This is a genomic window from Marinigracilibium pacificum, from assembly GCF_012926615.1.
Classification (GTDB): Bacteria; Bacteroidota; Bacteroidia; order Cytophagales; family Cyclobacteriaceae; genus Mangrovivirga; species Mangrovivirga pacifica.
The window spans coordinates 115,343-173,013 of the sequence record NZ_JABBNU010000005.1 but is presented as its reverse complement, the minus strand read 5'-3'; the positions used below and the strand labels follow the sequence as shown (position 1 = coordinate 173,013).

The window sequence follows — 57,671 nt, the reverse complement described above, 5'->3', positions numbered from 1 at the left end:
GCACGTACCGGGAAGGAATCTGTAATGAGGTGGGAAGGAGATTATAAATCAGTAAGGCAATTAATTATCAATGATTTTCTTCCAATTGCATATTCCGGACTTGAGAAGATGAACATTGATAAAGGAGATATTGATAAATACTTAGGAATTATCGAACAAAGAACGTCTGGTCGGTCTGCAGCGCAATGGATGATCAAGAATTATCGAAATCTGAAAGAAAATTTAAAGGTTGATGATGCTCTTATGGCATTAACCAAGTCTATTTATAAAAATCAACAAAAGGACATTCCTGTACATAACTGGAAAACACCTAAGCCAATTCCTACAATTCATGAATCATCAAAATATGCTGGCCATATTATGTCTACTCAGTTATTTACTGTTAATGAAAATGACCCGGCTGAGTTTGCACTAAAAATTATGGAATGGAATGATATTCATCATTTACCTGTAGAAGATTTAAGCGGAAATTTAATTGGTGTGTTAAATCAATCATTTATTGATTATGTAGAAAATACTGCTGATGATTTATCCTCAACTAAGGTTCAAGATATTATGAGTGATGAATTTATGACTGTGGACATACATACTCCAATTAAAGATGTGATTTCAATTATTCAAAATCAGGAATTAACCTGCTTACCTGTTGTAGAAAAACAACAATTAGTAGGTATAATAACTTTAAATGATATTAAAAGGCTCAATTATGGTGGAATTGTGTGATGATATAACCGGTTATTGTGTTAATGTGGGAAGAGTAATTGGAAAGCTTTATTCCGGAGAAAAGGGTCCTACTATTATTTTTACTGCTGGTATTCATGGAAATGAACCTTCAGGGATTTTTGCTATAGACAGGGTGTTCTCAATGATTGAATCAGAGAAAATTAAGTTTAAGGGAAGTGTTTATGGGTTAAGCGGTAATCTATCGGCACTATCACTAGGAGAAAGATATCTAAAGAGCGACTTAAATAGATTATGGACCTATGAAAGAATGAATAGCTTAAAGTCCAAACTTAATGGTAATTATGTTGATGATGAACGAGAGCAAGTTGAGTTGTTTAATGAAATTCAAAATATTCTAAAAACTGAGTCAGGGCCTTTTTACTTTTTTGATTTACATACTACATCAAGTGAAACAAATCCTTTTTTAACAGTGAATGATTGCTTGGTAAATCGAAAATTTGCGAATTTATTTCCTATACCCATGATTCTTGGTATTGAAGAATACCTTGATGGCCCATTATTAAGTTATATTAATGAATTAGGATATGTAGCTTTTGGTTTTGAGGGAGGGAGTCACAATGACCATTCTTCAATTGATAACCATGAAGCTTTTATCTTATTAAGTCTTGTCTACTCCGGAAGTATTAGAAAGAAATCTATCGACTACTATAAGTACTATGATAGATTGGCTAAAACATCGCATGACTCTCATGAAATCTTTGAAATTTTTTATCGCTTTGAAATTGATGATATTGGAAAATTTCGAATGAAACCAGGGTTTGTCAACTTTCAAAAGATTCGAAAGGGCACTTACATAGCTAAGTATAATGGAGTTAAAATAAAGGCGAAGGAAAGTGGACGTGTATTTATGCCATTATATCAAAATCAAGGTGAGGATGGCTTTTTTTTGATTAGAGAGGTAAATCCTTTTTTTCTTCATTTATCAGCTCGAATACGAAAAATGAAATTAGATCGTATGCTTCCATTATTGCCTGGTGTTAAATGGTTTGATAAGGAAGATGGGGTTTTGGAAGTTAATACAAAAATAGCCAGATTTTTTGCCAGGAAGTTTTTTCATCTATTCGGCTATCGGGCAAAATCTATAAGTCAAAATAAATACTTAATGAGAAATAGGGAAAAAGCATCTCGAAGTAAAGATTATGAGAACGAAAGGTTTTATCAATAGTATTATTCTTTGTTGTAGTATGATTATAATAATTTGAAGCGATTTTGAAAATTGTATTTTTTAAAGAATATTTTCAGGTCTATTAATATGAAAATAAGTTGATAACTTGATAATTCTGTAGTTTTTAATATTGAGTACAGGTATATTTTTAAGTATCCTCAATTCGGGATTTAAGGGGTGATATTTCATGATTATAAATATTAATTTGTAGTTAACTAATAATTAAAAAACTCCTCTTTCTTTATTCTTTTTTTAGATGTAATTTTAATAGTAAGTTAAGAGTTAATAGTCCCGAAAATAATGAAGATTGCCTTTTGTTAATTTAAAAGCTCCACCCTTTTAAATTAATTTCGCACCTAACTATCAGAGAGTCAATCGGGTCCAAATTAAACAAAACAATATGCCGGCTTTTAGTTGGAATTTTAAGTATCTGATACTTATTATTGCAGCCGTTTTATGCGTAAGTCGGAAAGAACTAACTGGGAGAATGAAACAAAGTCTTATTTGGAAAAATTACCACAAACCGTTATTTAACTTTATTTTGTTTAAAGTTAAAGACATCGATCTCGCCGAAGATATTATGCAAAATGTATGGCTGACCTTGTTAAGGTCAATGCTAAATCAAGAGAAGATAGATAACCTAGTAATTTGGTTATTTGAAGTAGCTTCTTATGAGATAAACTCTGTTAATAGTAGTGAAAGTGATTTCTTTGAGAATTCTGACTCTATTAAATTTTTAAACACGAGGCAAGCTGTTGTTTCGTATTTAAAAACTATACAGGATATTGGTATAAATGATATTGCTGAGATAGTTGAAGAGCCTACATTAGAAGTCGAAAAACTGTTGCATCAGACAGAATGTGATTTTCAGTTATAAATCAGCAAATTATCGTATCAAGTTTATGGGTTAATTGAATTAAAGTTAACCCCATGTTAATAAATCACTCGTTTAAAGAGCTAAATTCATAGTTCTATAATTTTTGTAATATATTAAGGAAACATTCAAGTTGTACCTTTAAGTAATAATGTTTAAGGTATGACTAAGAATTGCATTTTCGTTTTAATTTTTATTTTGATTTTCTCTTGTAGTCAAGATGAATCAATTAGGTATTTTAATGATAGTCAAAGAATAACTTCGGGAGAATTTGCAACGGGGAAGTTAATTATTGATCCGGTAACGCATGGTATAATTTCAGGTAGTAAGTTTGGGTTTTTCTATCTGAATCCTTCTAATGGATTTCTGGATGAACTTAGTTTCTTACATAGTTATGATTTCTCAATTACAACAGATGGCTCAAAGATATTTTTATTAAATCAAAGAGGTGAATTGATTGTATTTGACAAATCTTCAAATCAGTTTAATAAAATAAGTGAAGATGGTATTTGGGTAAACTCTTTTGATGTTTCTCCCGATGAAACTAAGATTGCATTTTCTGATCGAGAAGGTAATCTATCAGTTCTTGATCTTATCACTTCTCAAAAGATCTCGTTAGGTAGTGGTTCTTCACCGCTATTTTCAGAAAATAGTAATCAGATATTTTCGAATTCTCCAAGTGCTATAATTAATGTACTAACAAAAAGTATAACGAAAGTTGAGCTTTATGAAAGCTTCCTCAATGTTGCCTGGAAATCCGATGGACTCCATTTTTTAGTAAAAGAAATAGTTGTTGACGGAGATTTTGTAAATGTAAACCTTATTGATTTAAATCAGTCAACAGGAGAGCGTTCATTACTGTGGGAAAAACAATTTGTTAATTATTCCAATAATATTGATAAATACATATTTATATCATCAAATGATAATCTTGATAAAATTATCCTGGCTTACAAAGGGAATAATTGGGGGTATGTTGCAGGATCAGAATGGTATCTAAATGTATATTTGGTTGATCTAAACACAAGAGAGGAGCAATTCCTGGCATTATCACATAATAAAGAAGTAAGATCTGTTGTTTTCGATGATTTAATGAATAAAGTATATTTTTCATTGGGCAATCCAGAGAATGATTCAGCAACACTTTTTGCATCAGGTTATTAGCTGGATAAATACCTGTTTATTTGATTTCCATTTTAATATAATTTGACGATATTAATATATAGAGACTTTTAGTATTAACTAATTGATATATAAATTTTTATAATCGTCAAACCATGAAAAAAACCAATCTGTTTATCCCATTAATTCTTGGGATATTATTAACCATTCCTGTAAGAGCTCAATTAGATGCAAGGCTGTTTTATTTTCCGGATGTTTCGGCGACACATATAACTTTTGCCTATGCAAACGATATTTGGATAGTGTCAAAAGATGGAGGTACTGCGAATAGGTTAACTTCTGCTTCCGGTCAGGAAATATTGCCTAAATTTTCACCAGATGGAACATCTGTTGCTTTTAGTGGTAATTATGAGGGGAGTTCTGATGTATATGTTATTTCGGCACAAGGAGGTGTTCCTAAACGCCTGACTTACCATGGTTCTGGTGACAGAATTATAGATTGGCATCCTGATGGAGAAAAAATATTGTTTGCTTCTTCCAGAGAAAGCGGGCGTCAGCGATTTTCTCAATTCTTTTTAATATCAAAAGATGGAGGGTTTGCAGAAAAACTTTCTGTTCCTTATGGAGAAATGGCTTCATTTTCTCCTGATGGTTCCAAATTAGCATACACTGATAAATCCAGACTTTACAGAACCTGGAAGAGATATCGTGGAGGAATGGCACCTGACATTACAGTTTTTGATTTGAAGGATAATTCACATCGACTAATTGCTACTAGCGATGCAAATGAAGAATTACCAATGTGGGCAGGAGAAAAGATTTACTTTTTATCTGATCGTGGACCTGAGAAGAGGTATAATCTTTGGGTTTATGATTTAAATAATGAATCAATTACACAGTTAACTAATTTCTCTGAATTTGATGTGCATATGCCTTCAATTGGTCCTGAAGAGATTGTTTTTGAAGCTGATGGTAAATTGCATCTATATAGTTTAAGTAATGGAAATATTAAAACTGTTGGTATAAACATAATTTCTGATCAGTCTAACTTAATGGTGAAGACTGAAAAGGTTCATAAGAATTTGCAAAGTGCTTCAATATCGTATGATGGTAAAAGAGCAATTGTTGAAGCCAGAGGAGATTTGTTTTCGGTTCCTGCTGAAGATGGCCCGGTAATAAATTTAACTAATACTTCAGGGGTTGCAGAAAGATATCCATCTTGGTCTCCCAATGGTAAATACATAGCAAGCTGGTCTGATAAAAATGGTGAATACAATCTTCAGCTAATAGATCTGGAGAATGGAGAAAAAAAGATTCTTACTGATTATGAAAATGGATTCAGGTATCAGATATTCTGGTCTCCTGATAGCAGAAAAGTTGCATTCATAGATCAAGCCATGCGGATTCGAGTGTATTCTCTTGAAACCAATAAAACCTCAGAAGTTGATAAAGGGCTGTGGATGTATCACGGTGGTTTGGCAGAGTTTTCAGTTTCATGGTCTCCGGATAGTAGATGGTTGGCGTATTCAAGAGGAGAGATGAACAGGAACTCATCAATATTTATTTATGATCATCAAGCCGGTATTACCAAAAAGATCACCAGTCAGTTTTATAATGATTATTCACCTTCATTTGATCCGGATGGAAAATATCTCTATTTCCTAACAAATAGAGAGATGAATCCTGAATATGGTGATTTTGATTGGAGCTTTATTTATACAAATTCTGCAAAGATTGCTGTATTACCACTTTCTGCAGAAACAACGATACCTTTTCAAGTTGAGAGTGATGAAGTAGAAATTGTAAAAGAAGAGCCTGAAGAAGATGAAGATGATAAAGGAAAGAAAAAGAAAGATAAAAAAGAAGAAGATAAAAAGGAGGATAAATCAGTTTTTATTGATTTTGAAAATGCAGAGTATAGAATCGTTTTGCTACCACTAAAATCTGGAAATTATGGAGAGCTTCATACCTTGAAGGAGAAGCTGATCTATGCCGATCGATTAAATGGTCAGGATGCCTCAAATTTAATGATATATGATCCAAAGGAGGAAGAGTCTAAAACAATTATTGAGGGGGTAGACGGGTTTGCATTGTCATCAAATGGAGAAAAATTATTGGTGGCTAAAGGTGGTGCTCTTGCTGTTATAAAAGCAGAGCCAGATCAAAAGGAATTTAACAACATGCCATTAGAATCAATGGAATCAAGGATTAATCCAAAAGAAGAATGGAAGCAAATATTTGTTGATGCATGGCGATTAGAAAGAGACTATTTTTATGACAAGGATATGCATGGAGTAGATTGGAACGCTGTAAAAGAATACTATGGCAGCCTGGTTGAACAAGCAAATACCCGCGATGATCTTAATTTTATTATTGGAGAGATGATAGGTGAACTTAATGCATCTCACACCTATAGGGGAGGAGGTGATATTGAAGATTCTAAAAGGGCTAGTGTCGGTTATTTAGGAGTAGACTGGGAAATAGTCAATGGTGCATATAGAATATCAAAGGTTATCAAAGGGGCTCCATGGGATGCTGAGGTGATTTCACCGGTTTCTATGCCAGGTACAAAAATTAAAGAAGGTGATTATATTTTAGCTGTGAATGGTGTTCCATTAAGTACCGATAAAGAACCATATCATGCATTTTACGACCTTGATAATAAGGTTGTACAGCTTACGGTAAACGATAAACCTTCCTTATCCGGAGCTAGAAAGGAATTAGTAAAGACAATAGATAGGAACCAGGATGCTAGATTAAGACATTTAGCATGGATAAACACCAATCGCAAGATGGTCGAAGAAAAATCAGGTGGTAGAATTGGTTATATATATGTAAGAAGTACCGGATTAGATGGACAAGCAGAGCTTGTTAGACAATTTGCAGGTCAATGGAACCTTGAAGGACTCATTATTGATGAAAGGTTTAATAGTGGGGGACAAATTCCTGACAGGTTTATTGAATTACTAAATAGAAAGCCTTTTGCTTATTGGGATGTTAGGGATGGTCAAAACTGGCAGTGGCCTCCAATAGGACATTTCGGTCCAAAAGCAATGTTGATAAATGGTTGGAGTGGCTCGGGAGGAGATGCATTCCCTGATTATTTTAGAAAAGCAGGTTTAGGTCCTTTGATTGGATCCAGGACATGGGGTGGATTAATTGGTATTACTGGCGCACCACCTTTAATTGATGGGGGAACCGTTACTGTACCAACATTTAGAATGTACAATCCGGATGGTACCTGGTTTAAGGAAGGACATGGCGTTGATCCGGATATTGAAGTTCCTGAAGATCCGACCAAATTAGCCGTTGGTGAGGATGTACAGCTTCAAAGAGCAATCGAGTATATTTTGGAAGAATTAAACAATAAAACTGTTAGTTTGCCTGCCCATGAGGCAAATGAAACAAGATGATTAATTCCGGAGCTTACCTAATAAGCTCCGGAAAATTTTATTTAATAAAATAAGATGAAAAATTTTGTTCCACTATTCTGGCTCTGCCTAATATCTTTTATATGGGCATGCGATGATACTTCATGTATTGATGGTGAAGGTCCGATTGTTACCGAAAACCTTGAGCTTGATGACATATCGAGTTTTAATCTGGAAGGAAGTTTTGATGTGGTAGTATCGCAGGGTACTAATCAGAATATAGTTGCTGAAGGATATCCTAATATAATTTCTGCTCTGAATACTCGCGTGAGTAATGGTCATTGGGATATCAATTTTCGAGAAAGATGTGTAAGAAGTTTAAGGCTTACCATATTTATTACCGTCCCGGATTTGAAAGCGATTAAATTAACTGGTTCCGGAAGTATCTCTGTTAATGACTTTGATCTTGAAGGTGAAAGTTTTAATGTGGACCTAATTGGTTCTGGTGACATTTTATTAAATGAATTAAATGGTCTAAGTTCTGTTTCGTCTTTCATTGAGGGTAGTGGTAATATTAATTTCTTGAAATTGGTAGATGGAATAGATACTGAATCTGTATATATACTTGGTTCCGGTAACTGTAAAGGGTTTAATATTGAAGGAGATCATGTAAATGCAAAATTAGAAGGAAGTGGAAATATTGAGGTTACAGCAAATATTATTCTTGATGCAATAATAGAAGGTTCAGGAAATATATATTACAAAGGATCACCACAAATAAATTCGTCTATAATAGGTTCAGGAGAGATTATTAATTCAAATTAATGATTTGATTCCCTGAATTTTATGAGAAAAAATAAATTCACTCATGAAGATGGATATGTAAAATTGATTTGATATATTATATATAATGTTAAAATAATCATATCAATTAATTAATTAGAACCAATCATGAAAAACAAACTAACAATGTTTGTCATGGGATCGCTATTTCTTTTAGCGGCCTGCGATACCAATGACAATGCTGCACTGGAATCAATCGAAGTACAACCAATTTACATGGATCTTGCTGATCTGGGGATCAACGCCAGGACTGCCTCTGATGCGGCAGAAATGGGGTTTGCTTTATATAAAGCAGAGTTTTTAACCATAGGCGAAGATGGAGAAGTAGGGAATACTGTCTTTTTTATGGATGTTGGAAACAAGCAACTTGGAGCAGATTTTGTTCCTAATTATCCTCCATATGCTCTTGATGGTACAGATGCTGTATCGTATTATATTGATGAAAACAGACCATCAGATGATTTGGATGTTTCAATATCAACAGCTGCCTTTGATAGAGCCATGACAACCTGGGATAATGTTATCTGTAGCGACCTTGGCATGTATAAAGTGCCATCTAACCCAATGAATAATACAGGTTTTATTGCTGCCTTATTAGGCTTTGGCGGAAGCTTTAATTATTTTGCTGATGTAGTGCATTGTGGTTTTATGGATGCTGCATTCTTTGAAATACTTCGACCAGGTGGAAGTAATAATATATTAGGGGTAACATTCACAATTATTTTTACCAATGGCGGACCAACTGATGTTGATGGTAACGGCAAGATTGATGTTGCCTTCAGAGAAATTTATTATAATGATAATTTCCCATGGTTTGATGGCGCAAATTATGATGTTGAAACTGTAGCATTACATGAGGCTGGACATGGTTTAAGCCAGGCACACTTCGGTAAGGCATTTCTAGATAATGGTTCTGGAAAATTACATTTTAGCCCAAGAGCAGTTATGAATGCTGCGTATTCTGGTATTCAAACTGACATAATGAGAACTGATAATGCAGGTCACTGCTCTAATTGGTCAAATTGGCCAAATAATTAATAAATAATAATTTAATAAGGGGTCCTTCAATTTATTTGACTGACCCCTTAATTTATTTAATGGATGTATAAGCTATTCTTACTCATATTATTATTTATTTCATTTACATCCTTCAGTCAGGAAAATGAAGAGTCCAGATTGTCGGATTCAACAAAGCTTGTACTATATCAACTATACCAGCAGGAATTAACAAAAATAAGACAGAGGAAATTTCAGGATTCTATAATGGAGCTTGTTATAAAAGAACAAGTAAGAAATCTTGATCTTGATTCTAACGCAACTAAATCTATTAATCGATCTATAGCGATTAATCAGAATGATTTTATTGAAGATACACTATCTGGTATTAAGAAATACCCGGTAATAGGGATTCTTGAAGACACACTCTTTTATTTTAACCAGCCGATAGGCACTCTTTCTGCGGAAGAAAGAGCTGAAAATTTATCTGGGAAACTAAAAGATCTATTTAAAGATGATTATTTCGTAATTGATTCATTAAAAATTATGGATAATGGTGAAGATTTGGAGATCTATTATCAGAATATTCATTTGGTAACTATAACAACTGAAGATGCCAATTTTCATAATACTACTATAAGAAAGCTTACAAATTATAGTCTGACTCAAATTAAATCTGACTTTGAAAAGGCGTATAAAGAGAGAAGTCTCTTCATAAATTTATTAAAGGCTGGAAAGGTAATATTAATTCTAATCGGTTTATGGTTGACAATAAAACTCATTGGATTTGTTGACGATAAAATTCTAGAATTGGTTGATAAGCATAAAAACACCTGGTTAAGAGATTTAAAATATAAGAACTACACTTTCCTTTCAAGATATCAAGAACTCGGATTAATTAATTTCCTAATAAGAGTAATAAAATGGATATTAATTGTTCTGGCACTTTATATTTCAATTCCATTAATCTTTAGTGTATTTACATTTACCAGAGGGTGGGCAGATAAATTGATAAATTTGGTCTGGACACCATTTAAATCAATTTGGGTTTCAATCTGGAGTTTTCTTCCAAACATATTTACAATATTGGCAATTTTGATTGTCATGCATTATTTCCTTAAGTTCATCAAATATATTTTCATGGAAATAAAGAAGGAAAAACTTACAATTCCTGGGTTTTATCCGGATTGGGCAAAGCCAACATATGGGATCATTAAATTTTTAATGTTTGCCTTTACCATCATCCTAATTTTCCCTTATTTACCAGGGTCTGACTCAAAAATATTTCAGGGTGTTTCAGTCTTTGTGGGGATTCTTTTTTCACTGGGATCTACCAATGCAGTTTCGAATATGGTGGCTGGAATTGTAATAACATATATGAGACCGTTTAAAAAAGGAGATAGGGTTAAGGTAGGAAGTGTAACAGGAGATATTATTGAAAAGAATTTGTTGGTAACAAGAATCAATAGTATTAAAAATGAAGTTGTAACCATTCCAAACGCAACAATTTTGTCTGGTAACATATTAAATTATAATATTTTGGGTTCAGAAAGTGGCCTGATTATTCATACTACAGTAACTATAGGATATGATGTTCCCTGGAAGAAAGTACATGAAGCTTTAAAGGAGGCTGCCATTAGAACCGAACCGATATTAAAGGATCCGGAACCCTTTGTATTTCAAACAGAGTTATCAGATTTTTACGTTGCTTATCAGCTTAATGCTTATACTACTGAACCAAATAAACAAGCTGCAATTTATTCTTCATTACACTCAAATATTCAGGATGTTTTCAAAGAATATGATATTGAGATAATGTCTCCTCATTTTAGGGCTAATAGAGATGGAAATAGTTCAACGATTCCTGAAGATTACATTGGCATCCCCCACGGGAAAAAATCAAAGCAATCAAAGATAAAGAAAGAAACCGAATCTTCTGATCAAGTTTTAGGAGATAGAGGACAGGCAATTGAACAAAAAATCGATGATGTGACTAAAAATATGGATGAGGATCAAAATATGGATGAATCGGATGAAAATAGTAAAGATGAATCATCTGGAGATAAAAAGAAATAGGTATGTTAAATCCTAATATAAAAAAAGGTGAAGGCATAGATAACCTTCACCGGGTAGGAAAATTTTTATATCCTTGAATTTTATTTTGACATTCCAATATTTGAGCTGGATCTTGCAACCATACTCATATAGTTATTCCATACTTCATCTCCGGTTTTACCTTCTTCTTCAGCAATTTTATTTAATGCTTTTCTCCATTTTATGTTATCAGGACTCACATCCCAGTTCATATCTTCAATACCGCCTTTCATGGTCCATACTAGCACCATGTCCCATGGCCCTGTTCGCATTTCAATCATTTGGTCAGGAAATGAAGTATTTGCCATTGTTGATGCTTTTCTAAAGTATTTTTCGATAATTTCTAGGGCTTGTCCCATCATTCCAGGCTTGAAGTCAATATAAACAACTTCTTTCCAGGTGACATTGTCGAGTTTTTTTTGTTGCATTTCTTCCTGAGCAACAATCTTGGAGGGGATTAGCAGGCAAATAATTAAAAATGCCGCTGAAAGTGTGGTAAGGTTTTTCATGATTAGTGGTGTTTTGTAATAATTATATAAAATATATAAATATTTAATGATAATTCCAAAACATACTAACTAAATGGATTAATCATACAATATTAGAATTGTATTGAAACTATTGAACCCAATCATAAAATGATGAAATAATTCTAATGAATCTTTTAATTTTTGATCATCAATTCAGAATGTATTTTAATATTAGCGTCGCTATTTTTATCCCAGACTATTATTTCAACAATTACAGGATTTTTGACAACCATTCCATTTAAAATAAGTGATGCATTTATTCTCATTTTAAATTCATTTGCAGGGAGGTTTCCATCACCCAATAGGTCGTCATTTTTAAGTATTATTCTACCATTGTTATCTTTTACCAAGATACTCATTCCTGCATTAACAGTTTGTAATTGTTCTTTAAAGCCATTGACGCCTTCAATTACATAATAGATTTTTTCGTTTAAAGAAATTTCATTTGAATTGATAACTCTGCTCTTATTTTCTGAGTAAATATATACTTCCTTCACAGATGCAAGTTCCTCTGATATTTGAATTTTTGGATTTGGTTTTAGTGTGAAATCCATTTTGAAATCATTTGTTCCATTTCCAATCTTGTCCCAAATGTGAATATAAAAGGTATAGTTATTGTCGGAGTGCATTGGGTTTGCACATGTAAGGGTAGAGGTGAGCTGTAATGGTTTATAGTTAACTCCGTTATTTAAGTCTTTATAGACATCCTTATGATTAAAAACTGTATCATTATTGTTGTCTAATACAGTAATTCTCATTCCTGGAAACATTTGATCTTCTTTATTATTTAACCCTGTTATATTTTCAAAATGAACCTTTATTATTTCACCATAGTAAAAGGTATTTCTATCAATAATTTCATTTCCGGAAGAAAGGTACACTCTTTCAGCATACAGGCCATTGCCTGAATTGGATTGCCCTATTATTGAATTACTAGGTTGAAAAAATATCAAAGTGAATGTTAAAATTATATGAAAAGGAATTTTCATCAGATAAGACTTAAGTTTCATGAAAAAATAGAGCTTAATTGATATCAGAAGATTTTTAATATGTTTTTAAACTTAATAAGAAAATTCTGGCTTTGCATCTTTACAAAAAACTCCGCTTGGTGAAATTGGTGTAGAGCAATCTGAGTATATTCTGTGTTTCACATTAAAATCTGCTTGTAATTTATTATACTGATTCACTAGATTAAGGAAATAAGCTGTATCAATTTCTGTTGAATAAGGAAGATAGTGCGTCGGCCCTCCGCATGCTTTGGCACCAATTGGTGTAATAAGCCAACTGGAGTTATCGTCACAAGTGACACTATAAGCAAGAGTTTCAATCCTTTCGTAAAGATTAATAAGATTAGCTTCTTCCTCTTCTTTTGTAAATGAATTATCATTACAAGAAAAGAATATCAGAATTGAGGTTGTTAGTAAAAATAAATTTTTCATAGTACGTCAGGTTTTTTATTAGGTACTACAAAAATCATTCCTTATAGGTCAATTGAAGAACATTTTATTGATGATTATTTATTAAAAGGCTTGTTTTTAATCTACAATTTCTTCTTTTTCAAGTAGATTTTTGATGCTTTTTATTTCTTTTTCAAGATCAAAAACTTCCTTTGTAAGCATATGAATAATTATTTCATCATCTCCACCTCTATCTTTTTCTTCATTCAATAAGTTAATTAAACCTATTATTCTTGCAAGAGGGCCTCTAATTTTGTGAGCATTTCTAAAAGAATATTTAAGAATAGTTTTGTTCTGAGATTTTACTTTTTCAGTTCTTATTAAAATTTCTCTTTCAAGATTCTCATTCATTCGAAGGATTTCAGAATGTGCTTCGATAAGGTCTTTTGACTGTTGATCAAGTTGTTCTTTTTGCTTAATAATTTCCCTGTTTGATCGTCTTAGCTCTTCATTTTTTATTTTTCGCTCTCTATTAAATTTTATTAATATTAAGGAGATGATGATTAATGCTAGTAAGCATAAGACTGTTGCAATAATTATAATTTCTTGATTTCTTATTATTGATTGGTTAAGTTCAGATTCCTTTCTTAAGAGGTCATTTTCATAATTTTGTCTTATTGAAGCATAATTGTCCTTAAAGAATGCAATTTTCGTTTCGCTATTATTTTTAATTAGCTCTTCTTTAATTGCTGAGTATTTCTCATAATAATTTAATGCCTTTTGAGGTTGGTCTAAATCTTTATATAATTCATAAATAAACTTAAAACCTGTTTCATTTACTTTTATCAACTCATATTCAGAGGCCAGATCAAGACCCTCTAAATAAAGCCTTTCTGCTTCTCCAAGATCACCCAAAAGGTGGTAAACTTTTCCCGAGCTAATTAATATTGCGGGAATCTGAGCAGGGTTATTCAGGTTTTTATAAATCGACAAAGCTTTATTGTAATATTCTAATGCAGTGTGAAATTGCTTTTTGTCCCTGTAAAGAGTACCCATGTTGTGATAAATAATGCCACATTCTCTGAGGTCTCCTAGTTTCATTGATGATTTTAATGCACGTTGATATGAGTCAATTGAATTCTGAAAGTCTCCTTTTTTCCAGTAAAGGATACCAAGATTCATATAGTAGTTTCTCCAGTTATCGACATCATCTTTTTGAATGAAGCTACTAAGTTTATCGAAGTTAGTTTTTGCATCTTCATATTGATCTAGATACATGTAAATGACTCCAATATTGTTAAATGCTTTTATGATCCCATCATAGTAATTTATTTGTTTAGCTTTTTCAAGAGACCTGATCACAAAATTTAGTCCGTCATCATATAAGCCAATATTTGTATAAGATATGCCTAATCCTCTCAACGCTCTGACCAGATAAATGTCACTACCTGATTTTTTTGCCATATCAATGGCTTTCAGGTGAATATCGACAGCTTCAGTAGGGTCGCTGTCATTAAGTAAATCTCCGTATGCAATAAGAGTAGATGCTCGATCTTCAATGGAAAGCCCTTCAGATTCAAGAATTAGTTTTAAACTGTCTTTTTTGGCAGTAAAGCAAAATAAAGAGTGCATTGAAAATAAGATGCACGCCCCCCAAAATGATAACCTCATTGTTAAAAAAATTATGATCGATAGATTAATTGATCAATAATGGTGAGTCACTGATCAAGAACGCTACGAATATTACATTTAGAAGTTACTTTTCAAATTATTTTTAGGATTTTTTTTAGTGTAAAGGTTAGTTTTTAATGATAGATATGCCTTCTGAAGAAATTAAAATCTTTCTCTTTTTATAAAGATCTCCTAATGCTTTTTTGAATGCTTTTTTACTAATCCCAAAGGTCTTGTAGATTTCCTCAGGTGAACTTTTGTCTGAAAGAGGGAGAAATCCTTCATTATCTTTTAGTAAATCATAGATAGCTTTAGAATTACTATCATTAAAGTTTTCATAACCAACAGCTTGTAAAGTGAGATCAATTTTGTTGTCTTCTCTTATCTTTTTAATAAACCCTTTAACTCTGTCACCTACATTCAGATCTTTGAAGACATCGTTATTGAAGATTAATCCTTTATGTTTATTATTTATTACCGCTGAATAACCTAAATCCGAAATGTTATAAATTAAAAGATCTACTTCATCACCTTCTTTTACTGTTAGAAATGAGTTCTGAAGGTATTTATCAATTTTATTTGAGGCAAATAGCCTATTTGTTTTTACATCAAAATCAAGGTAAACTACATACCAACGATCTTTTTGCATTTTCATACGTTGTTCTTTGAAAGGAACCATTAACTCCTTTTCAAGTCCCCAATCCATAAATGCTCCAACAGGAGTGACATCAGAAACCTGTAGAAAACCAAAGTGGTCTAAATATATTTTTGGTTCGAGAGTGGTAGCTACTTTTCTTTCTTCATGATCCAAATAGACAAAAACGTCAATGAAATCATCAATTTTATAATTTTCGGGTACATATTTATTTGGAAGTAGTACCTCTTCTAATGATTCACTAATTAAGTAAAGACCGTGATCGGTTTTTCTGTTTATTCTGAGGTTATTGGTCTTTCCGATTTCAATCATGAAAATTAATTTTTTTGTAAAACTACTCTTAATTACGTAGTTAGTGCTAATTTCTTCACAAATATTTACAAGGGACTAAAATCGTAAAATGACGTTTGATAAAAAGGGGCTTATTTATGTTTGTTATTAAAATAAAAGAAATGCAGCAAACGCTGCATTTCACCTTTATATAGTTACTGAACTCGTGTAAAAGTTCCGTAGTAATTGCCAGTTAATGACTCATCATCAGGGTAAGTTAGATTTAATTTGACCAAAAACTTATTATTAGCTGCATCACCAATCACTTGAACAGTTCCGCTGACTGGTTTTATGTCCACTTGATTATTAAGCACGACTCGGACATCAGTAGTAAAGGTTAAATTTGCCAGGTCTTCAGGAGTTGCATTATTGATATCAATAAATTCAAATGTACTATTTGAAAAATCAGCTTCTTCAGGAGCAAACAAATACATGTCGATTTCTATTGCTTCTTGTGCTTCTGATATATATAAATTATAAAGATAATGAGTAGGGTTTGTATTTAAATCTTCATCAAACGGGTCAGTTAAACCTTCATTGAAGAATTCGGATTTACTGTTATCCATTAAATAATTTGTTCCGTTATAATTGATCTGCCAGTTAGATTTATCAACAATTGTCCATAAGGAAAAGTGCTCTATTTCTGCAGTAATAGATTTTTCTGCTGCATTAACTGAAGAAGGCACTTCCAGCCATTCGCCAGCTTCATAGGTAGCTAATGTTAACACTTCATCTGCACCAGGTATAGGGACATTGTCATTTCTATAGTTATAGGTTAGGGATGCAGGAAGGTTAAATTGTAAGCCATCCGGACTCCAGTCAAATAAGGTTTGGGATAATGTAAGTCTGTTAGTTACATTATCAGGAGGTAATGGATCTGGAAGTTCAACGCTTACCATCGTTTGTGAAGATAGCGCGTTAGGAGGAATTACTAATTCCATAACGCCATCTAAAGTAGTCAAGCTACCTCCGGTATCATCAATTGTGGCTTCAACATATTCATTTTCATTTTTGTCATCTACATTATCATCATCATCGTCGCATGCAGTAAACAGGGAAGAGAAACTAAGCCCAAGAATTACTATCAGGAAATAATTTTTCATAGCTCTTAATTTGAAATTAATTAGGTATTATTTCAAAATATATCAAAATAATCATATTAACTAATGAAATTCTACAAACGACGTGAAATGTTCGATATAGTTATATTACAATGATAATAGCATGTTAATTATTGATGGTTTAAGAGGAGCGGTGTTTGAGTCATCAATATAATATCTGTTTATTAATTAACTCAGGCTAAAAAAATACTATCAATTTCCACTTCTAATGTCGAAATTGATAGTATATAAAAGAATTGAAATAATTTATTTTAATATGACCTCAACTTTGAATGAACTATGCTATTCAGATTTTATGAATTTAAATCTTTTGATTTCTCCTTCTACGTTTCTTACAATACCAATATAGCTGCCTGATTTTAAATCATGAATGTTAGCTATTCGTGAATTATCTAATTTCAGAGATTTTACTTCTTGCCCGGTATGGCTGTAAATCCTAACCTCACTATTATTATCAACATCAATAGGTAAGGTTAAATAGTCTCTTGCCGGGTTAGGATAAACAAATATTCTTTTTTCTATTTCATTATCTACAGAAAGAATTTCATTTATGTTGGGGGTTTGGTAATTACTATTTGTATATAATGAAATTGTTTTATCTGTATAACCGAGAGTTTTCATTCCTAAATAATAAGGGGCAGAAGTATCATAATAAGCGAAATTTCTAATGGATATATTATAAGGGAAATCTCTATCTGTTAATTCTGTATAATTAATAGAAATTGAAATTGTTTGATAGATTGTATCGTTTGATACGGAATCCTTAACCGCATAATTTAGGGCATTTGGATAATTCATTAATTCAGAACTAACTATTGTCCCGATTGAATCTGCTACATATTTAAAATTATATTCATAAGTATCAGACTCATTTTGTATTTGTAAAATATCTTCATCATATACTGAAGTATCGGAGAGTATTGCAGTAAAGTCATTTTTAAATGACACTATTTGCATATCTCTGACTGTATATCCAATAATATTATCTGACTCATCCAATTGATATATCTTGATTGCTATTGCAAATTCAACTTGATCAGGTAGTCCTCCGTTAAGTAAATTGGCAACATTGCCATTCCAAAATAGATGACCATTATATTCATTAATAGTCATGTTATTTAGGAAAATGTAATTTGGAACGTAATTGTTTTTTCCTTGTTTTGGTTCTACTAATTGGTAATAAAGCTTATAATTATTGGGGTCATACCCTCCCATCGAAAAATTTAAATCTCCAGGAAATGTATAGTTAAAACCAGGGTCTAGATTAAATTGTGGAGATTCATAGGATTTTCCAGGTATTAAAGTGATCATTGACTCTACATAAAAAGGCAAGTCAACTGAATTCCCATTATTTATATTCAGAATAAAATTATTCCTGTTTTGCTCGGTATATGATATTACATATTTACCATAATCAGGGAAAGTATGTGTCATTGTTAATTTCACCTTTTGAAGAAAGAAGATTTGAGAATATTCCAATATTTCGAAATCATTTGGCATAGTTTCAATGACTGTCCCATCGCCAAAGTCTAAATATCCATTTCCAAATTCGACACCTGATTCTGAATCTTTGTAACCTGTAAAAATGATTTTGCATTCTAAGCTGTTTGGATCTTCTTGAACTACCCTGATTTCCCCACCCCTAATATGAGTAGCCGAAGAACTGAACATGAATAGCAAATTTAAAACTGCCAGAAGTGATAGTTTGAATTTCATTTGGGTATTATATAGTTGATAAATAAAAAGTCATCCAAAAATATAAAAGAGTGTATAATAGTCAAATGATATATGAATAAAAAAGGGAACCTGAACAGGCTCCCTTTTTCGATTTTAAAGAATAAATAGCTCATAATAATTCATAGGCATCTCTTTCTAATGCCTCCTGATGGTCAGGATGTGCTATACTTATCAGTAGGTCAGTTCTTTCTTTTAATGTTTTTCCGTATAAATTAACTGCTCCAAATTCAGTTACTATCCAATGAACGTGTGCCCTGGTAGTTACCACACTTGCGCCTCGGGTAAGACAACATACTATTTTACTTTTACCATTTCGTGTTTGTGATGGTAATGCTATTATTGGTTTACCTCCAGGAGATAACGAGGCTCCTCTTATAAAGTCCATTTGTCCTCCAACTCCCGAATATTGCCTGCTTCCGATACTGTCTGCGCATACTTGTCCATAAAGGTCAACTTCAAGTGCAGAGTTTATTGCGATAACCTTAGGGTTCTGACGAATCATTTTTGTGTCGTTAATAAACGATGAGTCGAGGAACTCAAAAACAGGATTGTCATCAATAAAATCATATAACTTTTTAGATCCGATACAAAAACCTGAGGTCACTTTATCTTTATAAATAGCTTTTTGACTACCATTAATAACGCCTTTTTCAAGAAGTGTCATAACACCATCTGAAAACATTTCAGTATGCATCCCAAGGTTTTTATGGTTTTCAAGAGCAAGAAGAGCAGCATCAGGAATTGCACCAATACCAGTTTGAAGGGTTGAACCATCCTCAATTAATCCTGCAATATGTTTGCCTATTAGGATTTCTTGTTCTGATAAAGGTCTGGGTGCATGTTCAAACAATGGGTCATTTACCTCAAGGATAGCATCTATTTGACTAATGTGGAGGGTACCATCACCAGATGTACGAGGGACATTCGGATTTACCTGTGCAATAATTTTCTTCGCTTTGTTGATGGCCGCATATGTAACATCAACCGAGATTCCCAGGCTGCAATAACCATGCTTGTTTGGTGGAGATACCTGAATCAATGCCACATCAATAGGAATTATTCCATTTCTCATGGCAATTGGTATTTCGCTCAAGAACATTGGGATATAGCTTGCACTACCTTCCTGAACATATTTTCGGATATTTGACCCTACAAACATGGCTTTCACATTGAAGCTATCGGCATATTGTTCTTCGGCATAGGGAGCTTCACCTTCGGTATGAATACTGTAAATAGAGACATTTTTTAATTCATTATGTCTTTCTGTCATAGCATTGACCAACCTTTGAGGTGTTGATGCTGCAGAATGTAGAAAAACATTGTCTCCTGATTTTATTAATTCAACAGCTTCCGCTGCCGTATTGCAGACCCTCATTTTTTTGATTTAAAGTTCAGCAGATTATAATTATACTAAACTAAATTTTATCTGCTTAAGACATGATGTTAATCATTTAATGAAAATTAGGGCCAGTTAAAATTTCTGACTTATGATAATGGTGTTTTTGTTATTTTCGTCAATGATTTGGGTAGATGTTTTAATGAGTTTAAAGTTGTTTTCTTTTAAAAGCTTCGATATAAAGTTGAATTCATGATAGTTTATGAACATATCATCATCACTACCATCACTTCCTTTAAAGTATCCGGAATTTTTGGGATCACCCTCGATATAGCTTAGATAAAGTATTCCATTTGCTTTTAATTTTTTGTAGCAGTTATTGATAAACAATTCTGTTTCATTACGATCCAAATACGGAATCCCGAAACCACAGACAATACCATCGAAAACCTCTTTTATTTTATTCAGGTTTCTGATATCCATAATTTTAAAAATTGAGTCAGGGTTGTTTTTTTTAGCCAGGCTGATCATGTTTTCAGAAAGATCGATCCCTATTAATTCGATCCTTGGATTTTGATCAAGAATAAGTTTTGACAGGTTGCCAGGTCCACAAGCAACATCTAAAACTTTTGGATTCTTAGAAGGGAGAGTCTCTAGAAATTTTTTTATCTCTTCCAGATATTCATTCTGATCCATAAATTTCTCGAAGTATTGATCAGCTTTCTTATTGAATATAGAAACTGCCTGACTTGAACGATCCATGTTTTTCAGGATATGCTGTTAAGATTAATTAATCTAGTATTTAATGACTTTGCAAAAGGTTCAACAATGTCTAATAGTTGTTTTTCATTTTTGTAGCTCCCCAAATGAATTTTATTATTGTTAGAAAATCTGATATACGCATCATATTCAACTTTCCTGTTTGAAACAGTATTGGCTGTTGAATAATCAGATCTTGATTCTATTCTTGAATTAGTTTTGTAAAAAATACAGTCAAGCTCTTCAAAAGAATGCTTTTTACCAATTTTAAATCCTAATAACCAGATAAAGTCCTGGTAGATATTATTATCTAAATCTATTGAAAAACCCTTTTTTGAGCTTATGAAAATAGCTGAAAATAGCAGTAATACAAAGCCTATAATCAGGTTGCTTTTTAGAATTGCGATTACTCCAAACAATCCAAAAATGATAAACCCGATTATTCTTACTTCTGAAAAATATGTACCGGTATAAATTGATTTCATAGTTTAATTTGTGGAATTAATTTTTAGCATCCCAGACCATATTAATCATTTTATAAAAATGCCCCTGATGAAAAGAGTAATCTTTTTCAGTGTCAACCCTGTGAACTAAAACCATATTGCTTTCAGGGTAAATAGCAAGCATATGAACTCCTGTGCCTGTATGAAAAAATGATCTGGTTTTTCTGGATTCATTTTCCATTAATACAGACCACAGCATTCCGTAGGCAATACCATAATTTTGGTCATAAACTGAGATTGGTTGTGTGCTTGCTTCAATCCAGTCTTTCGGAATTATTTGAATACCATTCCAATTACCATTGTTTAAATATAGTTGTCCATACCGGGCCATGTCCCTGGTTGAAAGCCTAAAATGATATGCAGGGAATAATGATTTGCTTTTTTCAAACTGATAAAAGCCATCTGTGTCCGGGAATCTAAATTCCTCAGACTCTCCATCAATTGAGTCGTATCGACTATGATAATATTCCATTCCTATTGGATTAGCTATTTGATCAAGAAACAGATCAAATATTTTTGCACCAGTCTTTTTTTCAAGGATATATCCCAATACATTAAAGTCCCAGTTGTTATAGTAATAGAATTCACCTTGTTTATGCGAACCCCTTTCTGGTTTTCTTGCTAGCATACCTTCTGAAACGGCCGCAGCATTATGATAAACTCCAGATCTGGATTTAAGTAGATCTGCAACAGTTGCTTGTTTTTCCTCTTTAGTTAAATTTGGAGGTATGTCATCAATACCCAGTTCTTCTAAAGTTTCTGTGGTGTCGATAATCCCTTCACTAATTGCAATACCATATAGAGAATTTAGCATTGCTTTTCTAATGGAGTGAATTGTGTGAACCTTTTTTGTGTCTCCAAACTCATATACTATTTTCCCATCTACAAGAATAAGTAGAGATGATGAACCTGCAGATTCTAAAAAGTGGGACAGAGAGTCAAGTTTAGCTTCAGAAAAGCCTTTTTGACTTGGTGACGCATATTCAAATTCATTAAATGATTGTGCTGTGATATTAGTGTATAATAATGAAATCGAAACAAATAAAGCTGTATTGAATTTAGTCATTTTGCAAAATATAAAAAAAGCGCAGTAACAAATACTACGCATTCAATTTGGTTGATATATGGCTGGATTTAGTTTGTGTTCTTTTTGTAAACATGATTGAAGCAGTCAATACATTGATCTATTAGAATTAAAGAGTCACCTTTAAAATAAATTGATTGTTTTTGATAGTTACCATCATCGTAAATAATGACCTCTTTGGTTCCTCCCTCCATTACTTCTTCTATAGAAATATGATAATCCTGTATACTTTCGATATTATCATTGATGAAGGTTTTAATCTTAGTTTCAGAAATCTCTAAAAGGATATCATGTCCATTTTTCTCCGGGGTGTCAACTCTTCCATCAATACCACCGGAAGATTGTACCCAAACCCAAGTTCCTATGATTTGTCTATTTATTTCCGGAGTGTTTTGAGATTTCGAACAACTTGAAATAATAAGTACTGCAAGTAATAACAAGTAAGGTTTCATAATGAAATAGATTTACTAGATTATTTACAATAATCATGCCTTTTATTGTTTGGGATTTTTTATGATTTTAGAGAACTGAAATTAATTTGAAATCGATATTGCATTGATTATTTTTTTATGAATAGATTGAACAACTATATTATTGGGATTTCATTATTTTTTTTGATTTCATGCAGTATTGATGATTCAAAGGGGAAATCTAATAAGGCTGGGATTGTCCATAATAAGCTAGAGATTACTCACCAACTATCAAAGAATGATATAAAGCTTAAAGAACCATTGGCTGGTGAATGGAGGTATTATTATAAGGAAGGTCATCAGGATTTAAATTCGTATATAAATAGTATCACCCATCGGGATGAAAATTCTAATGTGATCTATATTCAGCCACTCGGAGACTTTGATTCTCTGGAAAATCAATTAATAAATGAGACCGTCGAATATCTTAAATTATACTATCCGGCAAAAGTAAGTTTATTGGCTACAAAGTCATTAGAATCGGTTCCAGATAATTCTAAAAGGATCCATGGAGGGAATCATCAAATTCATGCGCCTCATATTTTATACGAGATTCTGGAGAAAGATAAGTTTAACGATGGAATTGCACATCTGGCAATAACAAATAGAGACTTATATCCCAAAAAATCATGGAACTATGTATTTGGACTGGCGAATTATGAAAAGCAAGTCGGTGTTTGTTCATTTAACAGATATGTTGATGAAGTTTTAAACCCTGATGATTTTGAATTGGTACTGAACAGGATTATAAAAACCTCAACGCATGAAATCAACCACATGTTAATGATGAAGCATTGTGTTGAAAATTTATGTATTATGAATGGGGCTAATAGTCTTGTAGAAATGGAAAACAGGCCTAATAGATTATGTTCTATATGTAATTCAAAGTTGATGTATACCTTTCAACATGATGTATATGAAAGACTAAAAGGAATGGAAGCTTTTTTCAAAAGCCACAATATGAATAATGATTTGGAGCTTGTACAAAAGGATTTGATTACTCTCAATAAATTAATATAAATTTATAAATTAAGCATCTTCATGTCTTGTCCATAAAGACCATATTGTTACACCTGCAATTGTGAGAATAGCACCTGCAGCTATAGCTAAATTAACATTTCGTTGAATTCTATGAGCTTTATTTAGATAAGATGATCCAACTCCTTTTTTTGCAATGAAGTTCTCAATATCTAAAACTCGCTTCTCTAATTGACCTTTAGCTTTTTCTTTGATGTCCATAGCATTTAATGTTAGTGTGTTTAGTAAAATATACGAAAAATAAGCTTGATTGTTTATAAAAATGGGTTTTCTCTTTGGTGAAAAGTGAAATTTCTATGGTCGAAAAACTGTGTTAAAAGTTTTAATAAGCTTATATTATAAGAAGAGATTTTACATCTGCCTGCAAATTATTTTATAACCTAAATTCGATTTTATGGCTGAGGAACATTTGTCAGATGAAAACTATATTCTTGGTGATTATAGCTATAAATATACTTATGCTAGTTTTCCATCAATCAAATTATATCGATACTCAGATGCCGAAGAATGGAGGAACCATCTGTTATTTGGAGATGAAATATTAATTCTGGACACTGAAATTATTAATGGAAGAATTAGAGCTCGATGCCGAAACACATCTGGATGGGTTAAAGTTGATGAGATTCAAAAGAATGCTGTATTAGAAATGAATTTTATTGATGGGGGGAGGGGAGATGGTTGTCATGTTATTACACCTTCCGGAAAAAGTTTTGTTATTGATGCAGGTGATTCAGGAAATTTCAATCATTATTTGTTTTGGAGATATGACTTATACAGGAAGGAAAAGCTGGATGGAAAGATATCTGCTATTATCTCAAATGCCAATAAGCATAATTTTGGTGGGTTAAGGCATTTGTTAAACAATAATGATCTAGAATTTGATAAGCTCTTTTTTGATAAGTCATTTGAAGAAAAAGCCAATGATGTTCTAAAAAAGATTGTGGATGATGCAAAAAGTAATAACTCTCAAATAGACATTATTGATACTTTATCTGAAGTTGATACCCTTTACAAAGAGCAAGACGAAAAGGGGTTTATCTTAAATGTGGAGAAATCCAAAGATAAATTTTCTGTCAACCTGAGTATTGAATATGGTAAAATTCGAATACTGTTAACAGAGAATCCTAAAGAAAACATGAATAAGGAAGGGTATGATGTTGTTCACTTTAAATCCATTAGTAAGGAATTTTCTTTGAAGATATTTAAAGAATTTTTTAAAAACCGTATTGTAATTATTTCGACAGCGGGAAATAATGATGATCTGAGTGAATTTCAGAATATCATAGATTCAATTAATGAAGAGTCAAAAGTGGTGTTGACTTCAGATCTTGCTCATTTAAAAGAAGAATTTAACAAGGGTAAGAAGAATTATATTCAATCAAGATTGGAGAAAATTATTGAAGTAGATAATTCAATACAAAATGAAAGCGATGAAAATGAACTGAAAGTATTAAAAGCGGTAAAATTAAAGGCTAGGAAGGAGATAGATTCTGTAATAACAAAGTATGGAATGATAAACCTCAGGACAGACGGCCATAATCTGGTTTTGGCAACAGAAATGGATTCACCAGATAAAATGGGGAAATGGAATTTATTAAAATATAAATATTCAATGTCTTCAAAACAATTTGAGCTACTAGATGGATAATAGTTAATATGCTATTGAGTTTGTTTTATGAAAAATGCCATTTCATTATTGTTTGGAATTATTATGGTTATCGCAGGGATTAATCATTTTATGAACCCGGAGATTTATTCGGAAATGATCCCTCCATTTATTCCGGAATTATTTGCGAACGTTTCTTCTGGAGTAATAGAAATTCTTATTGGCTTGTCCCTCTTATTTTCTCCATATCGAAAATTTGGAGGACTGGCGTTTTGTGTCCTCATGATTATATTTTTCCCTCTTCACATTTGGGATATGGTAAGAGAAGAACCTGCTATTGGTTCAAGATTAGCAGCCTATATACGTGCCCCAATACAGGTATTATTAGTATATATCGGGTGGTGGATATATAAAGATTAGAAGTGTATTATAGTCAAATGAGAATAACAGATATTTCCATATAATTCTGGTAATTAATTCAGGTTTCATAATGCCACAATATGCTAATTTATTCCACCTATCATGATGCGAAACAATAATTAGTTTCAGTTTTAATACATAACTAAATTAAACATTCAAGGTACTTTTATTGTGGTTGGTGGATATATTTTAAGTCTGTTTTTAATTTTCAATTCTTTTTTCATGTAGAAAAGCTTTTCATCTTCATTATATGGATCAATAAATGCCCAAAGGAGAATGACACTGAGCATCAGTTCCCAAAGCTCCCATTTATTTGAATCAGGTACAGTCATAATCAAGGCTGTAACACCAAGTAGAACAGCAGTTTGTGAGGCCTTAGGGATTGGAATTCCCAAATCATTAACAATTTTTTTAATGGATGGGACTTTTTTGTATAAAACGTATCCAAAAAGGAAATAAAATCCAAAAATGAGGGTAAGTAGCTTGCCAAATATTAGCTTATTGACACCTATACCAAGTACTTTCAGATTATGAAGGTTGGTTTCTTGTTGTTTGTTGTTTTCCAGGAAGAATTCATTCGACTCAATATCAAAGATACGCTGGCCCCAGGATATTTCTTCACCAAAGACGAAGAATAGGCCCAATATCATTAGGATGTTTACAATTTTCCAGCTTGTGGATCTGTTTTTAGAAGCTTTTATATATCGTATTAGTAAGAAAACAGAAAAAAAGAAACAGACTCCGGCAGTCAAATTCTCTATTAGCCCATCCTCATTTGTATACTTTAAAAATAAATCTTTATTTATAAAATAAAGAATACTGCATACGATAATAATCAAAAGCAGAATAGTAATAATATAACGTAGAAGTTTACCCATGGCTTTAAGTAAAATGTTATGAAAAATTTAACATCCATTAAAAAGCCGACAATGAACGATCTACATATAAATTACCTAATAAATGGCTAATATTGTAATGATATTAAGTTAAAATATAGGTTTTTTTAGAAAAAAATTAGCCTGAGTCTGTTTTTTTAAATTTAGAGTTATATATAATTTTTAAGACTCTTGTAATTCAGTATTTGATAACAACAGCCAGTTTCGAGCATCTTCAATGTTACCAAAGTGATTCATCATTTTATTTTCGGTCTTTTTATCAATTTTGTCTATATAGACTTTCTTAAAAATATCTGAGTTCATCACTACTGCAATTCTTTTCAACCCATACTTTATAGCTTGGGGTAATGCTTCATCCTGAAGCCATTTTGCTGAATTCGGGCCTACCACTCCCTCATGTGTAATGTCAGAAAGCCAGCCAGTTGCGCCATATTCCTTTAAAAAATCAATACCTTTTATAAATAAGATTTTGTAGGTTTCTGCATCCTGCATTTTTTTCCAGATCAATTCTATTGAATTGGTTTCCTGATTAAAATACAGGTTAGCTTTTTCGTGTTCAAAAAGTAGTTTCATCTGATTGAATGTTATGTTAAAAAATATACTGTAATTTCATAAAGAGCTGATAAAATTTCCATAAGATGTAATAGGGAAGGGTGGAATGCCCTATCGGTATATTGTGATTAGTGTGTTATTTTAACTTTAATTGGAAGCTATTTGGATGTTCTAAGCCTGTAAATTTTATATTCTGCACATATTTAATTGATTAGAATACTGAATGATATGTTATATAAATTGTGATTTTAGTAAAATACCTCTTCAATTTTGTGTAAGGTTTTTTCTGTATAATCAGTAATGATTGAATAATACCTGCTTCTTATTTGAGGAATCCTTCATTCATAAATTCCGGATTGGGATATTTATAAATACCTTCACCGATGATCAACCCCATTTTATTAGTTTCTATGAAATTTTTATAAATGAATTCAACCCGCTTTGCTGAGATCTCTGTATTTTCTTTTTTATCAATAAGTTTACAAACATCATAAACAGTTTTCATACCGATCATATCCATTATGGCTGCTGGACCTACTTTCCCTCCCATACCAATCATCCATGTTTTATCAATATCTTGTGGCGTTGCAATTTCATTAGCCATCAAGTCAATTGCAGCTATTAAAAAGGGAACGAGAAGTGAATTAATAACATAGCCAGGCTGCTCTTTATTGATAACAATGGGTACCATACCGATGTCTTTTGCAAATTGTATTACAGTTTCAAATACTTTTGGGTCGGTTCCTTCATGACGCATCACCTCACCGATGTTTGCTTTCCAAATTTGATTAGCAAAGTGTAATGCCAGAAACATGTCAGGTCTTCCGGAAACCCGGGCATACATACTAGGTATGGTTGTTGATGAATTAGTTGTGAAAATAGTCTTTTCGGGTGCTACGATTCCCAATTCTTTATAAAATCCGGTTTTTATATCTGGGTCTTCAGGGATTGATTCATTTACAAGGTCAGCATCTTTTACTGCATTAGCCAGGTTAGTAGTATATGAAAGCCTTTCGTGAGTTTCTTTAATCTGTTGTTCGGTAGCATTCATATCTTTAAAATAGATTTTAGCATACCGTTGATGAAGGTCTTTGCATTGTTCGATTCCAGATTCAAATGCATCATAAACAGTAACATTGAAACCACTAAATGCAGTTTGCCATGAAATTTGTGAGCCGAGAGTTCCTCCACCGGCGATGGTAACATTGGTGATAGACATAATTTTGGTATTGATGATTTCTTTTAATTTACTCGATTATTTATTCATTAAGAATCTTATTTAAGTATTAGTTATGTTATTAATTATACCAAATTGGAAAAAAAACAGCCAGTCAATAGACCGGCTGTTAATACACCTAAGTTGATTGGAATCAATTTACATCCCAGAAAATTTTCGTATACTTTTCATCTCCACCAATGGCATTAGAAGCAGCAGTTACATTAACTCCATTTAATTGATCCTCAATTAAAGGATAAGTAAATCTATAAGGTATTGTAACTTCAGTATCACCATCTAAAGGATAAGGAGCATCGTGGTCAAGTCTTTTCCAAGAATTCCATGCTTCAACTCCCATATCATATTGTGATAACCATAACTGTCGGCCGATTTTGTTTTTCCAGTCACCAGCGGCAGTATTATATGCTACATTAGGCTGCATAATATAATCATCGTAACCGTCAACTCCCCATTGATTGAATGAAGCCAATATTCCAGCGTTATAGTGTTCTTCTGCAGTTCCTGTAACGTTATATCCACCTCTCTCGACACACTCTGCCATGAGGAATTCTACCTCAGCATAACTCATTATAGTGCCTGGGAGGCTTGGATTAGCATAAAGAGCAGGGCCAACCTTAGCATGAATTACGTATGAGTTATTGGCTCCTATTTTTCCTCCTTTAAATACTCTTGGGTTTTTATCAGCATCAGCTGCACGTACTGTAAATGTTCCATTTCTCCAGGTTAATGAATCAGTTCCATCAACAGCTTCCCAAACAATATAGTAGCCAGTGGAATTTGTAATGGTCGAATCTAGTTTTACACTATTTTCATCGGTTTTATAAGCAAATGCCACAGGAGTAACATAAGCTGTAATTCTAGGGTCTCGAAGTTCATTTAACCTATTACCAATAGTTTCTGCAAGAATGAAGTCTTGTCTTCCACTTAAAACCAGGTCAACATAAACCGGGTTTGTATTTGGGGCTATTGATTGATACGATAATGCAGCGTTATCAGCATTACTTTCAAAAACACCTCCTGCTAAAGCACTGTTTACCCATGATTGTGATTTAGTTGAGTTATAATCAGCTAGTCGCATTCCCATTCTGAATTTTAATGTATTTGCAAACTTCACCCATAGAGAAAGATCGTCATGATACAATATATCCTGATTAGGACCAAAAGCAGGTTCGGACATATCCAATGAATTTAAAGCTGCATCTATTCTGGCAACTAAATCATCATAGATAGATTCAGCATCGTCATATGCCGGAGTAATGTTGTCAGGGTTAAGTGCTTCTGTATAGGGAACATTACCAAACACATCCACAAGAGTAGAATACATAAATGCTTCTAAAAATGTGATTAATGCCAATTGATTATTGAGTTCAGCAGCATTTGGTGGTTCGCTTTCCAGATCAACATTTATCAATTTTTTTGCTTCATTAAGGTCTGCCAATGCATCTACATAAATCGCAAACCAAAAGTTTTCAGGAATAGTTCTTGAAGTTAGATTATACCTTGTTTCTTCCGGATATGTAGTTGTTGTAAAATACTGTATATATAAATTAAATACATTTTCATTTACATCAATACTATTCAGTATATCAAATGAATTTTTTAATCCATTACTGAAAAGAGAAGAAGCTGGAACTTGTGCCGGATTCTTTTTATCCGTATTCAGTTCATCCAAACGGTCATCACACGCAAAAGCGATGACAACAATAATTAATATACTTATTAACTTTTTCATGATATTCTAAGATTATAATGATTAAAAAGTGGCGTCAACTTTAAAACCAAAAGTTCTAACAGTAGGGTAAGCTCCAGTAATGAATCCCTGAGATACACCTGCACCTAATCCAGATTCCGGATCAGCATATGGTAAGTTTTTATCAATAATCCAGAGATTTCTGCCCACAAATGATAAGGTTAAACGTTGGAGCACTTTATCAACCATACTTTTTGGAAAAGTATAGCTTAATGAAAGTTCCCTTAATCTGACATAACTAGCATCATACACTGTCATAATATTTGGGTTGTAATCATCATTTCCCCAATAGAAAGCACCATTATAAGCTAAAGCTTCACCATAAACTGTATTTGGTTCACCTGATTCATTTACACCATCATATAAGAAACCTCCGCCATCTGCTACAGGGGTTCTTACAGGGTTTCCTTTATCATTAAGACCTGCTGTTTCGGGATAAAGCCCTGTGCCTCGTCCGTAATGCATATCTAATGAATAAATATCACCACCTTTTTGAATATCAATCAAGAATCCCAATGATAATGATTTGTAGCTAAATGTATTGTTGATACCCATGGTCCAGTCTGGGTTTGGATCACCAATTATTTGGTTTGCAACTGCAACAGGGTATCCGTCTGAGTTTATAACACGCTGTCCATCAATGTATTGATAACCAGTTCCTTTTAGCACACCAAATGGTTGTCCTACTTGAGCATTTGAAGTTACTCCACTTTGATAATCAGCAAAGACATAAGTTTGAACATCACCAATTAAGGACACGACTTCACTACGGTTACGAGTATAATTTATAGTAGTATTAAACCTCCAGTCATTATTTTTAATCCAGTCTCCACCAAGCATAACCTCGATACCTTTATTTTCAATTTCACCAGCATTAATATATGTTGCATCATATCCGGTAGCTTGAGAAATTTTTACTGCCATTAACTGGTTTTCAGTGTTTCTGTCGTAATAGCCTATATCAAAATTTAGCCGTTGACTAAAAAGAGTCATTGCTAGCCCGATTTCCCATTCTTTGGTAAGTTCTGGTTTTAATTGATCATTATTTTTATCATCAGGAAGTGAAGTCAGCACACCTCCGAAATTGATAATTCTTTCATAGGTTTGCTTAACTCTTAATGGTCTGGTATCATTACCCACTGTTCCGTAACTAGCTCTAAACTTACCAAAATCCATCCATGAGGCATCAAGTATTTCTGAGAATACAAAACCAACACCAACAGACCAGTAGTCATATTTGTTGTTTTCAACAGGAAGGGTGGAAGTGACATCAAGACGATAATTAGCGTCAAGATACAAAGTGTTTCTCCATCCGATATTTGCGTTGGCAAAATATCCATAGACTTCTAGTTGCTCTAACCTTTCATCAGGGAAAGGATTTGGGTTTAATGAGTTACTCAAACTATACAAATCAGGGACAGCTAATCCTCCACTTGTTGATTCCCAAATAAAGTCATAGTTTTCTCTCCTTAAATTAAAACCAACAATACCTGCAATATTTAGGTCGTCTGTTATTTGTTTGTTTGCACTAAGAATCGCGTTGTAGTTGAATTCTTCACTATCAATAGTGTACTTCTGATACCCAGAACCAACTTCTAATCTATTAACTGTAAATTCTGCAGGAACACTACCAACGGCTCTTCGTTCTTCTCTTAGCCAGTTATACATATCACCAGAAAACCTTAAATTAAGACTTAACCAATCAAGCATTTGATAGTTGACACCAATTTTCATAATGAACCTATCTCTTAAATCTGAATTGTAATTTTTGAACCTTGTCCAATAAGGATTATCCCAATAGATGGGACGAGTTGGGTCTAGAGTTGGATCGGCTGGGTTCCAGGTATAGTTTTTGCCAGTTTGATGAAAAATATCTTCTTGCCTCTTGATATCTGTATTCGTTTGCCACCATTGTCTGAATTGTGACATTAAGTTATCAGAATACCCTGTTGAGTATCTACCAATAACATCATTTCGGTTATACTGGAAAAAAATATCTGTAGTTAATTTGTCATTTAGTTTTGCACTACCATTAAAGTTGATAGTGTTTTTTGTCATTTCAGAATTAGGCATGATACCATTCTGAATCACATTTGTATAACTAACACGATAAGTAAGGTTTTCATTTCCCCCGAATAATGCTATAGTATTATCCCAAATAGTTTGAGTTTCAAAGAACTCTTCAGGACCGTTGTCTGCAGCTACCCATGGCCGTGCTGTCTGGAAATTGGGTGATTCTGGTACAAAAGCATCCCAAAAATAAACATCAAGAGTTGGGTCAAAAGCCCCCCCAAAAGAACCGTCTTCTGTAGTAGGTACAACTAAGTCATCAGTGCCATCTCCGTTTACATCGATATCATTGAAATACCCTGTATTACCATAATAGGGTCCATAACCTGCGCCATATTCTTGCTGGTATTCGGCAAAAGTAGATTTATCAATTTTACCAAAGGTAAACCCTGAACTAATACTTATACCCACACCTTTTCTGGATGATCCTTTTTTAGTGGTGATCAAAATAACCCCATTCTGACCTCTTGAACCATATAGAGCAGTTGCCGCTGCACCTTTTAGTATCGACATTGATTCAATATCTTCCGGATTAATGTCTGCGGCAGGATTACCATAATCGTAACCGTTACGACCATTTACCTGACCATCTTCATTTTCAGTAGCATTGTTTATCGGGGTGCCATCGACAACAAATAGTGGTTGATTGTTAGTGAATGATGAATTACCTCTTATTACGATGTTGGTTGATCCACCCATTGTGTTATTCTGTCTCACATTAACACCAGCTGCTTTTCCAGAAAGTGAATTAATAAAGTTTGTTTCCTTTACTTTACTAACTGCGTCAGCATCCAGCGTCTGTTGAGAATATCCCAGTGAGGCCTTTTCACGAGATATGTTCATAGCGGTTACTACTACTTCATTTAATTGCTGAACATCTTCCAGCAATACAACATCAATTGAACTTTTACTTCCCACAGTGATTTCCTGGGAAATATAACCAATTGATGAAAATACGAGAACTGATTCTGATGAGGGTACATTGATGGTATATCTACCTTCAATGTCTGTTACGACACCTGAGCTGGTGCCTTTGATCAGGACGTTAACACCTGGTATTCCGTCACCTCCTTGTCCGGAAACATATCCGGACACATTACGGTCTTGCCCCATAGCTATAAAGCTTATGAAGCAAAACACTACTACGTAGAGTTTTAACATAAGTAATGTGGTTTGGTTTAATAAATTATACCGAGGTAAGATTTAACGAGATATATAAATATAGTTAATAAATAATATAAATAAAAAAATGTTTTACAGCTTGTAAAGCCTATAATTGATTGTTTATTTGTATTATTTTAATAATTGAATTGGTAGCCCAGATTGGGTTATAATTATTGAAGAAAATAATTGAGAAAATAATTCGTTTTATTATCGTAAAAATGCATTTAGGAAGTAATTTTTGATATTAGTAAAGCTAGGCATTGCCTAAGGCTAAAATTATTCTAATATAAAAGATTGCTAAATTTTTATAAGGACTCAAAAAATCCCCCATATAGGGTGATGATTAATTAAAATATAGTATTATCTTAAAAGAATAAATTGGTTATTTGACTTGTTTTGTAGTTTGAATATATTGAGTAATTATACTTTGGCAAGATGAAAATTTTTAATTTTTCTAAAGTAACTAAAAGGAATATTTAAGTCCGAGTTGACTAAAATCTTGTCTTATATCAATTTCAGTATTATTATTATTATTATTATTATGCATATATTCAAGATCAGGTATTGTTGATAATCAATCTATTTTTCGGTATAATACATCCGCCTTCGTATAATGCACCGAGAATTGATAAGTGATAATTAAGCTACAAAATCTAAGTTTTTACGTTGATTGTATGTCATATCTAACCCGGTAGTTATTCTAAAGATTGCTTTTGAATTGAGACGTCTATTTAATTCAAACTCTTGATAAACTTTAGTTATTGGATTATAAATATTACTATGTCTATAATGATATTGCTAGGAGAAGGCAATAGTAGGTCCTATATTGAAAGCTAATTCAATATTCTCATTAAAAAAATGGTAAAATCTTATTGATGGATAAAGATAATAAGTTTTATTATACCCTCCATTAGAATAGTTATGTCCTTCATTTTCAACGTATTTTGAGATATCATTATTAAATGAATGAGAAGTTGCGAATTGTGTTTTACTATTGAGTAATAATGACATTATACCTTAAACCTAACCCAGTATAAAAAGAAGAAGTTGTAGTTTGGTTTTTAAGTTTGGGGATATTTTCCTCATTATAGACAGATGGTTTTTCAATATTGTTATAGTCTGATTGGCCGTAATAGATAAAGGATCTTTCAATAGTTGTATTACTTGAAGTTTGATATTCATTACCTGATCCTTTTTTTGGAGTATAAATTAATTTTCTTAGTCCGAAATCTATAAATAATTCAGTTCTACTATTTAGTTTGAAGTTTGATTTTAAGCCTGCATTATATCCAAAACTAAAGCTTCTATTAGTACTAAAATCTTTTGTAACTTCATCATTAAAATGACGCTTAAACTTTATTTTGGAAAGGCCTAGTAATATTCCCGCATGTGGATTAAAACTAATTTTTTTTAAGTTTAACTGGTAGGCAATACTTGGGTTTAATTCAAAGGAATTAAAATCCCATTTATTCCCATTAAATTCATCTGAATTGTAAGTATTTGATTTGAAGTAATTTAAAGAGGTTTCTAAAGCAATATTATTCTTAATTAGTATACCATGTGAAAAAGCTAGATTAAACCCATTCGAAAAAGCATCTGCATATTCTAATTGATAATTAGGGACAGCAAATCTAGGTAGACCCACATTCTGATCAATAAAAATAAGAAAATAGTCTAATTTTTGTTCTGAGTTAAATCCATTATAGTATTGAATTTGAAATTCAAAATAACTTTTTTGAGCTAAAGAACTAAAACTTAAAGTAGGAAACAGTATAATAAATAAAAAGAACCTCATAGTTGATATTTGTCAAAAAATAATTCCTAATTTATATTTCTTGATCGTAATTTAAAAATAAATTATTTAAGCAGTTTTAGGATGTGTTTTAAATAAATATCCAAATAGAAAAGCAAACAATAAATATGTCATCGCAATAAGTAAAAAAATATAGCTACCATTTTTTGAATAATACTTTAAAATAACAAGACCACCTGTAAAGAAGTGCGACAGGTTGCCAATCAAAATAGCTCTACCATATATCCCACCTAGTATTGAGTGCTTGGCTGTCCAGTTTGACATTGCGAAGCCAAAATATAACGCTCCCAGTACTTGAAAAACTATAGCGATATTTGGTGATAAATGCAGTGATTCAGCTAATTCCTCTGGTAAAAAAATAAGTAATGTTCCAGTTATTCCTAATACAATAGAACTTGCGATCATTATGATTTTAGATGGTTGTATTGTGCTCTCTTTAGTATTCATCTTTGTCTAATTTTATTTTGAATTTCCTTTCTGTAAAATGGAGTATATTTTCTGAAGCAGTCAGGTAAGTTGCTGGTCTGAAATATCCTGGTATGCTATATTCAATTACTTATTCGTTACCTAAATTAATTGACCCCAAAGTGACATTTAATAACCCATTTGAGCAAACTGGTTTGTTTTACAAACTGTTACCAATCCTTCAATATCCTTGCTGGAGTTGAAAAACAGTAAAAATTGAAGAATAAAAAACTCTAAAAATCTTTTTGTTGTTATCATGATAGATTATAAACAGTTTTGGTATCCACTAACAAAAATAATGTAGAAAATTAATTATCAAAATTATGTGTTGATAATCAAGGGTTTTGTGATTTTGTTTTCTTAAAAAAATTTCTTTTAAAGAAGACGGATTTATTCTTTCCATTAAATAATGAAGGGACTAATATGGAAATAAAAATGTTATAAAAGCTATTGAACCTAGTTTGGCCCCATATCTAAATAATAAACCTTTAGAAGAAGATATTTGTACGCCAGTAGCTATAATGATTGGTAATTGGATGTTGGCTAGTCTGGTAATCTCTACAAAAGAGTAACCAATTAAGACTGCAGTAATGTTACTATGGCTAATATAGTGAGATAATAGTACGGCAATTAATCTGGCTTTTTGAAGTAAAAAAGTTGAGGAGGCACTTTCTGTACAAAAAAATATGAACACTAATTGGTTCATGTATCAAATAGAAATGTACAATTATAATCTACAAAAACAAAAGGCTCTGAATTTCAGAGCCTTTTGTAAGTTATAATTAAAGAGCAATCTTTTTCAGTTCTAATTGTATCGATCTTTCAGATTTATTATACTCTAAAACAACATAGTTCCCTGTTTTTCCTGGTAAAACCCTAAGTGGACTTTTATTTTTTTGTGAGTTTAAATCTATTTCATCATGAGATCTTTCACTATCAACATAGTTCACAGCTCCAAGTATTATTTTGTCTGGACTTCCTTTTATCTTTTTATAATCAGTATATCCAATAGTGAAAATGGATTTGTCACTATTAAATTGAGTAAACTCATAATCGAATCCTCCCTTTGATTTTACTATATAGGATAACATATGGGCACCGTAGTAAACCGCACCAGAAGGAAGGCTGATGTTAGTTTTTTCTTTGTCAATGATATTAATTCCTTGGATTTTATACTCACTATTCAATTCAATAATGTTTAAATCTTCAGTTACCATTTTAACAACTCCTTCGTCTCTTCCACTTAAAACTGAAGCGGCTATTCCAAATCCATCGGCTGCTTTTCTGAATTGCTCACCTATAACATAAACATTTCCGTCAGCATTTCTCACTATATCGTGAATAAACAGGTACCCAACGTCTTTAATTTTTCCTTGGTGATTAACATCCAAGAATTTGCCAAGATCATTAGCCCATGACATCAGGTTTTCTGAAATTATTTCTCCCTTTTGATTTAATTTCATAGCAAATAGCCCTAGGCTTGAGCTTTTAAATTCTTTGTCACCTTTTTCATAAAATGAGCCAAATAGATGTATATTTCCTTCAGCGTCACTCTCAAGTCCGTTCAATACTAGTAGATCGAATAGCTTATGTTCTAACTGTTTTTTATATAAAACTTTACCAGATTTCGTGTCAATTGCTAATAAGTAGTTTTCAGTATCTTTTGAAAACAAGCTTTTTCTAGCTATTACATTGCTAAGGATAATATTCTCATCACCATAAATGAATGTGGCCATCTCTAATAGATCACTATCATTAGAATCTACTCTCCACTTTTTTCCTGATTTAGAATAAAAGTCAATTACAAACCCATGTTTATTTAATTTTTCAGCTCTGTAATCAACAAACCCAACATTTTTAATCGGGTATAGAGATGGAGCAAACCCCATATCATTATCTGAGCTTGTCTGTACTTGTTGATTAAGTACTAACTTTTCTAAACTAGAAACTTCTCTTTCATAGCTGTTGATGTTCTTTGCATTTGCGTCAAATTCTTTAAAAATGATCGATTTTTCTTTAATGTCATAAAGCTTTAACATTAGGTGATCATTATTAAAACCAGCATCTAATACATAAGTATATTTAGATGCTTCGATCATGTGACTTCCAATTTTATTTAGGTTTTGGTCCATTATGATAAGCTCATAGGCTCTGATTTTCCTATTTACTTTATCTTTTTCATAAAATAGATAATAGCCACTAACCTCTGCGTCAGTAACAATTGGACCAACACTTTGAAGGTTGAATTTTATTACATCAGTAATAGTCGATGATTGACTGTATACATTTAGGTGACCTATTAAGACTAATAGTACACCTAGTAAAAAATGTTTGATTTTCATTATATGTTTAGTTATTGATTTATGCTCGATTCAAAAAATAATTTATTGTTGATAAATTCTTTACTATCATCCATTATGTATAATTTGTTTAGATGGAAGTATAATGATAGTTTTCTTAGTTCGCTGATTCTTATATTATCTAATAATTGCAGGGTTTTATTATATTCATTTTCATGAATGTGACCAGGACGCTCAATATGGTCATCATAAGTATGATCTAGATTTACTTCATATATTAATCTTAATTCCTTGCTCAATAGTTGAAGAAGTTCTTTGTTGTATGGCTCAGATTCAAGTTGTAACAAGGTAAAGAAAAATGCTTTTCCATAATCATTATATTTTATGAAACTATTAATAAACTCGATATCAAGCCAACTTTTAATGTTCTCTAGTTCTTCTTTTGATTGAATAAAAACTGCTTTGGGTTCTAATCCAGATATTACTTTTTCCAATTCCTGAGCCCTGATTTTGCTATCCGGATGTGATTTGTATAAATCTGTTTCTTCAGATTTATCAATAGATTCATCAGTATTAAACATGCTTACCTCTTTTTCAAGCCAACGATCCTTAAATGGATATTCTTCAGATTGAAATATATCTTTGAAACTTATGTGTGGCCCATATTTATAAGAATCGATTGAATCTAGGAACTGTAAACAAGTTACTGCTTCACCCGGCGCATAGTTTGTATTCAAAAATAGTTCAAGACCTTTGGAGTCAGCTTCTAATTCAGCTTCTCTACTGTGACTCATAAAGTCAATTAATGTGCTTTTATATAACTGAATAGCAGCTGCATTTCTACCAAATTCAAGATTTTTTATCTTTTTAAGATCCTGCTTATATTCTTTAGAATTAACATAATCGTTGTTCTTAATAACTTTTTTATTACTATGGTCTAAAATAAAGTGGGCGATCTCATGACATATAACAAATGCAAGTTGGCTTTCGCTATGTATCTTTCTAATTAGGCCTAGATTGATAATAATATTACCATCACCGATTGAAAATGCATTAGGTGAAGGGAAATCACTGATATAAAAATTAATAGGAAGGCTTTTTAACTCTGGATTCGCCTTTATAATTTCATTGGCTATACTATTAATATAATTATTCAGGTTATCTTCATGGAAAAAGCTACCCTTATCTAGGCAGTTTTTGATGAAATTGAACCTGGATTCATAAACCTCCTTTAAAACTTTAGGTTTATCGTATTTCTCAATTTGGGACAAATGAACTTGGCTCAAATTTTCAAGTATTGTTTCAGTATTTTGTATTACGATTCTTTGGTGTCGAGACTGGGCACTAGTGACAATAAAAACACTAAAAATTAAAAAAATAGAAAATAGCGACTTCATAGTTTAAAAAATTGGTCGCTAAATTATATAAAAAATCGGTAAAACTCAATAATAAATAAAGAGACACCAATTTGGTGTCTCTTTAACGATTAAATAAACAACATAAACCCAAATTCACTAATTAAATTCATTAGCAATTTCATAAACTCTTACGTATTCTATGATCATTTTTTGAGGCCAGACAGAATCATCCACTCCATGTGAGCCTCCCCAATTTCCTCCCACTGCGATATTGAGGATTAAATGAAACTTCTGATCGAAAGGCCAGGCCTCAGTACCTTTGTTTTCGTTTATAAATGTGTTATAGACCTTTCCGTCTACCATGAAATCTATCTTTTTGTCATCCCATTTTATAGCGTAATCATGAAACTCATCAAATGCATCGTTTACAGAAATTGAATCACCTTTTTGTGTGCCTATATTATGATTGTATGCAGCAGTATGAACTGTTCCATGAATATTGCCCGGATCATAACCAACATGCTCCATGATGTCTATTTCACCACTTGCCGGCCAATTTCCATATTTCCAATTTGTCGGAAGCATCCAAATCGCTGGCCAGGACCCTCTGCCTGTTGGAAGTTTAGCTCTTATCTCTATATATCCATATTTCCAATCTCCTTTATTCTTTGTTTTTAATCTTGCTGAGGAATATTTTCTTTCAGGATGTTCTCGATTTTTGTGAACCTCGATAATTAATTGACCATTTTCAACCCTGACATTTTCCGGGCTTTTGGTATAAAACTGTAGTTCATCATTACCCCACCCACATAATGTAGGGCAGCCATCACCAAGGTCATAATCCCATTTAGTCGGGTCTGGGTTTCCGTCATAATCAAATTCATCACTCCAAACTAGATTCTTTTTATCATCAATAAGTTCAGAGCCATTTTGATTGCAAGAGACAATGCCCAAGCCCAAGACAAATGAAAAGACTATTATTCTAATTCTTTTCATTAGTTATCAGTTTAAAGTTCTTTGATTTCAGGTCTCTTGAATTAGGGCCAATCATTACAATAAAATCGCCTGGCTCAGCTTTGTACTCGTAGTTACGAGTGTAAAATGAAAGTTGATCTTTTGATATTTCGAAAGAAACTTTTTTAGTTTCTCCTGGTTTAATCAGAATTTTCTCAAAACCTTTAAGTTCTTTTACCGGGCGCGTAATACTTCCAGTAACATCTCTAATGTACATTTGAACAACTTCCTCACCATCTAAATCCGATTTATTACTGATATTGACAGATACCTCAATTGTTTCGTTCATATTGAGTAATGTATCTGAAATAGTAATGTCACTGTATTCAAAAACTGAATAGCTTAATCCATAACCAAATGGGTAAAGCGGACTGGAATCAACATCATTATGATGTACAAAAAACACCTGATTTGATCCTGCTGTAGGTCTACCTGTATTTTTATGGTTATAATAAATAGGAACCTGACCGACAGTTCGTGGGAAAGTCATTGTTAACTTACCTGAAGGATTGACATTTCCTGTAATTACATCGGCAATTGCATTTCCGGCTTTTGAACCAAGATGCCATGCTTCTATTATTGCCGGAATATTTTCATCTTCCCAACTTAATGTCAGAGGACGGCCATTCATAAGGACCAAAATTATATTTGGATTTGCCTTTTTTAATTCTTTTAATAATTCAGGTTGTAAACCAGGGAGGTCAAGAGTTGAGCGACTTCTCGATTCTCCTGACATGTAAGCTGTTTCTCCCATGGCTACAATAACAACATCAGAAGATTTTGCTACTTCAATTGCTTTAGAAAACCCTGATTTATCATTTTCTTCTATTTTTACCGGATTAAAGAAGTTATTGGGTCCAACAGAAAGTTTACAACCTTCAGCATACTTGAAAGTCGCCTCAGGCATAGCTTCTTTAAGCCCCTCAAAAAGAGAGACCGCGGAGTTACTTTCTCCTGCTGCACGCCAGTTTCCAATCGGACTATCCTTATCTTTCATTAGTGGACCAATTAATCCGATTTTTAACTTTTGATCTTTTATCGGTAAAAGATCTCCTTCATTCTTTAATAGTACAATTGATTCTTTAGCTGCTTCATAGGCAAGTTGAACGTGATCGTCATGGTAAAGCGTTGCTTTCTCACGGTCAGTGTCAAAATACTTGTATGGATCATCAAACAATCCCAGATCATACTTAAGCTTTAAGACTCTCCTGACTGCATCATTGATGTCTTCAATTTTAACATCACCATTTTCTACAGCTTTTTTGAGGTTTTGAACATATGCATTTCCTTCCATGTCAATATCGCTACCTGCATTCATTGCTTGAACAGCAGCTTCATATTTATTGGCAGCAGTTCCATGTTCTACAATCTCTCCTATAGAATTCCAGTCAGATACTACCACACCATCATAGTTCCATTGACCTTTAAGAAGATCACGAAGAAGATATTCATTTGCTGTTGATGGTATTCCATCTATATCATTAAAGGCATTCATGAATGTAGCAACATTCGCATCAGCTCCCGCCTTAAAAGGCGGGATAATTGTATTTAATAGCTGATGCTTACCTAAATAAACATTATTATAATCTTTACCTGATTCTACAAAACCATACCCTGCAAAATGCTTGGCGCAAGCAGCTATTGTATTAAAATCACTTAGATCGTCACCCTGGAAACCTTGAATCCTTGCTACACCGATCAGACTACCAAGATATGGATCTTCTCCAGCACCTTCCATGACCCTTCCCCAGCGGGCATCTCGGCTAATATCTACCATTGGAGCAAATGTCCATTGAATACCAGCAGCAGCAGCTTCTTTTGCTGCAACAGCCGCAGTTTTCTTCATTAGATCAAGATTCCAAGAAGAACTTTCTGCAAGAGGTAAAGGGAAAATAGTTTTATATCCGTGGATGACATCGTATGCAAAAATTAATGGAATACCTAAACGAGTATTTTCCACTACAAATTTTTGAGTTTTATAAGCTTCCTCAGCACCAATCAGATTTAAAACAGACCCGACCTGTCCCGATTTTAACAAATCATATCTAACTTGTTGATCACCTTCCTTTTCTCCCGGGCCGGTAAGATCAGCACCTATCGAATATTGATTAAGCTGCCCAATTTTTTCTTCCAGCGTCATCAAATTTAAAAGGCTGTCGACATTATTTTCAGGTGCACTCATTTTATCAAAATTGCTAGCAGAAAGGTAGGCAATGGCTACCACACTGCTAATTAATATTATGAGTGTAATCAGTTTTGTATGTTTCATGGGTTAAATTCTTTTTTCAGTTTGCCTGAAATACACGAACGTAATCTACAGTCATCTGTTGAGGGAATGACGTAGATCCATCTGGACTACCAGGCCAGTTTCCACCAACAGCGACATTAAATATGAAGAAAAATTCTTCCTTGAACTCACTTAAACCAGCAGGGGTGATATCTATAGTATTATAAAGTTGATCATCAACAAACCATCTGATTTGAGTATCATCCCAAATAATTGAAAACACATGGAATTTGTCTGAGAAGGTTCCGGAGCCTTTTGTATAACTTTGGCCGTAGCTGGCATAACTTCCTGCATTATCCCAATGGACTGTTCCGTGGACAGTATTTTCTTTGCCTCCGCCACCGACCATTTCCATGATGTCGATCTCGCCACAACTTGGCCATCCAACTGTTGTGAAATTAGAGCCAAGCATCCATAAGGCAGGCCAGATCCCCTGACCTTTAGGTAGGGTAGCTCTGATATCAACTCTACCATATCGAAAAGATTGTTTCCCCATGGTAACAATTCGTGATGAAGTATATTGCTGACCGCCAAATGTTTCTTTTTTAGCTTCTATAGTAAGATATCCATTTGCTACACTAGTATTTTGGCTTCGGTAATATTGAAGTTCGTTATTTCCCCAACCATTACTTCCCGTTCCAATCTCATGAGTCCAATCTGACGATAATGCAGTGCCATCAAATTCATCTTGCCAAACAAGTGTGTAACCGTCATAGGCAAGGGGAGTAGTGTACCCTTCATCAGGAGGGTTTGTGTTTTCTTTATCAATAATAACTTCTTCAGTATAATTAATGTAAACTGATGAAGTTGTATTGGCTCGTACTTCAATTTCATAAGTACCACTTGACTGGTATGTATATGAAATAACTCCATCGTCATCACGTACTCTTCCTGTGTTATCTCCAAAATCAAATTCAAAATAGTTTTCATTATCTGCAGTAGCAGTTATGCTAATGATACCCTCATTAGATTTTGATTTGTCAATATTAACTATCAGGTTGGTAGGAGCTTGCGCTGGAGGAGTATTACTCTCATCTTCACATGCTAAACCAATAAAACTTAATAATAAAATGGATATATACTTTTTCATGGGATTGATTTAAAACCCGGTGAAACAAATTCACCGGGTTAGATTAGTTTAATTATTTGGAACTAAAACGAAAGACCAATATGCACCACCAACTTCATTTTCAGAAACATCTATTGTTATAGTAAGTTCTTCCCCTGAAGCATCTTTCTTATAGTCTAAAACTTCGTACCTAACGGTAGCATCCATATTTGGAGGGGCAGCTCCATACTCACCACCATTATATGCTTTTGGAAGCGCTATGAATGCACCAGTTCCTCTAACAGTGATGTATGCTGGCTCGGTTGAGGTTGCTGGTTCAAACGAGAACGAATGAACTCCTGATCCCCATGCCTCGGCATCGGTACCAACAAGGTTAGCAGCATCCTGACATCCGTCTGAAAGACCCATATAACCTTCGCCAAAAATATCTCCGTTAGTTTTGTACTCGTACTGACCGCCTGATTTGAAAACAAACTCATCATTCCACAGGCAAGGCCTGTCTCCAGAGATATTTGTTCCCCATCCAGGGTACCATTCCATACTTCCTTTACCTGGGCCAACGCCGAATGAGTCTGCACTTGGTTTTAACACCCATGATTTTTCACCTCCACCAGTTAAAGTATTAAGAGAAAGCTCATTAGATTCTTCAACGTAATATCCTATATCATCAACAAAGAATGTTCCACCATTGTTGTTTTTGAAATCCATGAATAAAGCAACCCGGCCGAATTTGTTTGATTCAGTACCGCTGAAATCAAATGTTAGCTGTGTCCATTGGTTTGCAACAGTGATATCGGCAAATACTTCAACAAATTGACTTGGGTCGTCTACAACTTCTAGTTTCATGAGTGCCTGGCCAGTAACCGGAGACCATACTTTAACTGCTAAAGTTGAGTTAGAACTGAAATCTATAGGATCATCAAGTGCAACTTGAATACCAGCCCAGTTACCCTCAAAACCTTTAACATATTCACCTACTCGACTAGATGTATTAATTCCAGATGCATCCGGGTTATCAATTACCTGGAATGCAGTACCTCCAAATCCACCAAACATGATATCACCATCTTCAAAAGTAATAGGAAAAGCAATTGGAATAGAAACAACATTGATTTCTACCACTTTCGTTGCTTCTTCGCCAGCACCTGTAGAGGTTAATGTAACAGTATATGCGCCATCTGCAGCATAGGTATGAGTTGGATTTTGCTCTGTGCTTGAGCTACCGTCGCCAAAATCCCAAACATAAGAGTCTGCATTTAAAGATGCATTTGTGAAAGTAACATCTAATCCATTCGCTACATAAGTAAATTCAGCAGAAACCGGCTCATAGCCTTCAGGAATAAGTCTGTGGTACCATCTTAAATCAGGATTTGAAGCATCTTTAAATCGCAGGAACATCTCGGTTTCAGAAATTGATATAATCTGATATGTAGATACTCCGGTTGCATAACCAATGAATCCACCATTCGTAAAGCTGATGTTTGTATAGCCTTCCGGACCCTCAAACAGAACATAATTCATGTTTTCAGGAGCGTCGTAAGGAGCTGTAAAATCACCAACGTTAGGGTTTTCATAAGCGCCAGGGAAATTTGGTGCCTGAGCCCCATTTAAATAGATATCTCCATTAGTATTTTGCTTGTATATATAATTTTGAAGTGTAAACGAGTATATATCATCATACATTCCTCCACCTTCTTTTTCAAAGGCACCTGCGGCATACCAGATTGGAGAATATTCATTTGTTGGGCCTACACCAAAGTGTCCCGATCTTGATGCATCAATTACCCATGATTTTCCATCAGGAGCTTCACATCCACCGGTAAGAAGCTTTAATACTTCTACATTACATATCTCAGGATCAGTATTTTCAATTACAACACTTTGAGTAGAAGAAGCAGAACCTCCATCAGTATAAACTGTAAGAGTAATGTCATATGTACCAGCAAATGGGAAATAAGCTTCAACTTCGCCTCCTTCAGCAGGAGCACCATTACCAAGGTCCCATCTTTTAATAAATGCATCTGATTCAGCAGTTAATACCAGGTAGTTTTCTCCCTGAGCTCCCTGTTGAATAGTAAATTGGGCATCATCTTCAGTAGGAGGGGTGCCCAAACTGAAATCTTCCTTATCACAGCTCCCTAAAAGAATCAGGGAAGCCAGAAAGAATATATTTAATAATTTATTCATGACTTAAAAATTTGGGTTTAATAATTTGGGTTTTGTGGCCATCCAGCACCAGAAAGATCAATCTCAACCTGCGGAATTGGAAATAATTCATGCTTACCTACTACAAATCCTTCAATTTCTTGTTCTGCATCTCCTGAACGTAGTAAGTCAAAGAATCGAAGTCCTTCTCCGGCGAATTCCCATCTTCTTTCATTAAATATAGCATCAACCAAATCGCTACCTGATGCTGAAACCGGACTTAAACCGACACGATCACGAACCTCATTAAGGTATTGTTGTGCTAGTGATTCATCAGGTGATGATTTTAAGGCGTTTGCCTCTGCAGCCATTAATAAGACATCGGCATATCTTACGATAATATGATTTAACGGGCTTGTTAAGTCATTATCCGGAGCACCAAGCTCATTAGCACGTTTGATATATTTGTTGTTAAAATACCCAGTGTGCTGATAACCTTCAGCGTAATTAACTCCATCATTTGAATTTGCCCATGCAACAATATCTAATACAGAAGCATCGCGACGGATGTCATTTGGATCAAATGAGTTGTACAGGTCAGCAGTTGGTACATTGTAGCTGTTCCCATCTCCATAAAAAGGACCTTCATATTGTCTGATACCATGGAAACCCGGAGCAGCAAAACCTTCAAGACAAACGAAACATCCATAGCTACCACCCTCAATACCTACATACTCAATATCAAAAAGTACTTCTTCATTTCCTTCATTCTCAACATAGAACATTGTTGTGTAATCAGGAAATAATGAATATATCCCAGCATCGATGATTGTTTGTAAAACAGTTGCAGCTTCATCATACTTCTTTTGGTATGTATAAACTCTACCAAGTAAGCCTAATGCTGATCCTTTTGTTACTCTTCCTTTAGTTGCATTAGTCCAAGGAAGTACATCAGCTGCTGCTTGTAAATCAGCTTCAATCTGTGCATATATTTCAGTAGCAGGTGTTCTAGGAATTGTACTTACTTCATCAATACCAATTCGACGATCTAAAATCAATGGCATATCACCAAAGAATTTAACTAGTTCAAAGTAGTAATAAGCTCTTAAGAAATGTGCCTGAGCAAGAATCTCATCTTTACCTTCAAAATCGATATTGTCTTTGTTTTCGAAGATGTAGTTAGCTCTGGTAATACCGGCATAATTCCATCTCATGATGTTTCTAAGTTCGGCGTTAACTCCGCCATGGGTCATATCATCAATTTGATGAAGCCCTTCAGTATCAGTGGCACTTTCTCCACCAGCCAACGAGTTATCAGAAGCGATTTCACCAATCCAAACACTTAAATAAGATGTTTGTAGTAAGTCGTATGCTCCTGTTAATGCCTGTTCATAATCTTCAGGGCTTATGAAGAAGTTATCAGCGTCTTGTGTTCCTTTAGGCCCAATGTCTACATAGTCATCACAGCCAGTTGCTATAATCAGCGACACAAAGACGATTATTGTTATTTTATTTATCAGTTTCATGTTATTAGAAATTTAGGTTCACTCCAAACATATAAGTTCTTGCTTGAGGATAGAATCCATAATCGATTCCAGCTGCAAGAGGGTTGCTGGAGGTTACATCCGGATCATACCCCATGTAATCGGTCAGCGTAAATAGATTGTTTGCAGACACATAAAGTCTTACACGCTCAAAGCCAATATTTTCAATTACTCGAGAAGGTAATGAGTATCCGATTTGGATGTTTTTTAATCTTAGGTAAGAACCATCTTCTACGAAGTAATCTGAAAATACATTGTTTCTATTAGGACCATTTGTAATTCGTGGTTCAGAGTTTGAAGTACCCTCACCAGTCCAACGGTCTAACTTGTAAGACATCAGATTCGCTAGAGGTGTTTGTCTCTCATAATTTCTGACAATATCATTCCCTATTGAAGCATAAAGGAAGGCCGAAAAATCAAATCCATAAGCCTCAGCAGATAAAGTTAGACCCATTGTGAAGTCAGGGATTGGTGAACCGATTTGAACCCTATCAGTATTTCCACTAAAATCGATCATTCCATCACCATTAACATCTACAAATCGAAGATCACCGGGTTGTGCTCCTTCTTGAGTAGGGGCATTATCAATTTCTGCCTGATTTTGGAAAATACCGTTAGTTTGAAGTCCGACAAAATAACCTAGAGGGAATCCAACTTCCATTCTAGTAGGATTAATACCTCCTACACTAAATTCACCACGAGATAAAAAGTCTGCACCTTCAAATAGCCCAGTAACTTCATTGTTATATGTCGCTAAATTATAGTTTACATTAAAGTTGAAGTTATCTGATATTCTTTTACGATAATTTAATCCTAGTTCAAATCCTTTATTTTGAATTTCACCAGCGTTTACAAATGGTGGCTGTCCTCCAGCACCATAAGCACCAACAATCGCAGATACTTCTGGTTGGAATAATAGGTCAGTCGTAGTTTTTATGTAGTAATCTAAAGACATTGATAGATCTCCTTCTAAAATGTCAAGGTCAATTCCAAAATCTAATTGAGAAGTTTGCTCCCATCTTAAATCCGGATTACCTAACAGGCCAATTGCCCTACCTGTTGTTAACTGGTTATTAAAAGGATATACAGCTTCTCCATCCAATAATCCTCTATAAGCCCAGTTGCCAATTCTGTCATTTCCTGAAACACCATAACTGGCTCTTATTTTGAAGAAATCGATAAACCCATTTGGAGAGAAGAAATCTTCTTCAGATAAAACCCAGGCTGCTGAGAATGTTGGAAAGTATCCTACTTTATTATTTGGACCGAATCGGCTAGATCCATCCCTTCTGACCATAGCTGATAAAAGGTATTTATCTTCATAGTTGTACTCTCCTCTAATAAAATAAGAAAGTAATCTTGATTCAAACTGATAAGCACTAGAGCTATTTAATAAGTTTGCACCATCGGCTGCAGATATGTAAGCAAATTCCCATGAATTGTAAGGAACATTGTATGCAGTACCAAATAAACCTTTTTCTGAATAAGAATAAATTGACGTACCTATCGTTGCTTTTACCTTATGAACATCATTAAATGTTTCTTCATAATTTAAGAAAGCATCAAAATTATAATTGAAATAAGTTGTGTTGGATTGTGTAACATTATTAGGTACATCGATCTCAGTTCCTGGAGCAATTTCTGTTGAAGTTGGATCAAGATCTGCATTCAAAGCTGTGTTTTGTGCTTTACCGGCACCATAATAAACTAGTGGAGAAAAACCTCTGAATTTCACATCAGCATAATTGTAGCCCACACGACCTGTAACACTAAATGCATCATTGATCTCCCAGTCTAATCCCAATTTCCCAGTTACTTTATTTGTAAACGATTCATTGAAGGTATTAGCCATTTGAGCAATCGGGTTTATTACATCTCCAATGCCATCTGCATAAGTAAAGTCTCCATTTTCATCGTAAACGTCAAAAATAGGACTGTTATTTAGTGCATTGAATAAAACTGATCCTATAACATTTTCAGGAAGTGTTTTTCTTTCTTCATTAGTATATAATAAAATATTTTCGAAAGTTAAATTATCTGAAAGGTCAGTACTAAAGTTTATTCTTCCATTATATCGGGTATATGATGATTTATCTCCTCCAACAATACCTTTTTGATCAAAATAGGTGCCACCAATCGAATAAGTACTTTTACTTGTACCACCTCTTACGGTTAAGTTATAGCTTTGGATTGGTGCAGTTTCGAATACTTCATCCTGCCAATCAGTACCTTCACCTAAATTAGTATTTGCAAAAGGAGGAGTGTCACCATTTGCTGCTGCTGCTTCATTTTTAATTACTGCATATTCAGTAGCATTCATTATGTCTAGCTTTTTTGATGTTTCCTGGACACCATAATATGCATCTAAAGAAACTTGTGCTTTTTGGTTTTTCCGACCTTTTTTTGTTGTAATCATGATTACACCATTCGCTGCCTGTACACCATAGATACCAGCGGTAGCGTCTTTTAAAACATCAATTGATTCGATATCATTAGGGTTTAAGGCAGATAAACCATCATCATAGATAATACCATCAACCACGATCAGTGGCGAAGCGTTTCCGTTAGTTGAAAACCCACGAATATTGATGTTTTGATCTCCTCCAGGTGACCCTGAATTAGAAGTGACATTAACTCCGGCGAATTGTCCTTGAAGTGCATTTTCAATTCTTGGAGCATTTAATTTTTCAAGATTCTCACCTTTTACAGAAGAAACTGCTCCGGTAAGTTCTTTTTTTGTTGTTGTACCATACCCTACTACAACAACCTCATTTAGAGAGGTAATATCCTCAACTAATTCCACGTTAATAATACCACGGCTTTGAACTGGTATTTCCTGGGTTATAAATCCGATATAAGTGAAAGATATTACAGCATCTGAAGGTAAGGTAAGACTGTAATTGCCGTCGATATCGGTTACTGTTCCATTACTTGTTCCTTTTTGAAGAACGTTTACTCCCGGAACAGGAAACCCGTCGCTGTCAGTTACCTTTCCGCTTACCGCCTGTTGCCCGTATGAACTTACAGACAGCAGCATAAACAGCAACTGGATGAGTAGTGCTTTTTTCATATGTTTATTAGGGTTATAAAAATTAGTTTTTCATAATTGCGCTTTTAACTGCAATCGTTTGAAGAAACTCCTAATTATTTGTATACCCAAAAATCATGGTACTACATGAATACATCAGTTGCTATTTTTGACTTTCACAATATTTCATCAGTTCATATTAAAATCTTTGTTTATTTGTATTTTAAGTACTATTTTGATTTTTTCAATTTTTCTCCTGTCATTTTTGTTAATACATCAAAGGAGATTGTGATTTTTCATTTTCAATTATATGTTTGTTTCAGGTAGAACTGATAAAATATTTACGATGGGAAGGCTTTTATTTCTATTTTTATTTATATCTACACAGACAATTTCAGGTCAGAATTCTAAAGGGCTGCCTTTCACAAAATATTTTTCTACTCAGGATTATGAAGGAGGGATTCAAAATTGGACGATTACTCAGAATAATGATGGTCTGATCTATGTAGCTAATAATTTCGGGTTACTGGAATACGATGCTAATTCATGGGACAGATACATGATTCCGAACGGAACAAAAATGAGAGACGTTATGATCGGTCCTAAAGGTAAAATTTATGTTGCCGTACAGGGTGATTTTGGTTATGTGATTCCTTCAATGCCCGAAGGTGAAAATTATGTGTCTCTTGCTGATAGTTTACCCGACCAATATCGAAATTTTGATGAAACATGGAAGGTTTTCAATGATGGTCAAAAAATATACTTTTGTACCTTCAGACAGATTTTTATTTATGAAAATGATCAGTTTATTGATGTAATCGAACCTCAATTTCCTCCTGAAAATTTTCATTTTGTGAATAATCGTTTGTTTGTTAATGAACTGGAATATGGGTTGACTTATCTGGATAATGGTGAACTCAAACTTTTTGACCAGGGAGATTTTTTTAAAGGGATACCCATAACATCAATAATTCCATTAGCCAATAATCATCTTTTGATATTCACTGATAGCCATGGTGCTTACACCTGGAATGGAGTCAAATTTGACGTGTGGAATAATGAAATAAAGGAGGCTCTTTCCAAAGCAGTTGTAAATACAGCTATCAGACTATCGTCAGGAAACATGGCCATTGGAACACAAAATCAAGGACTTTACATAACTGATTCAAATGGTGAGGTACAATATTATCTCAATAAAGGTAATGGATTAAATAACCGAACTGTACTTTCTTTATTTGAAGATATCTACGGTAATTTATGGGTTGGCCACAATAACGGAATTTCTGTTATTGAAATGAATATTCCTTTTACCATCATAAGTGAACAGTCAAATTTACCCGGGACAGGTTATGATGGTTTATTAGTCGATGATATACTTTATCTTGGAACCAATAACGGGCTATATTTTAAACCGTTTACCGATAAATCAGCACAGAACTTTAGTTTTATTCCAAATACCACAGGTCAGGTATATTCAATAAAAGAAATTGATAATCTACTCCTGCTTGGTCACCATTTGGGGGCGTTTCAAATCAAAGATCAACAAGTAAATGAGCTCTCAGACATACTTGGGACGTGGACTTATGTTGAGTTGCCAAATCATCCTGATATGGTAGTATGTGGAACCTATAAAGGGTTACTATTATTTCGTCGAGATGGGGAAACACTTAAGTTTGTTAGGAAATTAAAGGGATTTGATGAGTCTTCCAGGGTGATGGAGGTTGATAGTAATGGAGATATCTGGATGACTCATGGATACAAAGGAGTTTATCGAATTAAATTGAATGATGCTCTTGATTCCGTAACTGTAGATTTTTACGGTCAGAAAAATGGTCTTCCATCCAATAATCTGATCAATGTCTGGAAGATCAATGGTCGTTTGATATTTTCAACTGAAACTACGGTGTTTTCTTTTAATGAGCAGACTGATAGATTTGAACCGGATAAATATTTTTCAGAATTTTTTGATAATAATGCCAGTCTTAGTTTTATGGAACAAGACCCTATGGGTAATATTTATTTTCTTTCAACGGATGAAATTGGTGTTCTTATTAAACAATCGAATGGCACTTATGAAAAGAATACAAAGGTATTTAACAGACTGAAAGGACTCTTAAATGATGACTTACAAAACCTGTCTGTTTTAAGTTCTAATCAGGTAGTTTATGGTGCTAAAGAGGGGTTTATTTTGTATAGTAAAAGTGGTGGAGATCCATCAAACCTTTCTTTTAATGCAATGATTCGCAGAATATATAACACAACTAACCCTACCGATAGCCTTGTATTTAGTGGCTATTATTATGATGACGGTGAATTAACCTCAGACTTGCCTGCTGAAAGGGTGAGTGAGTATGATTACTCTCAAAACTCATTTCGATTCGAGTATAGTGCGCCCTTTTATCAAGGAGCTAATTCAACGCAATACCAATATATTCTTGAAAATCATGATGATGAATGGAGTGCATGGTCAGAGTCGACTATTAAAGAATATACTAACCTAAAGGAAGGAACATATACATTTAAGGTAAGGGCAAAAAACATTTATGATCAAATTAGTGAGGAGGATACTTATACCTTTGTAATTATTTCTCCTTGGTATCGAACTCCATTAGCTTATATTTCAGGAGCAGGATTTTTGATGTTTCTTGTGATAGGTGTGTTTTATTTTATTGATAAGAAGCATAAAAACGAGAAACGCCTGATGGAACTAAACCAGAAGAAGGCTATCAATCAAAAGGAATTTCAGTTAAGGTCATCAGTGGAAAAAATCGAACAACTTGAAAAGGAAAAGTTGCAATCACAAGTAGAAAGTAAGAACAAGGAACTGGCTACTTCGACTATGCACCTTTTAAATAAGAATAGTTTTATTAACAGTATTAAGCATAATATTAGTTCGATTATTAAGCGAAGTAATAATCAGGAGGTAAAGAAAGAGCTAAATAAAATCATGGTCAATATTGATAAAAATATAGCTTCTGATGAGGATTGGGATCATTTTGCAATACATTTTGATCAGGTACATGGTGATTTTACCAAGCGACTAAAGGATAGTTTTCCAAAGTTGACTCCACAGGAAATGAAATTGAGTGCTTATTTGAGAATGAATTTGTCTACAAAAGAAATAGCTCATTTATTAAACATATCTGTCCGAGGAGTGGAGATAGCAAGATATAGATTAAGGAAAAAACTTGACCTTGACCGTTCAGATAATCTTCAGGAGTTTATATTGAAATATTAGCCCTAGGTATATTTAAATTATAGCCATGTATTGTCATATAAGATGATTTTTGTTAACTTCTATATACCAAAAATCTACTAGATATGATCAGAAAAATATTAACATTGGCTCTAATAGCTATGTTCGCAATTAGTTGTGGAGGTAGCAGTTCGTCAGATTCAGAGACTAGCTCTGATGAAGAAATGATGAACGACTCTGAAGAAATGACCATGGAAGATGAAATGGTCGATGATTATGAGACATCTTCTGATGATGGTTCCAGTTCTAGCGGAGAAGACCTGGAATCGATGGAAGGCGCGGATGCAAGTGGTGTAATTACTGAAGTCGGGGATCCTGAGATTATGAGTAACGACGATGCTGAATTTTATACCAATGATGATGGTATGATAATACATAATGTGCTGGATATCAACCCAACCTACATGGGTGGTGAAGAAGAAATGGATAAGTGGCTTGCGGAAAATATGAAATATCCATCAGCGGCTAGAAGAGATAATGTAGAAGGCACAGTTATCGTTTCTTTTATTGTTGATAAAGATGGAAATATTATCAGTCCGCAGATCGAAGGAGGTCCGGAAAATGTGGCGTTAAGAGATGAAGCAATCAGGGCAATTAGTGAGATGCCTCGCTGGCAAGCCGGTATGAAAAACGGTCAGCCAGTAAATGCTCGGTATAAGTTGCCTATTACATTTAAGTTGCAGTAGCGGGTGAAATTTGTATTTGATTCCATATCCAATTGAAGTTGAAGGAAATAACGATATTGATTTCACTTTCTCTGTTTATGGCTTGTAATGCTCAGGAAGGTAGCACTGATATAGAATACCAATTAATCGGTAGATGTGAAGGGTGTGAAGCTGTATTAGAATTTGAAAGTCCGGTAAATTCAGTTGATACTTTACCAGGATTTAATAATAATGGTGCACGGATAAAGGTATCCGGCACCGTTTATATGTCAGATGGAATTACGCCAGCACCGGAAGTAATACTCTATTTATATCAGACAAATATAGAAGGCATTTATAAAGCTTTACCAGAATCTAAGGGGTGGGAGAAAAGACACGGTTATATTAGAGGTTGGGTTAAGGCAGATAGTAATAGGAAGTATGAATTTTATACTTCTAAACCAGGAGTTTATCCATCCAGAACGGAACCAGCACATATTCATGTAATAATCCTGGAGCCAAATGGAAATTACTATTGGGTCGATTCTTACTATTTTCAAGGTGATACCTTACTAACCCGGGATGAGCTTGAACCGAAAAACCCGAGAGGCGGCACTTCGGGGATACTGAAATTAAAAGAAACTGATTCAGGGTTGTTGATAGGTACTCGTGATTTTATTCTTGGTAAGAATGTTTCTGGGTATTGATGAGGTGTTATATTAAATGAAAATTAGCAAATGATATAAACTCTTTAGAGATTAGTTTTAGCATTACAAAGAAACTATCATAGGGCACGTTGCTTTATCAGCATAACCTGTTCGGTTACTATTAATCAATTCAATTAATAAACGTAAAGAAGCCTTGCTGTAAAGTGAGGCTTTTTTTGATTATTAAATTTCACATTGTATCATTGCTTTGGAATGACCGAGTCACAGACTCTACATTTCATAAAAAGTTTGAAGTTGTCCTGCGGAACACTCCAAACAGATGGGGGCGGAAAATGTGAAGTTAAGAGAAGAAGCAATAAGGGCAATTAGTGAGATGCCTCGCTGGCAAGCCGATATGAAAACGGTCAGCCAGTAAATGCCCGGTATAAACTGCTGATTATATTTAAGTTACAGTAGGTGAAAGGATATAAAGTTAATTCGTTTTTGTCACTTCAATTTTAAAATGGTAGGGTTCAGCTTGCTGAACCCTTTTGATATTTATGGATGTTGGTATTTAATTTTAATAAATTTAATTTTTATTGTAAAGCCGGAGAATTTAAAAATCTTACAACTATAGTTCCATTTTATGGATTTGCATTTTCTTTTATTTTATAACGAAAATATTTTAATATATTCCAGTTATTGTCTCTAATAGTTTCAAGTTTGCCTTCTTTAGAATATTGATAAAAGGTTGTTTTTCCATTTGTGTCTGTAATAGAGGTTATTCCATACTCAGGATGATAAGTATAAGTTTCTATAAATTGATTATTTGAAAGTTTACTTCGGATTTCTTCATTAACAAAATTTAAATCTTTGTAATTAGACTCATTTAATTCTTTAAAATAATTAAGTTTTGAAATTGAAAATTCAAGTCCATCATTAATATTGATTTCAGAATAAATTAATTTAGCAGTAGGGAAATTCCCATAAAATCCCCAGTAATAATTAGTTAAATTTCCAGTATAATTATAGATAGTAATTGGATTACTATAATAGTCATATTTTATTATTTCATCCTTTGTTATGAAATCCTTGGTTTGATGGGGATCGAATGGATCTATAATTTCATTGAAGCTTTCAAATTTTAAGGATTCAGAAATTTCCCTTTCTAAATATTTTTTAGGTAAGATGTTATCCGCGAATTTTTCAAATAATCTTATTTTATGATCTATTAATAATGTTTCTTTTGAGTTCGATTTCCACTTTTGAGTTTCAATTACATTATTTATTCTATTATCCAAGACTAATGAATTGAATATTTCTTGGTGACTTGAATTCTGGTAGTCATAGGGGTATTTATAATACTGAATTATTTTTTCATTTTCATTTTGAATAATTTGACTTTCTTTTAATTGGTAATAAACATTATCGTAATAGTTTAACTTTCTGCTAATAGTTGATTTGTTGATATTTTTATCCCACAAAATTTGTATTTCTGATTCTGGTAAAATAACATCAGATTTAAAACTATATGAGTTTTCTATAATTTGGTTTGGGTCATATCTATCCCATTGAACACAATTATTTATAACCTTATTTTTGACATTATTAATATTATATTCAAATGTATCTTTTTTTACTAATGTACCATCTTCATCATAATAATCAATGCTTTTTAATTTGGATCTAATGTGACTATTTATTGTAAAAGGTAAATGTGGATAGCCAGTTCTTTCGAATAAGTCAATCTCAGCATCAGTAAAATTAGTGAATTTTTGGTTGTAAATATTTCCATTACTTTTATCTGGAAATTCTTCCATGGAAAAATAGTTATATTGTATTGTTCCTTTTCCATATTCTTTTACTTGGATATTACTATATTCAACGTAACTTCCAGAAGTTAAACCTAATTTTGATTGACTACTGATGTTGATATTAAGGTCTTCTCTCAGATAATCAAGAATTGATGTACTTCCATCATATGGCCTACAAAGCATTCCGAAATTTGGTAGACGATTAACTCTCCCAGAAGTTAATCCTGTTTTAGGGTCTTCATAGCTATAATCTATAATTCTTTGACCATTATTATCGTCATTTGTAATAATTCGTTTAATTCTTATTCCTCCACCGGTTATTAATCGATCATTGTTAATAAAAGTATGAGGTTCAAATTCAAATTGAGTAGACCCTCCTGTAGGATATGTAATTTCTTTTATTGTACCTGCTTTAATGAAATTGAAACTAGTTGATCGATTACTACCTAGAACTTTATATTCTGTCCCAAGATAATTGTTCTTTTTAAATACAGTTAAAATCTCTTCTTGTTCATCTGGATAATAGTAAATGGTGGGTTTCATAGTATGATTGCTGATTTTTCCATTATAATATCCAAACAAATCTTGAGCTTTTGAACTTTCCCTGTCAGGTAGTATTTCTTTATCATGATATTTAAATTTGTGAGATTTGATAAAATTACCTTTTGAATCATATTCTTTTAATTCCATCAAATACATTCGTTTACTTGTGAAATCTGAACTATTTGTAGCATTTGTATATTCATAGATAA

43 protein-coding genes (2 of these 43 running past the window's edge) are annotated in these 57,671 nt (G+C 33.4%); 14 read left to right on the top strand and 29 right to left on the bottom strand.

The window, feature by feature from the left end:
• The 8 genes from HH304_RS09205 to HH304_RS09170 all read left to right on the top strand — a co-directional run.
• On the top strand, positions 1–723 hold the 3' end of the coding sequence (locus tag HH304_RS09205) for a CBS domain-containing protein (protein WP_169680641.1). Its footprint begins 1,161 nt before the window's first position; the window shows 723 of its 1,884 coding nt (coding positions 1,162–1,884); its start codon lies beyond the left edge, outside the window; its stop codon occupies positions 721–723.
• Positions 707–1,909 (top strand): succinylglutamate desuccinylase/aspartoacylase family protein, encoded by a 1,203-nt coding sequence (locus tag HH304_RS09200; protein WP_169680639.1) that lies wholly within the window; start codon positions 707–709, stop codon positions 1,907–1,909. The genes HH304_RS09205 and HH304_RS09200 overlap by 17 nt, the downstream gene beginning before the upstream one ends.
• 487 nt (positions 1,910–2,396) lie before the next feature.
• Positions 2,397–2,786, top strand: coding sequence for an RNA polymerase sigma factor (locus tag HH304_RS09195; RefSeq protein WP_271711569.1), 390 nt, complete (start codon positions 2,397–2,399; stop codon positions 2,784–2,786).
• Positions 2,787–2,945: 159 nt separating this feature from the next.
• Positions 2,946–3,947: a hypothetical protein gene (locus HH304_RS09190; RefSeq protein WP_169680635.1), complete on the top strand. Its 1,002-nt coding sequence runs from the start codon at positions 2,946–2,948 to the stop codon at positions 3,945–3,947.
• 113 nt (positions 3,948–4,060) lie between these two features.
• Positions 4,061–7,318, top strand: coding sequence for a S41 family peptidase (locus HH304_RS09185; RefSeq protein ID WP_169680633.1), 3,258 nt, complete (start codon positions 4,061–4,063; stop codon positions 7,316–7,318).
• 54 nt (positions 7,319–7,372) lie between these two features.
• Positions 7,373–8,101, top strand: coding sequence for a head GIN domain-containing protein (locus tag HH304_RS09180; protein ID WP_169680631.1), 729 nt, complete (start codon positions 7,373–7,375; stop codon positions 8,099–8,101).
• Between the two features lie 126 nt (positions 8,102–8,227).
• Positions 8,228–9,157 (top strand): hypothetical protein, encoded by a 930-nt coding sequence (locus HH304_RS09175; RefSeq protein ID WP_169680629.1) that lies wholly within the window; start codon positions 8,228–8,230, stop codon positions 9,155–9,157.
• A 63-nt stretch (positions 9,158–9,220) separates the two neighbouring features.
• Complete coding sequence (locus tag HH304_RS09170) at positions 9,221–11,191, top strand: mechanosensitive ion channel family protein (protein WP_169680627.1); 1,971 nt, start codon at positions 9,221–9,223, stop codon at positions 11,189–11,191.
• An 80-nt stretch (positions 11,192–11,271) separates the two neighbouring features.
• Here HH304_RS09170 and HH304_RS09165 read toward each other — a convergent pair whose 3' ends face one another.
• The 12 genes from HH304_RS09165 to HH304_RS09110 all read right to left on the bottom strand — a co-directional run bounded on the left by HH304_RS09165 (position 11,272) and on the right by HH304_RS09110 (position 22,784).
• A complete protein-coding gene (locus HH304_RS09165) occupies positions 11,272–11,718 on the bottom strand; it encodes a hypothetical protein (protein ID WP_169680625.1) in 447 nt (148 codons plus the stop codon).
• Between the two features lie 155 nt (positions 11,719–11,873).
• The gene (locus HH304_RS09160; protein ID WP_169680623.1) at positions 11,874–12,749 is read right to left on the bottom strand and encodes a hypothetical protein; all 876 of its coding nucleotides are present in this window, start codon (positions 12,747–12,749) and stop codon (positions 11,874–11,876) included.
• A gap of 51 nt (positions 12,750–12,800) precedes the next feature.
• Positions 12,801–13,178, bottom strand: coding sequence for a hypothetical protein (locus HH304_RS09155; protein ID WP_169680621.1), 378 nt, complete (start codon positions 13,176–13,178; stop codon positions 12,801–12,803).
• Between the two features lie 96 nt (positions 13,179–13,274).
• Positions 13,275–14,807, bottom strand: coding sequence for a tetratricopeptide repeat protein (locus HH304_RS09150; protein WP_169680619.1), 1,533 nt, complete (start codon positions 14,805–14,807; stop codon positions 13,275–13,277).
• A gap of 127 nt (positions 14,808–14,934) precedes the next feature.
• On the bottom strand, positions 14,935–15,774 hold the full coding sequence (locus HH304_RS09145) for a CvfB family protein (protein ID WP_169680617.1): 840 nt from the start codon (positions 15,772–15,774) through the stop codon (positions 14,935–14,937).
• 173 nt (positions 15,775–15,947) lie between these two features.
• Complete coding sequence (locus HH304_RS09140) at positions 15,948–16,895, bottom strand: hypothetical protein (protein WP_169680615.1); 948 nt, start codon at positions 16,893–16,895, stop codon at positions 15,948–15,950.
• A 300-nt stretch (positions 16,896–17,195) separates the two neighbouring features.
• Positions 17,196–18,629 carry a T9SS type A sorting domain-containing protein gene (locus HH304_RS09135; RefSeq protein ID WP_169680613.1) on the bottom strand — a complete coding sequence of 478 codons (1,434 nt, stop codon included), beginning with the start codon at positions 18,627–18,629 and terminating at the stop codon, positions 17,196–17,198.
• Between the two features lie 130 nt (positions 18,630–18,759).
• The gene (locus HH304_RS09130) at positions 18,760–20,025 is read right to left on the bottom strand and encodes an acetyl-CoA hydrolase/transferase family protein (protein ID WP_169680611.1); all 1,266 of its coding nucleotides are present in this window, start codon (positions 20,023–20,025) and stop codon (positions 18,760–18,762) included.
• Between the two features lie 96 nt (positions 20,026–20,121).
• Positions 20,122–20,748 carry a class I SAM-dependent DNA methyltransferase gene (locus tag HH304_RS09125; protein WP_169680609.1) on the bottom strand — a complete coding sequence of 209 codons (627 nt, stop codon included), beginning with the start codon at positions 20,746–20,748 and terminating at the stop codon, positions 20,122–20,124.
• 5 nt (positions 20,749–20,753) lie between these two features.
• Positions 20,754–21,230, bottom strand: coding sequence for a hypothetical protein (locus HH304_RS09120; RefSeq protein WP_169680607.1), 477 nt, complete (start codon positions 21,228–21,230; stop codon positions 20,754–20,756).
• 16 nt (positions 21,231–21,246) lie between these two features.
• Positions 21,247–22,314: a serine hydrolase domain-containing protein gene (locus HH304_RS09115; RefSeq protein ID WP_169680605.1), complete on the bottom strand. Its 1,068-nt coding sequence runs from the start codon at positions 22,312–22,314 to the stop codon at positions 21,247–21,249.
• A 68-nt stretch (positions 22,315–22,382) separates the two neighbouring features.
• Positions 22,383–22,784 (bottom strand): hypothetical protein, encoded by a 402-nt coding sequence (locus HH304_RS09110; protein WP_169680603.1) that lies wholly within the window; start codon positions 22,782–22,784, stop codon positions 22,383–22,385.
• A 117-nt stretch (positions 22,785–22,901) separates the two neighbouring features.
• Between HH304_RS09110 and HH304_RS09105 the strand changes: the two genes are divergently transcribed.
• A complete protein-coding gene (locus HH304_RS09105; protein ID WP_169680601.1) occupies positions 22,902–23,822 on the top strand; it encodes an archaemetzincin in 921 nt (306 codons plus the stop codon).
• Between the two features lie 9 nt (positions 23,823–23,831).
• Here HH304_RS09105 and HH304_RS09100 read toward each other — a convergent pair whose 3' ends face one another.
• A complete protein-coding gene (locus tag HH304_RS09100) occupies positions 23,832–24,041 on the bottom strand; it encodes a hypothetical protein (RefSeq protein ID WP_169680599.1) in 210 nt (69 codons plus the stop codon).
• Positions 24,042–24,234: 193 nt separating this feature from the next.
• Here HH304_RS09100 and HH304_RS09095 point away from each other — a divergent pair, with 193 nt between their 5' ends.
• Positions 24,235–25,488: a ComEC/Rec2 family competence protein gene (locus tag HH304_RS09095; protein WP_169680597.1), complete on the top strand. Its 1,254-nt coding sequence runs from the start codon at positions 24,235–24,237 to the stop codon at positions 25,486–25,488.
• A 27-nt stretch (positions 25,489–25,515) separates the two neighbouring features.
• The gene (locus tag HH304_RS09090; RefSeq protein WP_169680595.1) at positions 25,516–25,866 is read left to right on the top strand and encodes a DoxX family protein; all 351 of its coding nucleotides are present in this window, start codon (positions 25,516–25,518) and stop codon (positions 25,864–25,866) included.
• Positions 25,867–26,021: 155 nt separating this feature from the next.
• Here HH304_RS09090 and HH304_RS09085 read toward each other — a convergent pair whose 3' ends face one another.
• The 15 genes from HH304_RS09085 to HH304_RS09015 form a co-directional block, all read right to left on the bottom strand.
• Positions 26,022–26,744, bottom strand: a complete 723-nt coding sequence (locus tag HH304_RS09085) for a hypothetical protein (protein ID WP_169680593.1) — start codon at positions 26,742–26,744, stop codon at positions 26,022–26,024.
• 180 nt (positions 26,745–26,924) lie between these two features.
• The gene (locus tag HH304_RS09080; protein WP_169680591.1) at positions 26,925–27,335 is read right to left on the bottom strand and encodes a hypothetical protein; all 411 of its coding nucleotides are present in this window, start codon (positions 27,333–27,335) and stop codon (positions 26,925–26,927) included.
• Between the two features lie 301 nt (positions 27,336–27,636).
• Positions 27,637–28,533, bottom strand: coding sequence for a 3-hydroxyacyl-CoA dehydrogenase (locus HH304_RS09075; RefSeq protein WP_169680589.1), 897 nt, complete (start codon positions 28,531–28,533; stop codon positions 27,637–27,639).
• A gap of 151 nt (positions 28,534–28,684) precedes the next feature.
• Positions 28,685–30,283: a SusD/RagB family nutrient-binding outer membrane lipoprotein gene (locus HH304_RS09070; protein WP_169680586.1), complete on the bottom strand. Its 1,599-nt coding sequence runs from the start codon at positions 30,281–30,283 to the stop codon at positions 28,685–28,687.
• 21 nt (positions 30,284–30,304) lie between these two features.
• The gene (locus HH304_RS09065; protein WP_169680584.1) at positions 30,305–33,532 is read right to left on the bottom strand and encodes a SusC/RagA family TonB-linked outer membrane protein; all 3,228 of its coding nucleotides are present in this window, start codon (positions 33,530–33,532) and stop codon (positions 30,305–30,307) included.
• Positions 33,533–34,526: 994 nt separating this feature from the next.
• On the bottom strand, positions 34,527–35,330 hold the full coding sequence (locus HH304_RS09060; RefSeq protein WP_169680581.1) for an outer membrane beta-barrel protein: 804 nt from the start codon (positions 35,328–35,330) through the stop codon (positions 34,527–34,529).
• Positions 35,331–35,396: 66 nt separating this feature from the next.
• The gene (locus HH304_RS09055) at positions 35,397–35,795 is read right to left on the bottom strand and encodes a hypothetical protein (RefSeq protein ID WP_271711568.1); all 399 of its coding nucleotides are present in this window, start codon (positions 35,793–35,795) and stop codon (positions 35,397–35,399) included.
• A gap of 800 nt (positions 35,796–36,595) precedes the next feature.
• A complete protein-coding gene (locus HH304_RS09050) occupies positions 36,596–38,155 on the bottom strand; it encodes a DUF6770 family protein (RefSeq protein ID WP_169680579.1) in 1,560 nt (519 codons plus the stop codon).
• An 11-nt stretch (positions 38,156–38,166) separates the two neighbouring features.
• A complete protein-coding gene (locus HH304_RS09045; protein ID WP_169680577.1) occupies positions 38,167–39,510 on the bottom strand; it encodes a M48 family metallopeptidase in 1,344 nt (447 codons plus the stop codon).
• 117 nt (positions 39,511–39,627) lie between these two features.
• Positions 39,628–40,467: a glycoside hydrolase family 16 protein gene (locus HH304_RS09040; RefSeq protein ID WP_169680575.1), complete on the bottom strand. Its 840-nt coding sequence runs from the start codon at positions 40,465–40,467 to the stop codon at positions 39,628–39,630.
• On the bottom strand, positions 40,454–42,754 hold the full coding sequence (gene bglX / locus HH304_RS09035; RefSeq protein ID WP_169680573.1) for a beta-glucosidase BglX: 2,301 nt from the start codon (positions 42,752–42,754) through the stop codon (positions 40,454–40,456). The genes HH304_RS09040 and bglX overlap by 14 nt, the downstream gene beginning before the upstream one ends.
• Before the next feature lie 16 nt (positions 42,755–42,770).
• The gene (locus HH304_RS09030) at positions 42,771–43,862 is read right to left on the bottom strand and encodes a glycoside hydrolase family 16 protein (RefSeq protein WP_169680571.1); all 1,092 of its coding nucleotides are present in this window, start codon (positions 43,860–43,862) and stop codon (positions 42,771–42,773) included.
• A gap of 48 nt (positions 43,863–43,910) precedes the next feature.
• Positions 43,911–46,028 carry a PKD domain-containing protein gene (locus HH304_RS21245; protein WP_271711567.1) on the bottom strand — a complete coding sequence of 706 codons (2,118 nt, stop codon included), beginning with the start codon at positions 46,026–46,028 and terminating at the stop codon, positions 43,911–43,913.
• 17 nt (positions 46,029–46,045) lie between these two features.
• Positions 46,046–47,512, bottom strand: a complete 1,467-nt coding sequence (locus HH304_RS09020) for a RagB/SusD family nutrient uptake outer membrane protein (RefSeq protein WP_169680569.1) — start codon at positions 47,510–47,512, stop codon at positions 46,046–46,048.
• A 4-nt stretch (positions 47,513–47,516) separates the two neighbouring features.
• Positions 47,517–50,600 carry a SusC/RagA family TonB-linked outer membrane protein gene (locus tag HH304_RS09015; RefSeq protein ID WP_169680567.1) on the bottom strand — a complete coding sequence of 1,028 codons (3,084 nt, stop codon included), beginning with the start codon at positions 50,598–50,600 and terminating at the stop codon, positions 47,517–47,519.
• 304 nt (positions 50,601–50,904) lie between these two features.
• Here HH304_RS09015 and HH304_RS09010 point away from each other — a divergent pair, with 304 nt between their 5' ends.
• The 3 genes from HH304_RS09010 (at position 50,905) to HH304_RS09000 (ending at position 55,165) form a co-directional block, all read left to right on the top strand.
• Positions 50,905–53,796, top strand: coding sequence for a triple tyrosine motif-containing protein (locus HH304_RS09010; RefSeq protein ID WP_169680565.1), 2,892 nt, complete (start codon positions 50,905–50,907; stop codon positions 53,794–53,796).
• Positions 53,797–53,879: 83 nt separating this feature from the next.
• The gene (locus HH304_RS09005) at positions 53,880–54,500 is read left to right on the top strand and encodes an energy transducer TonB (protein ID WP_169680563.1); all 621 of its coding nucleotides are present in this window, start codon (positions 53,880–53,882) and stop codon (positions 54,498–54,500) included.
• 38 nt (positions 54,501–54,538) lie between these two features.
• Positions 54,539–55,165: a dioxygenase family protein gene (locus HH304_RS09000; protein ID WP_271711566.1), complete on the top strand. Its 627-nt coding sequence runs from the start codon at positions 54,539–54,541 to the stop codon at positions 55,163–55,165.
• 584 nt (positions 55,166–55,749) lie between these two features.
• Here HH304_RS09000 and HH304_RS08995 read toward each other — a convergent pair.
• On the bottom strand, positions 55,750–57,671 hold the 3' portion of the coding sequence (locus tag HH304_RS08995; RefSeq protein ID WP_169680560.1) for an SH2 domain-containing protein. Its footprint extends 1,120 nt past the window's final position; only the last 1,922 of its 3,042 coding nucleotides appear in the window; its start codon lies beyond the right edge, outside the window — the gene reads right to left on this strand; its stop codon occupies positions 55,750–55,752.

Excerpts from the sequence above, each read along its gene's own strand:
- HH304_RS09120 (WP_169680607.1), bottom strand. The coding sequence starts at position 21,230 with ATGAAATCAATTTATACCGGTACATATTTTTCAGAAGTAAGAATAATC.
- HH304_RS09140 (WP_169680615.1), bottom strand. The coding sequence starts at position 16,895 with ATGAAAAATTATTTCCTGATAGTAATTCTTGGGCTTAGTTTCTCTTCC.
- HH304_RS09050 (WP_169680579.1), bottom strand. The coding sequence starts at position 38,155 with ATGAAAATCAAACATTTTTTACTAGGTGTACTATTAGTCTTAATAGGT.
- HH304_RS09095 (WP_169680597.1), top strand. The coding sequence starts at position 24,235 with ATGGCTGAGGAACATTTGTCAGATGAAAACTATATTCTTGGTGATTAT.
- HH304_RS09185 (WP_169680633.1), top strand. The coding sequence starts at position 4,061 with ATGAAAAAAACCAATCTGTTTATCCCATTAATTCTTGGGATATTATTA.
- HH304_RS09145 (WP_169680617.1), bottom strand. The coding sequence starts at position 15,774 with ATGATTGAAATCGGAAAGACCAATAACCTCAGAATAAACAGAAAAACC.
- HH304_RS09045 (WP_169680577.1), bottom strand. The coding sequence starts at position 39,510 with ATGAAGTCGCTATTTTCTATTTTTTTAATTTTTAGTGTTTTTATTGTC.
- HH304_RS09180 (WP_169680631.1), top strand. The coding sequence starts at position 7,373 with ATGAAAAATTTTGTTCCACTATTCTGGCTCTGCCTAATATCTTTTATA.
- HH304_RS09150 (WP_169680619.1), bottom strand. The coding sequence starts at position 14,807 with ATGAGGTTATCATTTTGGGGGGCGTGCATCTTATTTTCAATGCACTCT.
- HH304_RS09075 (WP_169680589.1), bottom strand. The coding sequence starts at position 28,533 with ATGTCTATCACCAATGTTACCATCGCCGGTGGAGGAACTCTCGGCTCA.
- HH304_RS09040 (WP_169680575.1), bottom strand. The coding sequence starts at position 40,467 with ATGAAAAGAATTAGAATAATAGTCTTTTCATTTGTCTTGGGCTTGGGC.
- HH304_RS09100 (WP_169680599.1), bottom strand. The coding sequence starts at position 24,041 with ATGGACATCAAAGAAAAAGCTAAAGGTCAATTAGAGAAGCGAGTTTTA.
- HH304_RS09165 (WP_169680625.1), bottom strand. The coding sequence starts at position 11,718 with ATGAAAAACCTTACCACACTTTCAGCGGCATTTTTAATTATTTGCCTG.
- HH304_RS09155 (WP_169680621.1), bottom strand. The coding sequence starts at position 13,178 with ATGAAAAATTTATTTTTACTAACAACCTCAATTCTGATATTCTTTTCT.
- HH304_RS09135 (WP_169680613.1), bottom strand. The coding sequence starts at position 18,629 with ATGAAATTCAAACTATCACTTCTGGCAGTTTTAAATTTGCTATTCATG.
- HH304_RS09200 (WP_169680639.1), top strand. The coding sequence starts at position 707 with ATGGTGGAATTGTGTGATGATATAACCGGTTATTGTGTTAATGTGGGA.
- HH304_RS09055 (WP_271711568.1), bottom strand. The coding sequence starts at position 35,795 with ATGAATACTAAAGAGAGCACAATACAACCATCTAAAATCATAATGATC.
- HH304_RS09005 (WP_169680563.1), top strand. The coding sequence starts at position 53,880 with ATGATCAGAAAAATATTAACATTGGCTCTAATAGCTATGTTCGCAATT.
- HH304_RS09010 (WP_169680565.1), top strand. The coding sequence starts at position 50,905 with ATGGGAAGGCTTTTATTTCTATTTTTATTTATATCTACACAGACAATT.
- HH304_RS21245 (WP_271711567.1), bottom strand. The coding sequence starts at position 46,028 with ATGAATAAATTATTAAATATATTCTTTCTGGCTTCCCTGATTCTTTTA.
- HH304_RS09190 (WP_169680635.1), top strand. The coding sequence starts at position 2,946 with ATGACTAAGAATTGCATTTTCGTTTTAATTTTTATTTTGATTTTCTCT.
- HH304_RS09170 (WP_169680627.1), top strand. The coding sequence starts at position 9,221 with ATGTATAAGCTATTCTTACTCATATTATTATTTATTTCATTTACATCC.
- HH304_RS09030 (WP_169680571.1), bottom strand. The coding sequence starts at position 43,862 with ATGAAAAAGTATATATCCATTTTATTATTAAGTTTTATTGGTTTAGCA.
- HH304_RS09080 (WP_169680591.1), bottom strand. The coding sequence starts at position 27,335 with ATGAAACTACTTTTTGAACACGAAAAAGCTAACCTGTATTTTAATCAG.
- HH304_RS09060 (WP_169680581.1), bottom strand. The coding sequence starts at position 35,330 with ATGAGGTTCTTTTTATTTATTATACTGTTTCCTACTTTAAGTTTTAGT.
- HH304_RS09175 (WP_169680629.1), top strand. The coding sequence starts at position 8,228 with ATGAAAAACAAACTAACAATGTTTGTCATGGGATCGCTATTTCTTTTA.
- HH304_RS09110 (WP_169680603.1), bottom strand. The coding sequence starts at position 22,784 with ATGAAACCTTACTTGTTATTACTTGCAGTACTTATTATTTCAAGTTGT.
- HH304_RS09160 (WP_169680623.1), bottom strand. The coding sequence starts at position 12,749 with ATGAAACTTAAGTCTTATCTGATGAAAATTCCTTTTCATATAATTTTA.
- HH304_RS09020 (WP_169680569.1), bottom strand. The coding sequence starts at position 47,512 with ATGAAACTGATAAATAAAATAACAATAATCGTCTTTGTGTCGCTGATT.
- HH304_RS09015 (WP_169680567.1), bottom strand. The coding sequence starts at position 50,600 with ATGAAAAAAGCACTACTCATCCAGTTGCTGTTTATGCTGCTGTCTGTA.
- HH304_RS09105 (WP_169680601.1), top strand. The coding sequence starts at position 22,902 with ATGAATAGATTGAACAACTATATTATTGGGATTTCATTATTTTTTTTG.
- HH304_RS09070 (WP_169680586.1), bottom strand. The coding sequence starts at position 30,283 with ATGAAAAAGTTAATAAGTATATTAATTATTGTTGTCATCGCTTTTGCG.
- HH304_RS09130 (WP_169680611.1), bottom strand. The coding sequence starts at position 20,025 with ATGAGGGTCTGCAATACGGCAGCGGAAGCTGTTGAATTAATAAAATCA.
- HH304_RS09125 (WP_169680609.1), bottom strand. The coding sequence starts at position 20,748 with ATGGATCGTTCAAGTCAGGCAGTTTCTATATTCAATAAGAAAGCTGAT.
- bglX (WP_169680573.1), bottom strand. The coding sequence starts at position 42,754 with ATGAAACATACAAAACTGATTACACTCATAATATTAATTAGCAGTGTG.
- HH304_RS09085 (WP_169680593.1), bottom strand. The coding sequence starts at position 26,744 with ATGGGTAAACTTCTACGTTATATTATTACTATTCTGCTTTTGATTATT.
- HH304_RS09115 (WP_169680605.1), bottom strand. The coding sequence starts at position 22,314 with ATGACTAAATTCAATACAGCTTTATTTGTTTCGATTTCATTATTATAC.
- HH304_RS09065 (WP_169680584.1), bottom strand. The coding sequence starts at position 33,532 with ATGTTAAAACTCTACGTAGTAGTGTTTTGCTTCATAAGCTTTATAGCT.
- HH304_RS09090 (WP_169680595.1), top strand. The coding sequence starts at position 25,516 with ATGAAAAATGCCATTTCATTATTGTTTGGAATTATTATGGTTATCGCA.
- HH304_RS09195 (WP_271711569.1), top strand. The coding sequence starts at position 2,397 with ATGAAACAAAGTCTTATTTGGAAAAATTACCACAAACCGTTATTTAAC.